The 46,311-nt window shown below is 67.5% G+C and carries 45 protein-coding genes and 1 tRNA gene; 17 read left to right on the top strand and 29 right to left on the bottom strand.

Annotation, left to right across the window (positions count from 1 at the left end; genetic code table 11):
- Positions 1-174: 174 nt before the first annotated feature.
- The 5 genes from RT456_RS16060 to RT456_RS16040 form a co-directional block, all read right to left on the bottom strand.
- Positions 175-945, bottom strand: coding sequence for a LytTR family DNA-binding domain-containing protein (locus RT456_RS16060; RefSeq protein ID WP_313348039.1), 771 nt, complete (start codon positions 943-945; stop codon positions 175-177).
- On the bottom strand, positions 914-1,960 hold the full coding sequence (locus tag RT456_RS16055) for a histidine kinase (RefSeq protein WP_313348038.1): 1,047 nt from the start codon (positions 1,958-1,960) through the stop codon (positions 914-916). Before RT456_RS16055 ends, RT456_RS16060 begins: the two co-directional genes overlap by 32 nt.
- Positions 1,961-1,963: 3 nt before the next feature.
- A complete protein-coding gene (locus RT456_RS16050; RefSeq protein WP_313348043.1) occupies positions 1,964-2,629 on the bottom strand; it encodes an alpha/beta hydrolase in 666 nt (221 codons plus the stop codon).
- 88 nt (positions 2,630-2,717) lie between these two features.
- Complete coding sequence (gene mdoH / locus RT456_RS16045; protein ID WP_313348037.1) at positions 2,718-4,622, bottom strand: glucans biosynthesis glucosyltransferase MdoH; 1,905 nt, start codon at positions 4,620-4,622, stop codon at positions 2,718-2,720.
- A 508-nt stretch (positions 4,623-5,130) separates the two neighbouring features.
- Complete coding sequence (locus RT456_RS16040) at positions 5,131-5,295, bottom strand: hypothetical protein (RefSeq protein WP_313348036.1); 165 nt, start codon at positions 5,293-5,295, stop codon at positions 5,131-5,133.
- Positions 5,296-5,506: 211 nt separating this feature from the next.
- On the opposite strand from RT456_RS16040, the gene RT456_RS16035 reads away from it, so the two are divergent.
- Positions 5,507-5,896, top strand: coding sequence for a DUF2628 domain-containing protein (locus tag RT456_RS16035; RefSeq protein WP_313348035.1), 390 nt, complete (start codon positions 5,507-5,509; stop codon positions 5,894-5,896).
- 72 nt (positions 5,897-5,968) lie between these two features.
- Here the strand turns inward: RT456_RS16035 and RT456_RS16030 are convergent, their stop codons facing one another.
- The 13 genes from RT456_RS16030 to RT456_RS15970 all read right to left on the bottom strand — a co-directional run bounded on the left by RT456_RS16030 (position 5,969) and on the right by RT456_RS15970 (position 19,171).
- The gene (locus RT456_RS16030; protein WP_313348034.1) at positions 5,969-8,551 is read right to left on the bottom strand and encodes a methyl-accepting chemotaxis protein; all 2,583 of its coding nucleotides are present in this window, start codon (positions 8,549-8,551) and stop codon (positions 5,969-5,971) included.
- 173 nt (positions 8,552-8,724) lie between these two features.
- On the bottom strand, positions 8,725-10,206 hold the full coding sequence (locus RT456_RS16025) for a SulP family inorganic anion transporter (RefSeq protein ID WP_313348033.1): 1,482 nt from the start codon (positions 10,204-10,206) through the stop codon (positions 8,725-8,727).
- Positions 10,207-10,300: 94 nt separating this feature from the next.
- Complete coding sequence (locus RT456_RS16020) at positions 10,301-12,241, bottom strand: response regulator (RefSeq protein WP_313348032.1); 1,941 nt, start codon at positions 12,239-12,241, stop codon at positions 10,301-10,303.
- On the bottom strand, positions 12,228-13,088 hold the full coding sequence (locus tag RT456_RS16015; protein WP_313348031.1) for an ATP-binding protein: 861 nt from the start codon (positions 13,086-13,088) through the stop codon (positions 12,228-12,230). The genes RT456_RS16020 and RT456_RS16015 overlap by 14 nt, the downstream gene beginning before the upstream one ends.
- Positions 13,085-14,101: an ATP-binding protein gene (locus tag RT456_RS16010; protein WP_313348030.1), complete on the bottom strand. Its 1,017-nt coding sequence runs from the start codon at positions 14,099-14,101 to the stop codon at positions 13,085-13,087. Before RT456_RS16010 ends, RT456_RS16015 begins: the two co-directional genes overlap by 4 nt.
- Positions 14,092-14,493 (bottom strand): anti-sigma regulatory factor, encoded by a 402-nt coding sequence (locus RT456_RS16005; protein ID WP_313348029.1) that lies wholly within the window; start codon positions 14,491-14,493, stop codon positions 14,092-14,094. The genes RT456_RS16010 and RT456_RS16005 overlap by 10 nt, the downstream gene beginning before the upstream one ends.
- Entirely contained in the window at positions 14,490-14,855 is a 366-nt protein-coding gene (locus tag RT456_RS16000) for an STAS domain-containing protein (RefSeq protein ID WP_313348028.1), read from the bottom strand. Before RT456_RS16000 ends, RT456_RS16005 begins: the two co-directional genes overlap by 4 nt.
- A 1-nt stretch (position 14,856) precedes the next feature.
- On the bottom strand, positions 14,857-15,708 hold the full coding sequence (locus RT456_RS15995; RefSeq protein ID WP_313348027.1) for an STAS domain-containing protein: 852 nt from the start codon (positions 15,706-15,708) through the stop codon (positions 14,857-14,859).
- Positions 15,709-15,902: 194 nt separating this feature from the next.
- Positions 15,903-16,181 (bottom strand): PQ-loop repeat-containing protein, encoded by a 279-nt coding sequence (locus RT456_RS15990; RefSeq protein WP_313348026.1) that lies wholly within the window; start codon positions 16,179-16,181, stop codon positions 15,903-15,905.
- Positions 16,181-16,882, bottom strand: coding sequence for a glycosyltransferase (locus RT456_RS15985; protein ID WP_313348025.1), 702 nt, complete (start codon positions 16,880-16,882; stop codon positions 16,181-16,183). Before RT456_RS15985 ends, RT456_RS15990 begins: the two co-directional genes overlap by 1 nt.
- On the bottom strand, positions 16,879-17,466 hold the full coding sequence (locus tag RT456_RS15980) for a class I SAM-dependent methyltransferase (RefSeq protein ID WP_313348024.1): 588 nt from the start codon (positions 17,464-17,466) through the stop codon (positions 16,879-16,881). Before RT456_RS15980 ends, RT456_RS15985 begins: the two co-directional genes overlap by 4 nt.
- Positions 17,463-18,221, bottom strand: coding sequence for a PIG-L family deacetylase (locus tag RT456_RS15975; protein WP_313348023.1), 759 nt, complete (start codon positions 18,219-18,221; stop codon positions 17,463-17,465). Before RT456_RS15975 ends, RT456_RS15980 begins: the two co-directional genes overlap by 4 nt.
- Positions 18,209-19,171 carry an acyl-CoA dehydrogenase family protein gene (locus tag RT456_RS15970; RefSeq protein ID WP_313348022.1) on the bottom strand — a complete coding sequence of 321 codons (963 nt, stop codon included), beginning with the start codon at positions 19,169-19,171 and terminating at the stop codon, positions 18,209-18,211. Before RT456_RS15970 ends, RT456_RS15975 begins: the two co-directional genes overlap by 13 nt.
- Positions 19,172-19,306: 135 nt before the next feature.
- Here RT456_RS15970 and RT456_RS15965 point away from each other — a divergent pair, with 135 nt between their 5' ends.
- The 6 genes from RT456_RS15965 to RT456_RS15940 all read left to right on the top strand — a co-directional run bounded on the left by RT456_RS15965 (position 19,307) and on the right by RT456_RS15940 (position 26,166).
- Complete coding sequence (locus tag RT456_RS15965; RefSeq protein ID WP_313348021.1) at positions 19,307-19,471, top strand: hypothetical protein; 165 nt, start codon at positions 19,307-19,309, stop codon at positions 19,469-19,471.
- 113 nt (positions 19,472-19,584) lie between these two features.
- Positions 19,585-21,822: an ATP-binding protein gene (locus RT456_RS15960; RefSeq protein ID WP_313348020.1), complete on the top strand. Its 2,238-nt coding sequence runs from the start codon at positions 19,585-19,587 to the stop codon at positions 21,820-21,822.
- Positions 21,819-22,292, top strand: coding sequence for a response regulator (locus RT456_RS15955; protein WP_313348019.1), 474 nt, complete (start codon positions 21,819-21,821; stop codon positions 22,290-22,292). Before RT456_RS15960 ends, RT456_RS15955 begins: the two co-directional genes overlap by 4 nt.
- Complete coding sequence (locus tag RT456_RS15950; protein ID WP_313348018.1) at positions 22,285-24,705, top strand: PAS domain-containing protein; 2,421 nt, start codon at positions 22,285-22,287, stop codon at positions 24,703-24,705. Before RT456_RS15955 ends, RT456_RS15950 begins: the two co-directional genes overlap by 8 nt.
- Before the next feature lie 46 nt (positions 24,706-24,751).
- On the top strand, positions 24,752-25,369 hold the full coding sequence (locus RT456_RS15945; protein WP_313348017.1) for a TetR/AcrR family transcriptional regulator: 618 nt from the start codon (positions 24,752-24,754) through the stop codon (positions 25,367-25,369).
- Positions 25,370-25,473: 104 nt separating this feature from the next.
- Positions 25,474-26,166 (top strand): type 1 glutamine amidotransferase domain-containing protein, encoded by a 693-nt coding sequence (locus tag RT456_RS15940; RefSeq protein WP_313348016.1) that lies wholly within the window; start codon positions 25,474-25,476, stop codon positions 26,164-26,166.
- 59 nt (positions 26,167-26,225) lie between these two features.
- Here RT456_RS15940 and RT456_RS15935 read toward each other — a convergent pair whose 3' ends face one another.
- On the bottom strand, positions 26,226-27,182 hold the full coding sequence (locus RT456_RS15935; protein ID WP_313348015.1) for an NAD(P)/FAD-dependent oxidoreductase: 957 nt from the start codon (positions 27,180-27,182) through the stop codon (positions 26,226-26,228).
- Positions 27,183-27,349: 167 nt separating this feature from the next.
- On the opposite strand from RT456_RS15935, the gene RT456_RS15930 reads away from it, so the two are divergent.
- On the top strand, positions 27,350-27,631 hold the full coding sequence (locus RT456_RS15930) for a hypothetical protein (protein ID WP_313348014.1): 282 nt from the start codon (positions 27,350-27,352) through the stop codon (positions 27,629-27,631).
- Positions 27,632-27,654: 23 nt separating this feature from the next.
- The gene (locus RT456_RS15925; protein ID WP_313348042.1) at positions 27,655-28,053 is read left to right on the top strand and encodes a response regulator; all 399 of its coding nucleotides are present in this window, start codon (positions 27,655-27,657) and stop codon (positions 28,051-28,053) included.
- Here RT456_RS15925 and RT456_RS15920 read toward each other — a convergent pair.
- The 4 genes from RT456_RS15920 to RT456_RS15905 form a co-directional block, all read right to left on the bottom strand.
- A complete protein-coding gene (locus tag RT456_RS15920; RefSeq protein ID WP_313348013.1) occupies positions 27,980-29,023 on the bottom strand; it encodes a glycoside hydrolase family 43 protein in 1,044 nt (347 codons plus the stop codon). The genes RT456_RS15925 and RT456_RS15920 overlap by 74 nt on opposite strands.
- Before the next feature lie 97 nt (positions 29,024-29,120).
- Positions 29,121-29,894 carry an oxygenase MpaB family protein gene (locus tag RT456_RS15915; RefSeq protein WP_313348012.1) on the bottom strand — a complete coding sequence of 258 codons (774 nt, stop codon included), beginning with the start codon at positions 29,892-29,894 and terminating at the stop codon, positions 29,121-29,123.
- Between the two features lie 37 nt (positions 29,895-29,931).
- A complete protein-coding gene (locus tag RT456_RS15910; RefSeq protein ID WP_313348011.1) occupies positions 29,932-30,873 on the bottom strand; it encodes a hypothetical protein in 942 nt (313 codons plus the stop codon).
- A gap of 133 nt (positions 30,874-31,006) precedes the next feature.
- Positions 31,007-31,279 carry a DUF333 domain-containing protein gene (locus tag RT456_RS15905; RefSeq protein WP_313348010.1) on the bottom strand — a complete coding sequence of 91 codons (273 nt, stop codon included), beginning with the start codon at positions 31,277-31,279 and terminating at the stop codon, positions 31,007-31,009.
- Positions 31,280-31,614: 335 nt separating this feature from the next.
- On the opposite strand from RT456_RS15905, the gene RT456_RS15900 reads away from it, so the two are divergent.
- Positions 31,615-32,052 (top strand): DUF2628 domain-containing protein, encoded by a 438-nt coding sequence (locus RT456_RS15900; protein WP_313348009.1) that lies wholly within the window; start codon positions 31,615-31,617, stop codon positions 32,050-32,052.
- Between the two features lie 32 nt (positions 32,053-32,084).
- Here RT456_RS15900 and RT456_RS15895 read toward each other — a convergent pair.
- A tRNA-Ile gene (locus RT456_RS15895) sits at positions 32,085-32,160 on the bottom strand.
- A 298-nt stretch (positions 32,161-32,458) separates the two neighbouring features.
- On the opposite strand from RT456_RS15895, the gene RT456_RS15890 reads away from it, so the two are divergent.
- On the top strand, positions 32,459-33,403 hold the full coding sequence (locus RT456_RS15890) for a hypothetical protein (protein WP_313348008.1): 945 nt from the start codon (positions 32,459-32,461) through the stop codon (positions 33,401-33,403).
- Positions 33,404-33,499: 96 nt separating this feature from the next.
- Here the strand turns inward: RT456_RS15890 and rpoD are convergent, their stop codons facing one another.
- Both rpoD and dtd read right to left on the bottom strand, forming a co-directional pair.
- On the bottom strand, positions 33,500-35,350 hold the full coding sequence (gene rpoD / locus RT456_RS15885) for an RNA polymerase sigma factor RpoD (protein ID WP_313348007.1): 1,851 nt from the start codon (positions 35,348-35,350) through the stop codon (positions 33,500-33,502).
- 88 nt (positions 35,351-35,438) lie between these two features.
- A complete protein-coding gene (gene dtd, locus RT456_RS15880) occupies positions 35,439-35,879 on the bottom strand; it encodes a D-aminoacyl-tRNA deacylase (RefSeq protein WP_313348006.1) in 441 nt (146 codons plus the stop codon).
- A gap of 123 nt (positions 35,880-36,002) precedes the next feature.
- On the opposite strand from dtd, the gene RT456_RS15875 reads away from it, so the two are divergent.
- From RT456_RS15875 to RT456_RS15860, 4 genes are all read left to right on the top strand, one after another.
- Positions 36,003-36,920 carry a lauroyl acyltransferase gene (locus RT456_RS15875; protein WP_313348005.1) on the top strand — a complete coding sequence of 306 codons (918 nt, stop codon included), beginning with the start codon at positions 36,003-36,005 and terminating at the stop codon, positions 36,918-36,920.
- 81 nt (positions 36,921-37,001) lie between these two features.
- Complete coding sequence (gene ribA, locus RT456_RS15870; protein ID WP_313348004.1) at positions 37,002-38,138, top strand: GTP cyclohydrolase II RibA; 1,137 nt, start codon at positions 37,002-37,004, stop codon at positions 38,136-38,138.
- 61 nt (positions 38,139-38,199) lie between these two features.
- Positions 38,200-38,760 carry a PH domain-containing protein gene (locus tag RT456_RS15865; RefSeq protein WP_313348003.1) on the top strand — a complete coding sequence of 187 codons (561 nt, stop codon included), beginning with the start codon at positions 38,200-38,202 and terminating at the stop codon, positions 38,758-38,760.
- A 65-nt stretch (positions 38,761-38,825) separates the two neighbouring features.
- Complete coding sequence (locus RT456_RS15860) at positions 38,826-40,265, top strand: PH domain-containing protein (RefSeq protein ID WP_313348041.1); 1,440 nt, start codon at positions 38,826-38,828, stop codon at positions 40,263-40,265.
- A 52-nt stretch (positions 40,266-40,317) separates the two neighbouring features.
- On the opposite strand, the gene RT456_RS15855 is transcribed toward RT456_RS15860, so the two are convergent.
- Positions 40,318-41,376 (bottom strand): CDP-glycerol glycerophosphotransferase family protein, encoded by a 1,059-nt coding sequence (locus RT456_RS15855; RefSeq protein WP_313348040.1) that lies wholly within the window; start codon positions 41,374-41,376, stop codon positions 40,318-40,320.
- Here RT456_RS15855 and RT456_RS15850 point away from each other — a divergent pair.
- Together RT456_RS15850 and RT456_RS15845 are read left to right on the top strand one after the other, a co-directional pair.
- Positions 41,375-42,193, top strand: coding sequence for a glycosyltransferase family 2 protein (locus RT456_RS15850; protein WP_313348002.1), 819 nt, complete (start codon positions 41,375-41,377; stop codon positions 42,191-42,193). The genes RT456_RS15855 and RT456_RS15850 overlap by 2 nt on opposite strands.
- A 44-nt stretch (positions 42,194-42,237) precedes the next feature.
- The gene (locus tag RT456_RS15845; protein ID WP_313348001.1) at positions 42,238-43,380 is read left to right on the top strand and encodes a glycosyltransferase; all 1,143 of its coding nucleotides are present in this window, start codon (positions 42,238-42,240) and stop codon (positions 43,378-43,380) included.
- Positions 43,381-43,389: 9 nt separating this feature from the next.
- On the opposite strand, the gene RT456_RS15840 is transcribed toward RT456_RS15845, so the two are convergent.
- Positions 43,390-44,682 carry an O-antigen ligase family protein gene (locus tag RT456_RS15840; RefSeq protein WP_313348000.1) on the bottom strand — a complete coding sequence of 431 codons (1,293 nt, stop codon included), beginning with the start codon at positions 44,680-44,682 and terminating at the stop codon, positions 43,390-43,392.
- Positions 44,683-44,853: 171 nt separating this feature from the next.
- On the bottom strand, positions 44,854-46,311 hold a 1,458-nt coding region (locus RT456_RS15835; RefSeq protein ID WP_313347999.1), incomplete at its 5' end, for a glycosyltransferase family 39 protein.

Raw genomic sequence — 46,311 nt, 5'->3', positions numbered from 1 at the left:
TTCGCTCTGCCAGAGGGCAAGCGGGCTCTTTCGGGTGGCGATGCGCAGGTGTCCATGCGCCCATTATCGCCGGCAGGAAGCGTATCGACCAACGGTCGATGCCTACCGGGGGCACCACCTGCCGCCTGACCCTCCGGGTCCGCCGGCAGGTCACGACCGTGGGTCGTGACCGCGTTACAGGTGTTTCAAATCCTGTTTCAGGCTCGCCACGCAGCGGCGGCTCACTTCCAGCGGCGTCTTGCCATGCCGCAGCACGGCCTGGACCTGGCCTGCGCCATTGCGTCGCAGCTCCACCAGTTCGTGACGCGCCACCAGGCAGTTGCGGTGGATCCGCACGAAGCGGCTGGTGAACTCCTCTTCCAGCGACTTCAGCGATTCCTCGATGAGGTCCTCGCCGCGCGCGTGATGCACCACCACGTACTTTTCCTCGGCCTGCATGTAGTGGATGTCGTCGATCGGGATCAGCCGCAGGCTGCCACGCAGGCGTGCACACAGCAGGGTGCGGGCCTGCGCGCTGGGCGTGCTGGGTTGGCCATTGCGCCCGGCCAGGAACGTGCGCGCACGTTCCAGCGCGGCCGCCAGGCGCTCGGAACGCACCGGCTTCATCAGGTAATCGATCGCGGCCGCCTCGAACGCGGAGAGCGCATGCGCGTCGTAGGCGGTGCAGAACACCACCGCCGGGCGCGGATCGAAGGTGGCCAGGTGACGCGCCGCCTCCAGCCCATCCAGCCCGGGCATGGCGATGTCCAGCAGGACCAGGTCCGGCTGCAGTTCGGCGCATGCATGCAGGGCCTGTTCGCCGTTCTCGGCCTCCGCCACCACCTCGACGCCGGGCTGCTCGGCCAGCAGGCTGCGCAGGCGCTCGCGTGCGAGGGGCTCGTCGTCGGCGATCACCACTTTCAAGCAGGCTTCCTCACTGGACGGGCACGAAGATGTCACAGGCATAGTAGCCGTCGGCCCATGCCCCCGTCATCCGCGCCGCGGGCCCGAACCGCCATGCCAGGCGGTGGGCGATACTGCGCTGGGCATGGCCCGCACCCTGCATGAGCGGCAGCGCGCGGGCGTGTGGGTCCGGCGCCGGGTTCTGGACGCGGATGTGCAGCTGGCCGCCTGCGCAGGAGAGCGCAATGACGATGGTGCCGCCGTCGGGCAGGCGCGAAATGCCATGCAGCACGGCATTTTCCACCAGCGGCTGCAGCACCAGGCGCGGCATCGCCAGCGTCCACGGCAACGGCTCTTCGCGCTGCCACTGCACCTGCAGGCGCTCGCCCAGGCGCAGGGATTCGATCGACAGATAGGCTTCGGCCAGCTCGCACTCGGCCTGCAGCGTGGCGTCGCCGTCGCCTGCCCCCAGTGCGGCGCGGAACAGGTCGGACAGATCCAGTACCGCACGTTCGGCCACCACCGGATCGCGGCGGACCAGGCTGGCAATGAGGTTCATGCTGTTGAACAGGAAGTGCGGGCGGATCCGCGCCTGCAGCGCATCGGCCTGCGCGCGGGCGTTGGCGACGGTCTGCGCGGTCCAGCGGTCGCTCACGTAGAAATAGCGCAGGGCCAACGCCACGATCAACGCGGTGACCGTGGCGCAGCCGAGGGTGAACCGCCAGAAGCCCACCACCCCCGCGAAACCCTGTACGTCGAGCACCGCATACAGCGCATGCACGATGCCGGTGCACAGCGCGGCGATCAACGCGGTCATGCCGACAGCGACCACCGTGCCCGGCCCTTCAGGCAACCGCGACAACGGGGTGCGCGCCGCACACAGGCAGACCGTCACCGCCAGCGCGAGCCACAGCGCCAGCCCGCTGGCGGACAGGAAATCGGACAGGCCCCAGTGGCGGCTGCCGTCCGGTGCCAACGCCACCACCACGACCACCAGTTCGGCCAGGCCGAGCATCGCACCCAGCCGCGGCAGGCGGCACAACTCGGGCAACCAGGGCTGCTGGCGCGGATCGTTCATGGCTCAGGCCGTCGTGAAACGCGCGTCCAGCCAGTCGCCCAACGCCTGCAGCTCGTCGGCGCAGACCTGGTGCGCCATGGGATAGGAATGCCACTCCAGCGGGAAGCCGAGCGCACTCAACGCCTGGGCGGTGTGGGCGGCGATGGGCTGCGGAATCACCGGGTCCTGCGCGCCATGCGCCATGAACACCGGCGGGCGGATGCCATCGGCAACGCGGTTGGCGGCGGCCGCCTCCGGGTCCGGAAGATAGGTGGACAGCGCGATCAGGCCGGCAACCGGCCGCGTCCAGCGCAGCGCCGCACTGAGGATGATGGCGCCGCCCTGCGAGAAGCCGGCCAGCAGGATGCGCTCGGCGGGAATGCCGCGCGCGATCTCCTGCTCGACCAGCGCGTCCAGCGCCTGCACGGATGCGTCCACGCCGGCGGCATCGGCACGCGAGCGGAAATCCATGCTGATGATGTCGTACCACGCACGCATGCGCACGCCGTTGTTGATGGTGATCGGCTGCACGGGCGCGTGCGGGAACACGAAGCGGATCGACGGCCAGTGCGGGCGCAGCAGCTCGGGCACGATCGGTGCGAAGTCGTTGCCGTCCGCGCCCAGGCCATGCAGCCAGATCACGGACCATTGCGGCGCGGGGGCGGTTTCGTTGACGACGGTTTCCAACAGGTGCGACATCGTGCAGCTCCAGTGCTTTCTGGAGGCATTATGCGGGCAGATGGCCCGTGGCAGTCATCGGGGTGTGCGGCGGTGCGGCTCAGTGCCCGGCGCGTTCGGCAGCGGCGCGGCGCAGCTGCGCCGCCCGCACCAGGATCGTCGGCGGGGCCAGCTCCTCGGGAATGTCCATCAGGCCCAGGCGATGCAGCACGTCACCGGCACGGCGCCCGGACGTAAGCGCGACCACGGGAATGGCCAGCACCATGCCGATCACTACTGGTGCCATCCACGCCGCCAGGGCCGGCGACACCGCGTAGGCCAGCACACCCATGAACAGCCCGAACACACTCAGCCCGCCATAGCCGCGGATCAGGGCCGGCCAGGAAATGCCGCCGTCGTCGCGCTGCTGCGCATCCCAGCCCGAGTCCTTGCCGGCCAGCACCTCGGCGACACCGCGCGACTGCACGTACATCACCACCGGTGCCATCAGCGCCGCCAGCACGGTTTCGAGCAGCATCGACACGAACGCGCGGATCCCGCCGCCGCAGCCGCGCCGCTCCACCGGGTCCATCAGCATGGCGATGTAGCCCAGCACCTTGGGCAGCAGCAGCACGGCCATGGTGATCGCGAACATGCGGATCACCTGGGTTTCATCCTGCTGGCGCCAGTACACGCCCGGCGAAAGGTGCAGCATTTCGCTGAAGTCGATACCGCCCTGGAACAGCGGGATCGCGATGCCGATCAGCATCAGCATCGCCCACATCGGCGCGGTGAAGTAGTGGCCGATGCCGATCATCATGTGCATGCGGCTGACCCAGTGCAGGCCCTTGGAGCCGACCACCTTGGCGTGCTGCAGGTTGCCCTGGCACCACCGGCGGTCGCGCACCAGCATGTCGGTCAGGGTCGGCGGACCCTCCTCATAGCTGCCCCGCAGATACGGCACCATATGCGTGGCCCAGCCGCCGCGGCGCATCAGCGCCGCCTCCACGAAGTCGTGGCTGAGCACATGGCCGCCGAATGGCTGCCGGCCGGGCAGCGGAGGCAGGCCGGCGTTGTCGGCGAAGGCCTCGGTGCGGATGACCGCGTTGTGGCCCCAGTAGTTGCTTTCCGCGCCATGCCACCAGGCCACGCCGCGACCGATCACCGGGCCGTACACGCGCCCGCCGAACTGCTGCATGCGGGCGAACAGGGTGCGCCCGCCGATGACCGCCGGCAGCGTCTGGATCAGCCCGACATCCGGGTTGTGTTCCATGCCGGCCACCAGGCGCACGATGGTGTCGCCGGTCATCAGGCTGTCGGCGTCGAGGATCAGCATCTGCGGGTAACCGGCGCCGAACCGGCGCACCCAGTCGGCGATGTTGCCGGCCTTGCGCCCGCTGTTGTCGCCTCGGCGCCGGTAGAACAGGCGCTCATGCCCGCCGACCGCATCGCACAGCTCGGCGAAGGCCTGCTCTTCGGCCGCGCCGATGTCGTCGCGCCGGGTATCGCTCAGCACGAAGAAGTCGAACTGTTCCAGCTGTCCCGTGCTGGCGACCGATTCGTAGATCGCCTGCAATCCCGCCAACAGCCGGCGCGGGTCTTCGTTGTAGGTGGGCATCAACAGCGCGGTGCGGGTATGCACCTGCGGCAGCGGCTGGTCCGGATCGATGCCCAGCTTGTAGCCGCGATCAAACACCGCCGTCAGGAACCCGGCCACGGCACCGGCAAAAGACAGGGCGATCCAGGCGAACAGCGCCACGAACAGCACCAGCAGGCAGCCTTCCAGCACGGTGATGCCATTGGTGGCCAGCACCTTCCACATCATCGCGGTGGCGGCCACGGTCATCGCGGCGGTGCCGCCGAAGATATAGAAGCGGCGCAAGGCGATCATGCGCGGCGCGGTACGCTGGCGACGCACCTGCAGCCGCCCGTCGCGGAAGGTCTGCTCCGGCATGCCCAGCGGGGTTTCGGGGGGCAGCACCGAGCGCCCCGCATCGAGCGTGGCGTTGACTGTCTGCACACTCATGCCTGGCTACCCTGTGCAGCGCGTGTCCAGCCGGCGTTGCCCGGCACCTGATGGGTCATCCCGATCCCGGCGCGCACCCTGGCGCTGCTGTGTCCTGCGTGGGCGTGGCCATGGCCGGTGCCCCGCTGATGTCTGTGACTACCGGAACCCACGAACTCTCCAACCGCTTGGGACGAAAAATGCGGCCCAGCATAGGGGGGCAAATGTAAGCCGGGTGCGAAAGGGGCTTTCGCGGATTCCCCCCCATTCAGCAAATCCGGCCGAGGTCCCCACCCTGCCCAATGCGACAAATAGCCGCAGGCCTTGCGGCACAAGGTTCTGCCCATTCAGCGTGGAGATGCGGGGTAGCCGCCCCCGGTCTGGCAGCGCAGATCGGCGGGCGCCCTCGTTTGGATATGGCCGCAGGCTGTACTGCGCAAACCCGCCCGCCCGTATCGGTCGGGCAAGGGTCCTCGGCAGGCCACCTGGCAAGGCGCAGCGCAGCGCAGGTCAGCGCCACGCCGGCGGGTCAGGCAGGCGTCGCCTCGACGGCGACGTCGGTCTCGACCGGGGGCCGCGCCAGTGCGCGCGAACCCACGTGGGAATACTGCAGCTGTGCCAGCAGATGCTGCGCCTGGGTGGCGATCGGGCACGGCGCGATCCGCGGGCCGGCCTGAGGACGCTCAGGGGACATCACTACACTCGACATGGTCTGTTTTCTCTTGGCATTCCGAATACGCCGCGGGGCTCCCTGCCGCGCGGAATGCGAACCCTATATCAATTTGGGGACGAATGTGTGACGCCACCTTCGCGCCCTCGCGGAGGTGCGTTGCAGCGTCAGGAAACTGGCGCGAAGTACCAGGCAGCAACTATCATGTAAACGTTTTCAACCTCAGTAATCGGATATGGATTCCAACATCGCTTCGTCCTACAGCCCCAAGTGGCAGTTCCGCTTCAACTTCTTCGCCACGCACGGCGCCCCCAGCTCCCCCGCCTTCAAGGCCGCCTACAAAGCGCTGCCGTTCGGCCAGAAGATCAAGGTCAACTTCAACTTCTTCGCCCTGTTCTTCGGCTGCATCTACCTGTTCGTCCTGGGCATGTGGCGCAAGGCGTTGACCATCGTCGGCCTGACCGTGGTGCTCGCCGTGGTGCTGGCCTTCCTGCCCGACGTGATCGGTCGCGGCATGGCCGTCGCCTGGTCACTGCTCATCGCACTCACCACCAACTACAACTACTACCTGGAAAAGGTAAAGGGTGACACCAGCTGGAACCCCTTCCAGGGCATGCGCTGGTAAGCCATTCCTTGTAAATGCCCCCCAAAAGCCCGGTCATGCGACCGGGCTTTTGCGTTCTGGCGCCGCGGCGGGTCAGAACGTCTCCCATGCCTCGGCCGGTGCCGCCACCGCGCGCGACACCGGCGTCCCGCGGCGGGGCGCAGAGCGCGGACCGATCGCCACCGACGCGTCGGTGCGGAAGATCGCCACCGCGGTGCCCAGGTGCTGGGCCTGCTCTTCCATCGCACGGGCGGCAGCGGTGGCTTCTTCCACCAGCGCCGCGTTCTGCTGGGTGGTCTCGTCCATCTGGGTGATGGTCTGGTTGACCTGCTCGATACCGGCGGACTGTTCCTTCGACGCGGCGGAAATTTCGGCCATGATGTCGTTGACCCGGCGCACGCCGGTCACGATCTCCTGCATGGTGCGGCCGGCCGTCTGCACCAGCGCCGAGCCCTCGCTGACGTGCGCGACCGAGTCGTCGATCAGGTGCTTGATCTCCTTGGCGGCACCGGCCGAGCGCTGTGCCAGCGCGCGTACTTCCGTGGCCACCACCGCAAAACCGCGTCCCTGTTCGCCTGCACGCGCCGCTTCCACGGCTGCGTTGAGCGCCAGGATGTTGGTCTGGAAGGCGATGCCATCGATCACCGAAATGATCTCGGCGATGCGCTTGGACGATGACTCGATGCCGGCCATGGTGCTGACCACCTGCCCCACCACGTGCCCGCCCTGCTCGGCGACCTCGGCCGCACCGGCAGCCAACTGGTTGGCCTGCACCGCGTGATCGGCGTTCTGGCGGACCGTGGAGGTCAGCTCCTCCATCGATGCGGCCGTCTCTTCCAGACTGGCCGCCTGCTGTTCGGTGCGACGCGACAGGTCACTGTTGCCCGAGGCGATCTCGCCGGCGGCCAGGTTGATGCTGGCGGTGGCCTGCTGGATGCGGCCGACGATGTCGGTCAGCTGCGTCACGGTGGTATCGGCATCGTCGCGCATGCGTGCGAACACGCCATGGAATTCCCCCTGCATGCGCGCGGTGAGATCGCCGGCGGCGATGGCGCGCAGCAGTGCGGAGATCTGCTGCAGATTGTCGTCGCTGACCTGCATCATGGTGTTGAGGTTTTCCACCATGCCGCGGAAATCATGGTCGAACCGCACCACATCACCGCGCTGGGTGAAGTCGCCCAGCGCGGCCGCGCCGGCCAGGTCGCGGATCTGGGTGTTGATCGCGCGCAGGTTGGTCTTGGTGGTGTCCATCGCGTCGGTGAACGCCGCCTGCTCGCCCGGCAGCCGGTCCATGTCCTGCGACAGGTCGCCGACGGCGTAGCGCTGCATCACCTCGACCAGGCGCCGGGTCACGGCGATGTTGGCGCCGACCAGCTGGTTGGTGTCGTCCACCATGCGCCCGTATTCGCCCGGGAACGCCTGGGCGTCCATGCGGTAGCCGAGCTCACCGGCGTCATGGCGCTGGGCCATCTCGCTCTGCGCGGCCATCACCGCGCGCAGCTGGCCCCGCATGCGCTGCATCGACTCGAGCAGCCGCCCGACCTCATCATTGCGCGGTGGCGGCAACGGCGTATCCAGGCGGCCTTCGGCCACGTCGGCCGACAGGCGTACCGCATCGGCCAGCGGGCGGATCGCCTGCCGGCGCAGCAGCACGTACACGCTCACGCTCAGCACCAGCGCCGCGCCCAGGCCCACCGCCAGGATGATCCACAACAGCGCGCGCGCCTGCGCGGTGATCAGCGCGTACGGCACGATCACGCCCAGGGCGAAGCGTTCCTGGCTGGCGCCGATGCGCAGCGGCACGTAGGCCTTCACGTTGCCGGCGGCGTCGGGCGTGAGCGCCTCGAAGCGCTGGTCAGCGGCGACTGCCGACAGGACCTGCGCGGTCGTGGCGTCATCGCGGCGCGTCCCGATCTGGCTGGCGTCCTGTGCAGCGAGCACGATGCCACCGGGCGAGATCAGCTCCACATGGCCTTCGCCCATCGGACGCAGTGCGGCCAGTCGCTCCTGCAATGCCGCCAGGCCGACGTCCACGGTCACCGCGCCCAGGAACGCGTCGTTGTCGAGCACCGGGGTGGACAGCGTGGTCATCAATACCTGCCTGCCGCCGATCTCGTACTTGTATGGCTCACTCACGGTGGGGCGCTTCAGCGCACGCGGCCGCAGGTACCAGTCGCCATCGCCGGGCACGTCGTAGCCCTTCAATACGTCCTGCACCGGCGCACCGTCCTGCCAGGCCCAGTAGCTCATGAAACGGCCGGTGGCGTCGTGGGCTTCGGCGTTGACGAACGCGGCATCCCTGCCATCGAACGCCTCCGGTTCCCACAGCGTGCCCAACCCCACCCACTCCGGGTGCGACTGCAGCTGCTGCTGCAGGACCTGCGCGGCGGTGACGCGGGTCAGTGTGCCCACCCGGTGCTGCACCACCAGGCTGTCGGCCAGCGCCTGGCTCGTGGAAAACGCGGCGGCGAGGTCGGCACCGACCCGGCGCGACTCCGCCTCGGCCTGGCTTTCCATGGTCCGCCGCGAGGACTCCAGCAGCGCCTGGCTGGCCTCGTGGTAGCTGAGGGCGGCGGTCACGCCGAAGCAGAGCATGGCGATCAGCGCCGTTCCCAGCATCAGCCGATGGGCGATGCTGCCGGGGCGCTTGGACACGGACGAGCGGGACACGGACATGGGGTGTTCCAGGCAGGAGTACAGAACAGCGCACGCCCTTGGGCGCCGCTACGACGTCACGCAGTCCATTGCGGCCCGGTCGGCGCGGTGCAACTCACGCGTGATCCGGGGCAGTGAGCTGGTAGCGGCCCTGGGCTGCCGATGTTGAGGGTCGAATCCTGACCGGGTTCAGTTCAGTGAGCGCTGCCGGACGCGCTTCCGCCGGCCTGCGGGCGTCGCCCGAGCCGCTCCACCAGGGTCTGGCTGGCCGCGTTCAACCCGACCACGTCCACCTGCGCACCGTGCGCGCGCAACTTGAGCAGCACCCGGTCCAACGCGCCCACCGCGCTCAGGTCCCAGAAGTGGGCATGGCTGAGGTCGATGACCACCCGCGGAGGCACGTGCTGGAAATCGATGCTCTCGGCGAACTGCCCGGCCGAAGCGAAGAACACCTGGCCGGTGACCGTGTAGGTGCGCACGCCGTCAGCGTCGTCGTGGTCGTCCACGACCAGCAGCCGGCCGACCTTGCGCGCGAAGAACAGCGCCGACAGCAGCACGCCGGTGAGCACGCCCTTGGCCAGGTCGTGGGTGGCCACCGTCACCACCACCGTCGCCACCATCACCACCGATGAACTCGTCGGATGCAGGCGGAACTCGGCGAAGGAGCGCCAGTGGAAGGTGCCGATGCTGACCATGATCATCACCGCGACCAGCGCCGCCATCGGGATCTGGCGGACCCACTCGGCGCCGTACACCACCAGCAGCAACAGCAACACGCCTGCCCACAGGCACGACAGCCGCCCGCGCCCACCCGAGGAAACGTTGATCACCGACTGCCCGATCATCGCGCAGCCGCCCATCCCGCCGAAGAGTCCGGCGGTGATGTTGGCCAGGCCCTGGCCGGCGCATTCGCGGTTGCGCTGGCTCGGGGTATCGGTCATGTCCTCGACGATCTGCGCGGTCATCATCGACTCGAGCAGGCCCACCACCGCCAGCGTCGCAGACACCGGCAAGAGCAGTTTCAGCGTATCCCAGGTCAGCGGCACGTCCGGGAACAGGAACACCGGCAGGCTGTCGGGCAGCGCGCCCATGTCGCCCACGGTGCGCACGTCCCAGTGCAGCCCGATCGACAGCGCGGTGAGCACCACGATGGCCACCAGCGGCGACGGCACCGCCCGGGTCAGCCGCGGCAGCAGATAGATGATGGCCAGGCCCGCGGCGCATACCGCCCACACCTGCCAGGCGCGTCCGATCAGCTCGGGCATCTGCGCCAGGAAGATCAGGATGGCAAGGGCGTTGACGAAGCCGGTGATGACCGAGCGCGATACGAAACGCATCAGTGCCCCGAGTTTCAGCGCGCCGGCCAGTATCTGCAGCAACCCGGCGAGGAGGGTCGCCGCCAACAGGTACTGCAGGCCGTGGTCCTTGACCAGGTCGACCATCACCAGCGCCATGGCACCGGTGGCGGCCGAGATCATGCCCGGTCGCCCACCGGCGATCGCGGTGACTACCGCGATGCAGAACGAGGCATACAGGCCGACCTTGGGGTCGACGCCGGCGATGATGGAGAAGGCGATGGCCTCGGGAATGAGCGCCAGCGCAACGACGGTGCCGGACAGCAGGTCACCGCGGAGGTTGCCGAGCCATTGCTGGCGCAGCGGGTACGAAACGGGCATGGGCAGAACTCGGTGCGCCGACGATCAGCGGCGCGCAGGATACCCCACCGCCGCAGGCTGGGATATGGGCGGCCGGGGACGGCCGCCCCCGGCATCACGCGCTGCCGAACATGGCGCGGACGCTGCGCAGCAGCTCGTTGACGCTGAACGGCTTGGGCAGCAACGACATGCCTTCGCCCAGGAACTCGTTGCGCACCACCGCGCTCTCCGTATAGCCGGTGATGAACAGCACCGGCAGAGTCGGGCGCAGCACACGGGCGGCGTCGGCCAGGTCGCGGCCGTTCATGCCCGGCAGGCCCACATCGGAGAGCAGCAGCTGGATCTCGCGGTCGGAATGCAGCTCCAACAGGGCCTGCTGCGCGTTGGTGGCTTCCACCACCAGGTAACCGGCCTCGATCAGCATTTCGCGGACCATCGTGCGCACCGAATCGGTGTCGTCCACCAGCAGGATCCGCTCGGCATGCCCGCGCTGGATCTGCACCGGCGCGGCCGTCTCTTCAACGGCCAGCAGCCGGCCTTCCGGCAGCAGCAGCTCGATCTCGGTGCCCTCGCCCGGCTCGCTGGCGATGCGGGCACTGCCCCCGGACTGGCGCGCGAACCCGTAGGTCATCGACAAACCCAGGCCGGTGCCCTCGCCCTGCGGCTTGGTGGTGAAGAACGGCTCGAATACCTTGGTCAGCAGCTCCAGCGGAATACCGCTGCCGTTGTCGATCACCTTGACGCTGATGTAGTCACCGGGCGACAGCTCATGGTCGCGCTCGATGTGCGCACGACCGGCGCGGACCCGGATCAGCCCCTGCCCGGCCAGCGCGTCGCGCGCGTTGATGACCAGGTTGAGCATCACATTCTCGAACTGGTTGGGGTCGGCCACCGCAACCAGCGGTTCGGTTCCCAGCTCCAGCTCCAGCTCGATGTTCTCGCCGATCGAGCGCAGCAGCATGTCTTCCAGCGAGCGCACGCGGGCGACCACGTCGAACGTCTGCGGGTCCAGCGGCTGCTTGCGCGCGAAGGCCAGCATGCGCTGGGTCAGCGCCGCCGCGCGGTGTGCCGACGCGGTGGCGATGTCCACATAGCGGCTGGCCTTGTCCCACTTGCCGCTGGTGGCGGCCATTTCAATCATGTCCAGGCCGGAGATGATGGTGGTCAGCAGGTTGTTGAAGTCGTGGGCGATGCCGCCGGTCAGCTGGCCCAGCGAGTCCATCTTCTGGGCCTGCATCAGCTCCATCTCGGTGCGTTCGCGCTCGGCGATCTGGAAGGCCAGCTCGCTGTTGGCGCTTTCCAGCTCCTGGCGCTGTTCCAGCTCGCGCACATGCCGCTCGGTGATGTCCTCGACCAGGACCAGGCCGAGCCCGGGCGCGCTGTACGGCGTCACCCGCCATTCGGTCATCCGCCGGCTGCCCAGCACCGGCAGCGTGAACGTGCCCTGCCAGCGCTCGCCTTCGGACAGCGCCACCTTCAGTGCACTCATCAGGCCGAACTGGTGGTCCAGCAGCGACTCGATCTGGCCCGGCCCCAGGTCGTCGCCGAGCAGGCGCTTGAAGGCATCGTTGGCCTCGTGCACCTGCAGCTGCGCATCCAGCACGCCGATCGGCGCATTGATCTGGCGGAATATCTCACCGAAGCGCGCTTCGGCTTCACGCAGCGCCTCTTCGGCACGGCGCGCGCGCAACAGGCTGCGCAGCGTGGCCAGCAGCACGTCCGGGTCCACCGGGTGGATCAGGTAGGCGTCGGCACCGGCGTTGAGACCCGTGATCAGGTCCCCGGTGGCGATGGAGGCGGCCGACACATGCACCACCGGCAACAGCTGCATGCGCGGGTCCGAGCGCAGCCGGCGCACCACGTCGAAGCCGCTCATGTCGGGCAGGTTGACGTCCAGCACCAGCGCGCCGAAATCCTGTTCGGCCAGGCGCAGCAGGCCTTCGTCACCGGTGCCGGCTTCCTCGACGCGGAAGCCATGGTGCTCCAGCACCCGACGCACGGCGTAACGCGTGGCCGCGTTGTCATCCACCACCAGGATCGTGTCACGCATCGGCATCGACGGTCTCCCCAGCCAGCTTGAGCGGCAGGGTCACATGGAATTCCGAACCGTGACCCACCTCGCTGACCACGCCCACCCGCCCACCGAGCAGCTCGGCGAAGCGCTTGCACAGCGACAGCCCCAGGCCGGTGCCGCGCAGGCGCTTCTGCAGCGGCGTATCGACCTGCACGAAGTCTTCGAACAGGGTCGGCAGCGCGTCCTGCGGGATGCCGATACCGGTATCGCGCACGCTGAAGCGCACCGAATGGTCCTCCACCAGGCGGGCCGAAACGACGACCTGGCCATTGGGGGTGAACTTGACTGCGTTGGAAATGAAGTTGCGCAGGATCTGCGCCAGCTTCTTGTCGTCGGTGTACAGCAGCGGCAGCGGCGGCGGGTCCTCGAACAGCAGGTCCACCTGGTTGCCCTCGATCAGCGGGCGGAACATGCCACGCAGCGCGGAGAACAGGTCCATCAGGTCGAACCATGCCGGCGAGATGGTGATGCGGCCCGCCTCGATCTTGGCCAGGTCGAGCAGGTCGTCCACCATCTCGCGCAGTTCGCTGGCCGAGCCGCTGATGAAGCGCACCTGGCGCCGCTGTTCGTCGGTCAGCGGTCCATCCATGCCGTCTTCCAGCAGCCGCGTCATGCTCAGGATCGAGCCGAGCGGCGTGCGGAACTCATGGCTCATGTACGACAGGAACCGGCTCTTCAGCTCGGACACTTCGCGCAGCTGTTCGGCCTGCTGGTCCAGCTCGGCATACAGGGCGAGCACGCCCTGGTTGGTTTCGTCCAGTTCGGCGCGCAGCGCGTCGGCTTCGGCGCGCAGCCGGTCACGTTCCTGTTCGGCGGGAAGGGTGTTCAATGCAGGTCTCCGAGGCGCAGGGCAATGATGCCGACATCGTCGCGGCCACGGTCGAAGTCGCGCTGCAGCACCGCCACGATCAGGGCCGGGTGGCGGTGGAGCAGGCCGGGGTAGTCGCGCAGGCTCCAACGCGCCTGCAGTCCATCACTGTGCATGAGCAGAAGCGTGCCTGCCGTCGTGTGAAAATGGAATGGTTGGGTCTTGCGGAACTGGACGCCCACGATACCCGGGTGGGACGCCATGCCGCGGCTGCCGGTGGGTTCGCACAGGGTGGCGGAGATGTTGCCGATGCCGGCGAACTCCAGCGCGCCACTGGCCACGTCCACGCGCGCGACCGCCGCCGCACCGCCGCGGCTGCCGGACATGCCCACGTGCAGCGCATTGATCAGGTCCGGTGCGGACGCGGTGCCGCGCTGGGCGGCCGCGGCCACGCCGGCCTGCGCGGCATCCGCCGCCTGCAGGCCGTGACCCAGCCCATCGATCAGCGTCATCGCAACCGCTTGGCCATCGGCATGCAGGTGCCATGCGTCGCCGCAGGCCTCCTCATGGCGCATGGGCAGGCGCAGCGCGCCGTAGGGCACGTCCACGTCACGCGCGGCGCGGCTGGCGTAGATCCGCGCCACCACCACGCTGCCCTTCGCATCCGACCACGCCTCCAGCACCGTTGCCTGGCGCCGGATCGCGCCCAACCCCAGGCCCTGCGTGCCGCCGGTGGAGTAGCCATCGGGCAGCGACTGCGCCAGCGAGAACCCGGGGCCGGCGTCGAGCGTGCACAACTCCACGCCCAGGCCGCCGCGCGCGCAGACCACGGACAGGTACATGCGCCCGCCGTGCCCGTGTTTGATCACGTTGGTGGCCAGTTCGGTGGCCGCGAGGGCTACGCGCCCGGCGTCCATCCCGTCGAAGCCGATGTGGTCGGCCAGGGCCTGCGCCTCGCGCCGTGCCTGCCCCACCTGCGAGACCTCCTCCACGACCACGACGCGGGTGACGCGGCCGGAGAAATTCAGATCCATTTGGTGATGGCAACCCGCGTGCCCTTGCCGGGCGCACTCTCCAGTTCGAATTCGTCCACCAGTCGCCGTGAGCCGGACAGGCCCAGGCCCATGCCGCTACCCGAGGTCCAGCCATCGGTCAGTGCCTGGGCGATATCGGGAATGCCCGGGCCGTTGTCCGAGAACACCAGACGCAGGCCACGGCGCACGCCACGGTCCACTACGTCCCATTCCATGCTGCCGCCGCCGCCATAGATCACCGCGTTGCGGGCCAGCTCACTGGCGGCCGTGACAAGCTTGGTCTGGTCGATGAGCCGCATCTTGCAGGCCACCGAGGCCTGGCGCGCGGCCTGGCGGGCCAGGACCACGTCCTGCTCGACGCGGATCGGCAGCGATCCACTCACCGCCGTCATGATGCGTCTTCGTCGGGTTGCCGCAGCAGGTGCATGCCGCGCTCGACATTCAACGCCGTACGCACGCCCGTGAGCGTCAGCCCCAGCTCCACCAGGGTGATGGCCACCGCCGGCTGCATGCCCACCACCACGGTGGTGGCATCCATGATCCGGGCCAGCGACGAGATGGTGGAGATCATGCGACCAATGAACGAGTCCACGATGTCCAGCGCGGAGATGTCGATCAGGACACCGCTTGCGGACGTACGCTGGATGCGATCGGTCAGGTCGTCCTGCAGGGTCAGCGCAAGCTGGTCATGCATGTCCACCTGGATCGTCACCAGCAACAGGTCGCCCATCTGCAGGATAGGGATGCGATCCATTTCAGCGGGCGACCTTGGTAACCGTCTGGCCGGTACGCTTGAGCGCCAGTGCCAGGGCGTCGGCCAGGTTGGCCTTGGTGACGATGCCCTGCAGGTCCAGGCCCAGGTGCACGATGGTCTGCGCGATCTGCGGACGCACGCCGCTGATGATCGCGTCGGCGCCCATCAGGCGGATGGCGGTGACGGTCTTGAGCAGGTGCTGCGCGACCAGGGTGTCCACGGTCGGCACGCCGGTGATATCGATGATGGCGATCTCCGACCCGGTGTCGACGATCCGCTGCAGCAGCGACTCCATCACCACCTGGGTGCGCTGCGAATCCAGCGTGCCGATCATCGGCAGCGCCAGCACGCCTTCCCACAGCTTCACCACCGGGGTGGACAGCTCCAGCATTTCTTCCTGCTGGCGCTGGATCACGTCTTCGCGGGTCTTCTGGTACGCCTTGACGCTGTGCAGCCCCAGCCCGTCGATCAGCTCGGAGATCGCCCAGAGCTGGTCGCCCAGCACCTTGGGATCGTCGGCGAGGTGCTGCTGGAACAGCTCGAACAACGGGCGCTTGAGCGAGAACAGGAAGCTGGCGGTCTCGGCGGAGTTGAAGCCCTTCAGCACGCGGTCGCGCGAGAGCTGTTCCAGGAAGTGCTGGATCTCCTGCCACTCCGGCCCGGTCAGGCCGCTGCCCGAGGTGGACAGGGCGGACTGGAACAGACCCCAGAACCCGCGCACCTGCGTGTCGAGCTCACGCGCCGACAGCCGGCCGTCCTGGCTCTGGCCCGCCAGTTGTTCAGCCCACTGCGTCACCACCGTGTCCTGGTGGCCGCGGATGAGGTCGAGGGTGCGCTGCTGCAATGCCGCCATGGAGGTGGTTCCTATTAAAAAGGAGAAGAAGCCCCGGCGTGATGCACGCGCAGGGCTTCAGAGCGCCTGAGCTTAAATGAATTCAGGTAGGGCAGCTATCACAACAAACCTTCCCGCGTGAAGACCTCACGCACAAAACTAACTCATTCACACTGCGGCCGCCGCGCGGGTCGCGCGCGTGCCCGGTCGCCGGGTCAGCCGTCCTGTTGGGCGCGCCGACGACGCACGGCAAGCACCTGGCCGACCACGGCGGTCAGCAGGATCAGGCTGTTGGTCACCACGAACACGGTGGACCCCAGCATCGCGCTGTAGGCGATGAACAGCACCGAGGCGGTGATCTGCCCCACGAACAGCCACGTGGATACGCCCTCCACCGAGTTGGCTTTGTGCTGGGTATGGATCTGGCGTGCCAGGGTGGCGATGAGCACGACCGTGGCGGCCCAGCCCAGCAGATCGGCCGGCTGCTCGATCATCACGGGACCAGCCGCGCCGGCAGCAGGCCCGCGCCGGCCTCCATGACTTCGCGCTCGAGCGCCCGCAGGAAGCTGCTGAAACCCAGCGGCGCGCGCGCGGTACGGCGCGCGCTGGTGACCACCGCCGGCTGGGCGAGCCACGCGAGGCGGGCCTGGGTATCGGTCAATGCCGCCACCAGCGCCACGTCCTCGGACGTGGCCAGCGCGGGGAAGCCACCGGCGGCGAGGTACGCAGCCGCGCTGAACCCCATGTTCGCGCCGTGGATGTGGCGATGGCCATCCCGCACGACCTCGCCATGCCGGTTGAAGGCGACCCGGACCGCCTCGGGATAGTCCAGCCAGTCCACCACCTCGACCACGCCGCAGAAGGCATCGGCGCCACAGCTGACCTGGCGCCACAACCAGTCCGCCGGCACCGAGGTGTCGGCATCGGTGCTCGCGATCCAGCGTGCACCGTGCGCGAGTGCGCAGCTTGCTGCCGCCGCGCGGGCAACCCCCACGCAGCGCGCGTCCAGCGTCACGGTCATCACGCCGTGCCCGGCGCATCGCGCGGCGGTGGCGTCGCTGCAGTCGTCCAGCGCAACCACCACCAGCACCGGCTCACCATCGAGGCCTGGATGCGCCGCCGCGACCGCGATGGACGCCAGGCAGTGGTCGATCACGCGTGCCTCGTTGTGCGCGGGCACGATCACCCCGATCATCGCAGGCCCTCGCAGGCGGCAACGCTGGTCGGCGACACACCCCAGCCCTGCATCACCAGGTCGGCGTCGCGATAGGTGAACGCTTCCACCAGCCCGCCGGCAAGGGCTTCGTGCACCTCGGCAGCGGAACTGAGGGCCTCGGCGAACGGGTGCACCCAGTGGCAGGCCAGCAGCAGACCGTCGTCGGCGAGGCTGGTACGCAGTCGGGTCGCCATTTCGCTCAGATCCGGTGCGGACAGGTAATAGCCCACTTCGCTGACCACGATCAGATCGAACTGCCCCGTGGGCCAATCCTGCGGGTGATGGGCCTGCTCGAAGCGCACGTTGGCGAATGCAGCGGTGGACGACGCCGCATCGGCCAGCGCCGCCGCACTCAGATCGGTACCGAGCAAGGCATCGCAGCGCTCTGCCAGCGCGGCACTCAGCACGCCGTTGGAGCAGCCCAGTTCCCAGGCGTTGCGATAGCGCTGCCGGGGCAGGCAGGCCAGGGTCAGCGCACGCTTGCGCGCCTCGTACCAGCGCTGGCGGTACTGGAAGGGATCGGGTTCGCGGTAGATCTGCGCGAAGTAGGCAGCGGTATTCATCCGATCAGCACCTCGTAGGCGCGGCGGAAGCGCGCCAGCACGTGTTCGGGCAGCACCGGTTCGCGGTCCAGATCCTCCACCGTGCCGGTCTGGGTGGCGAACGCAGTCATCGCCAGGCGCTTGCGCGCCTGTGAGTCGGTGCACAGCGAAATACGCTGCGCGGACGTCCACGGACCGCCCGCAGCACGTGCATCGAGCCAATGCCAGGCCCAGACCGGGTACTGCAGCGTCCGCGCGCCGCAGCTGATGGCCGCCGCACGCGCTGCACGCCCGACCGCCTCATGATCCGGGTGCCCGTCGTGCACCCACGGCGCCACCACCATGTCACCCGGCAACAGGCGGGCGGCGAGGTGCGCGGCCAGATCGGTTTCATGGCGCGCCACCGCGCCATCGGGCAGGCCCAGCGTGGTGACGTGTGACGCGTCCATGCCCAGCGCCTGCATGGCGGTGACAAGCTCTCGACGGCGGGCATCGCGCAGTCGCGCGGTCGTCCATCGAGGGTGGTCCGGATAGCAGGCTTCGCCATCGGTGACCGACACCACCTGTACCGCGATGCCTTGCGCTAGGGCAGCCTGCATCAGGCCGCCACAGCCCAGCACCTCGTCATCGGGGTGCGGCGACACCACTACCAGGCGGCGTGCACCCAGCAGCACCGTGTCCGCTTCGACGGACGGCAGCGCGTCCAGCCATACGCAGTCGTCCCAGTCTGCTTCCTGGGTACCGCGGCCTTCGATGCGCACGGTTACAGCGTCCACGGCGCCTCCACGTGCTGGACCGCACGGCCGAGCTCGGCCCAGTCGCGGTCGGCGTGGCTCTGCCGGATGAACACCGTGAGGTCGCTCCAGCGCTGCGCGTGTTCGGCATCCAGGCACATCGGCGCCGGGCCCAGCGCGCGGCCCACCGCATCCAGCACCTGCACGCAACTGCGCTCCACCACGCTGCGCACACGGATGACATCGGTCGTATGCGGTTGTGCCGGCATGGCGTCGACCCACGCGGCGAGTTCACGCAGCAACGCCGCCGAGGACTGCAGGGCCATGTCGACCTGGCCGAGCAACGCCGCGCTCTGCGCGTCGCCTTCCACACGTGGCGAACGCTGCAGGGGCGCGGCCAGCGCGACGGCGGCGCCGTACCAGCAGGCGGCAATCCCGGCACCGCCGTGCCAGAAGCCCGGTCTCGCCAGGTACGCGCCCGGACGTCCAACCGGCTCGGCCGGGACCCGCTCGAACTGCACGCTGCCGCTGGGGATGCCGCCCATGCCGGTGGCATGCCAGCGCTGTGGCTGCAGCAGCAGGCCCGGCGCATCGCTGCGGATGCAGACCAGACGCGCGCCGGCCTCGCTCTGCGTGGTGACCAGCGCCACGTCCACCAGGCCCGCGCCCGAACACCAGGGTTTGTTGCCACTGACCGTACCGCTGTCCTCGTCGAAGCGCAGGGTGGCCTGTGGCCCCTCGGCCGCCCATACCGCCGCCAGGATGCCCGGCATCAGCGGGGGGGCATGCAGGTCCGCCAGGATGGCCTGCGCGTCGTAGTGGGCTTCAAGCACCTTGGCCACGCACAGGTCCTGCCCGGCAATGTCGGCCAGGGCGCGCCAGCGTTCGAGCGTGTGACCGCGCCCGGGCAGCGGCAGCGTGGGGTGGCGCAACAGGGTATCGCGGGCAGCCGCTTCAAGCGCGGGCGCCGCATGTTCTGAAAGCTGGTCCATGCCGACGGGATACAGCGTTGCGCGTCGGGGGGCGGTGACTGATGCGTGTGTGTGCCGTGCAGCCGCTGCGTACACCGCCCTCACTTGACTGCGCACACGCTTGCAGCGCGACCACCCGCGAACAGGAGAACATGCATGAACGCCTCAGCTTCCAACCCGCTGGAGGGCAAGGACGACCAGCAGAAGGCGCATACCCCGGACACCCTGCGCAACGACGATGCGCGGTGGAAAGACAAGGACATGCCCGAACAGGAGCACACCGCCACGCCCGACGATTACGAGCGCCCGCCGAAGCCCTGAGCCGCCGAGGCGGCGTCGTCACGGTGTGAATGCGACGATGTGCCAAGCTATGTGGCCCGTCACAGGGTCTGCGTGACAGCGCACGTCAATACCGTATTGGATAGGGTTACCGAATGTCATCCTGGAACGCCAGCGAAAGCACCTTGGATATCACCCGCTGCGCCAGTGAACCCATCCGAACCCCCGGTGCCATTCAACCTTACGGTCTCGTGCTGGTCCTGGATGCCCGTACCCTGACGGTAACGGAACGCGCGGTCGCCGAGGCCGGCATTCTTGATGCGCTGGGCGACCCGCTCGGACAGCCGGTCGAGGCCGTGCTGGGCGCCGCCCTGGCGTCGTGCCGGCCGGCGCTGGAGGCATTGCAACCGGACACCTCGCACTTCCTGGGTGCCCACCGCATCGGCGACCACGGCGGTCACCATGTGGTCGCGCACCGGCTGGGCGGGAACATCATCGTCGAGCTGGAGGCGCCGGTGCCCGGCGAGCCGGGCTCGCTGGAAGACCTGTATCCCTCCATCCGCCGCTTCATGGGCGAGATCGAGCGCGTGAGTACCACGCGCGAGCTGTGCGATCTGGCGGCGGCGCAGATCCGCGAGCTCACCGGCTTCGACCGCACCCTGGTCTACCAGTTCGACACGGAGTGGAATGGCGCAGTGGTCGCCGAGGACGGCAATGGCGTGCTGCCCAGCTATCTGGACCTGCGCTTCCCCGAGTCGGATATTCCGGCCCAGGCGCGCGAGCTCTATCGCCAGAACCGCGTGCGGCTGATCGCCGACAGCGACTACCGGCCCGTGCCGCTGGTACGCAGCGCGGCCAACGCCGATGCACCGCCCACCGACCTGAGCCCGTCGATGCTGCGCAGCGTGTCGCCGGTGCACCTGCAGTACATGCGCAACATGGGCACCGGCGCGTCGATGTCGGTGTCGCTGCTGCGCGAAGGCGAACTGTGGGGGCTGATTTCCTGCCACAACCAGGCGCCACAGCGGGTGCCGTACCACGTGCGTACCGCCTGCGAGTTCATCGGGCAGATCCTGTCGCTGCAGATCTCGTTGAAGGAACGCGCGCGGGTGATCGAAGAGCGCATCGCACGCCGCGCCATCCAGGTACGCCTGCTCGGGCGCATGGCGGGCGACCAGGACTTCATGGTCGCGCTGGGCCGTGACCAGCAGAACCTGCTGGCGCTCACCGAGTCCAGTGGCGCCGCCATCGTCCACCGCGGCGAGTGCATCCTGCATGGCCACTGCCCGACCGCGCAGCAGGTGATGGCACTGGTGCAGTGGCTGACCGCGCAGCCGGACCAGGGCGAGCTGTTCTGCACCGAGCGGCTGCCCATGCTGTGGAAGGACGCAGATGCGTTCTCCGACGTGGCCAGCGGCGTGCTGGCGATTTCGATCTCGCAGCTGCACGACAGCTTCGTGCTCTGGTTCCGCCCGGAAGTCATCCGCACCGTGCGTTGGGGGGGCGATCCGCGCAAGGAGGACACCGGCCTGCCGCTGTCGCCGCGCACTTCGTTCGAGGGCTGGAAGGAAACGGTGCGCAAGCAGTCGCTGGCATGGAACGAGGTGGATCGCGATGCCGCGCTGGAGCTGCGCACCGCCATCGTCGACATCGTGCTGCGCAAGGCCGAAGAGATGGCCGTGCTGAACGAACAGCTGCTGCGCAGCAACAAGGAGCTGGAGGCATTCTCGTATTCGGTCAGCCATGACCTGCGTGCGCCGTTCCGTCACATCGTGGGCTATTCGGAACTGCTGTGGGCCTCGGCGGGCGAACGATTGAATGATTCAGAAAAAAGATTTCTCGACACCATCGTCGAATCTGCACAATCGGCGGGAACGCTGGTGGATGACCTGCTGAGCTTCTCTCAGATGGGTCGCTCCACGATGGGTCAGATCACGATGGACATGACCGCCCTGGTCGAAGACGTGCGGCACAAGCTGGACATGGAGTACGCCGGTCGCAGCATTCACTGGACCCTTCCGCCGCTGCCGCGCGTCAAGGCCGATCCGGGCATGGTGCGGCTGGTGTGGCAGAACCTGCTGTCCAACGCGATCAAGTTCACCCGCGACACGCCCCACCCTGCCATCGCGGTGGGCCACCGTCGCAACGACACCGAGGATGTGTTCTTCGTCCGCGACAACGGCTGTGGTTTCGACATGCGCTACGTGGACAAACTGTTCGGTGTGTTCCAGCGCCTGCATCATGCGGACGAGTACGAAGGCACCGGCATCGGCCTGGCCAACGTCCACCGCATCATCACCCGCCACGGCGGCCGTACCTGGGCCGAAGGCGAGGTAGGCGTGGGCGCGACATTCTTCTTCACCATTCCCTTTGCTACTGGAGACAACCTATGAGAGACCTGCGGCCGATTCTGCTCGTGGAAGACAATCCGAAGGACGCTGAGCTGACGATGGCTGCACTCGCCCGCTGCCAGCTGCTGAACGATGTCACCCATGTGCGGGACGGTGTGGAGGCGCTGGAGTACCTGCGCAGCCAGGGCCGCTACGAAGGCCTGCTGCATGGCGGCCCGGTGGTGGTGCTGCTGGACCTGAAACTGCCCAAGCTCAACGGGCTGGACGTACTGAGGGAGATCCGGACCGATCCCGCCCTGAGCAGCACGCCGGTGGTGATGCTGACCTCCTCGCGCGAGGAGCAGGACCTGGTCAGGAGCTACGAACTGGGCGTGAATGCGTTCGTGGTCAAGCCCGTGGACTTCAAGGAATTCCTGGAGGCCATCCAGGGGTTGGGCATGTTCTGGGGCATCACCAACCAGCCGCCGCCACACGGCACCCTGTTTGGCGCAAAGAGCAGAAAAGATGGCTGATGCCCCTACCGGCGCTTCGATCCGGATCCTGATGGTCGAAGACAATGCGCTGGATGCCGAGCTGATCGCCCTGCAGCTCACCCGCGCCGGGCTGCCGTTCACGTTCGAGCGGACCTGGTCGCATGAGGGGATGCTGGCGGCATTGCGTGCGAATGCGTTCGACGTGATCCTGGCCGACCACGTGCTGCCCGGTTTCGACGGCGACGCGGCGCTGACCCTGGCCAGTGAGGTGGCGCCGCAGGTGCCCTTCATCTTCGTCTCCGGCACGCTCACTGAAGAACTCGCGGTGCAGGCGCTCAAGCGCGGCGCACGCGACTACGTGGTGAAGGCGCGCCTGCAACGGCTGCCCGACGCCATCGTCCGGGCGATCAGCGAAGCGGACGAACGGCGCAAGCTGCAGCGCGTCCAGACCGAGCTGCGCGGCAGCGACCAGCGCCTGCGCCTCATCACCGACTCCCTGCCGGCGTTGATCGCCTACCTGGGCCACGACCACCGCTACCGCTTCGCCAACCAGGCGTACTTCGAGTGGCATGGTCTGGCGCCGGATGAGCTGATCGGCATGCATACCCGCGACGTGGTAGGCGAGGAAACCTTCGCCCAGATACAGACACACCTGGACAAGGTACTGCAGGGTGAGCGGGTCAGTTTCGAGACGCTGTCGGGACGCCGCAGCGGCACGCTGCGCCATGCGCAGATCGACTGCGTGCCCGAGCTGGCCGAGGACGGCACGGTGCTGGGCTACTACGCCATGGCCCGCGACATCAGCGAACTCAAGCAGGCGCAGGCGCTGTTGAAGGCCAGCAACGAATCGCTGGAACGCCAGGTCAACGAACGCACCTCGGCCCTGCACCGCAGCGAGAGCCGGCTGCAGGCGCTGTTCGAGTCCAGCTTCCAGCACCAGAACCTGCTCACGCTCGATGGCCACATCATCGACACCAATTCGGCCTCGCTGGCCGCCATCCTGGCCACCAAGGCGGATGTGCGCGGCGCGCTCTATTGTGAATCGGCGTGGTTCGCCGATACCGAGGGCGTGCCGGCGATCGTCTGCGCGGCGGTGCTGGAGGCCGCTGGCGGCAGCGCCTCCCGGCATGAGCTGGAGCTGCGCCTGCCCACCGGCAAGCGCGCGTTCGAGTTCTCGTTCCGGCCGCTGCTCGACCACCAGGGCAACGTCACCGCCGTGGTGTCGGAGGCGGTGGAAACCACCGCGCGACGCCAGGCCGAGGAAGCACTGCGGCAGAGCCAGAAGATCGAGGCGGTGGGCCAGCTCACCGGCGGCATCGCGCACGACTTCAACAACATCCTCACCGTGATCGCCGGCAACGTGGAGTACGCCATGATGCTGACCGAGCGCCTCGGCGATGCGGCCGGCAATTCGTCGCGCGCCTTGGACAACGCGCTCAAGGGCGTCATGCGTGCGGCCAACGTCACCCAGCGCCTGCTCGCGTTCTCGCGCCGGCAGCCGTTGAAGAGCCAGCCGGTGGATCTCAACGAACAGGTGCGCGACATGCAGGACATGCTGCAGCGCGCACTCGGTGAACTGGTCCAGCTGGAGATGGTGCACAGCCCCGACATATGGTGCGTGGAGGTCGACACCAGCCAGCTCGAGGCCTCGGTCCTGAACCTGGCGGTCAACGCGCGCGATGCGATGGCCGAGGGCGGCAGGCTGATCATCGAAGTGGACAACGCACACCTGGACGCCGACTTCAGCGCCCACAACCCCGACGTGCCGCCCGGCCACTACGCGATGCTGCGGGTCAGTGACACCGGCCACGGCATGTCGGCCGAGACGATGACGCGGGTGTTCGAGCCGTTCTTCACCACCAAGGAAGTCGGCCGCGGCACCGGGCTGGGCCTGTCCATGGTCTACGGCTTTGCCAAGCAGTCTGGTGGCCATGTGCTGGTCGATTCGACAGAGGGCGTCGGCACCACCATTACCCTGCTGTTCCCGCGTTCGGCGGCGGAACTGCCGCAGGCCGGCAAGGCGGAGACGCGCGGCCTGGCCGGCTATGACATGCAGGACGAGGCCACCGTGCTGGTGGCCGAGGACAACGACGATGTGCGCGCCTACACCGTCGAGACGCTGCGCCAGCTCGGTTACCGCGTGCTGGAGGCGCATGACGGTCCGTCGGCGATGCGCCTGCTGGAACGTACCGATGTCAGCGTGGACCTGCTGTTCTCGGACATCGTGATGCCCGGCATGTCCGGCTGGGAACTGGCCAGGCGTGCCCTGGCACACAAGCCGGGCCTGCGCGTGCTGTTCACCTCGGGCTACCCGCGCGACATCGATGCCAGCGGGGAGGTCGGCAGGAACATCGCGATCCTGGCCAAGCCCTTCACCCGCAGCGATCTGGCGCGCTCGATCCGCGGTTCCTTGCGGGAAGAGGGCACGCCGCAGGGGAGCGCCGCACCCTGATTGCGACCACTAGACGACCGGTCTAATTGTATGTACAGTGCACCCCATGAACTCCGCCACCGCCACCGCCACCGCCACCGACGCCCTTGATGTCCGCGACAAGATCCTGGCCACCGGCCAGCGGATCATGGGCGGCAAGGGCTTCTCCGCCGTCGGCCTGAACGAGGTACTGACCGCCGCCGGCGTTCCGAAGGGGTCGTTCTATCACTACTTCGGTTCCAAGGAAGCCTTTGGCGAGGCGCTGCTGGAGGACTATTTCGCGTCCTACCTGGCCGAGATGGAGGGCATCTTCCGCCTGCCCGGCCAGACCAAGGCGCAGCAGGTGGCGGCGTATTTCCAGTCCTGGCGTGACAACCAGTCGTTCGACGACTGCCAGGGCAAGTGCCTGGCGGTGAAGCTGGGTGCGGAAGTCGCCGACCTGTCGGCGAGCATGCGCGCCGCACTGAAGCGCGGCACCGCGGGAATCATCGCGCGCCTGGCGCAGGCGATGCGGCAGGGGGTCGAAGACGGCTCCCTGAGCCTGGACGATGCGCCGGAGAACGTCGCGCAGAGCCTGTACCAGCTGTGGCTCGGCGCCAGTGTCATGGTCAAGATCGTCCGCACCCCCCAGCCGTTCGACGCCGCCTGGCAGACCACCCGCGGGATGCTGCGCCTTTCACCCTGAGTGACCCCCGGAACACGAGGCACTTCACCCCCTGAAGTGCCTTTTTTCACGACCTGTTTCTAGACGACCGGTCTACTGTTAACTACCCACCACAGGAATCGCCCATGAAAGTCCTCATCGTTCTGACCTCCCACGACGAACTCGGCAGCACCGGCCGCAAGACCGGCTTCTGGCTGGAAGAGCTGGCCGCGCCGTACTACACCTTCAAGGATGCGGGCGCGGAGATCGTGCTGGCCTCGCCCAAGGGCGGCCAACCACCGCTGGATCCGAAGAGCAATGAGCCCGACTTCCAGACCGAGCTCACCCGTCGCTTCGAAGCCGATGCCGCCGCCAACGCCCAGCTGGCCAACACCGTGCGGCTGGACAGCGTTTCCCAGGCCGACTTCGACACCGTTTTCTACCCGGGCGGCCATGGTCCGCTGTGGGACCTGGCCGAAGACACGCACTCCATCGCGTTGATCGAATCGTTCATCACGGCCGGCAAGCCGGTCGCGCTGGTCTGCCATGCACCGGGCGTGCTGCGCCACGTCAAGGCCGCCAACGGCAACCCGCTGGTCCAGGGCAGGAAGGTCACCGGCTTCACCAACAGCGAAGAAGAAGGCGTTGGCCTCACCCACATCGTGCCCTTCCTGGTCGAGGATGAACTCAAGGCGGCAGGTGGCCTCTACTCGAAGGGACCGGACTGGGGCTCGTACGTGGTCAGCGATGGCCTGCTGATCACCGGGCAGAACCCGGCGTCGTCCGCCGAAGCGGCCGCGGTGCTGGTGGCACAGGTCGAGAAGACTGCGAAGGCGTGAGGTGTGCCTGCGGTGCGCGTCCGGGTTGCGGAACGCGCACCGCATTGCGGCCGCGTGTTTCAACGTTCAAGCAGCCCCATCAGCGAGCGGTGCACCGCCACACCGGCCAGTGCACCCTCGCCTACCGACAGCGCGATGCTGCCGGCCATCCGCGCGATGTCGCCGCACGCGAACACGCCGTCCACCGTGGTCTGCTTCGCCGAATCGGTGGTGATGCAGCCACCGTCCTCAAGCCCGCAGCCCAGCTGTGTGGCCAACGTGCTGGACAGCACGGTGTCGTGGCAAACGAACAGGCCATCCATGGGCGCCCGTCGCCCATCCTCCAGGTGCATCGTGGCCACGTCATCGACGCATCGCACCGGCGTCAGTTCCACGCCGATGCCGTGCGCGTCCAGCACCCGCGTCGATGCGGTGCCTGGGGCGGTCTGTGCGTCGGTACAGAACACGGTCACCTTGCCCCAGTCGGACAGCAGCACGGCCTGCTCCACGGCCTTCTCCACCGTCACGCACAACAACCCGATGCGCCCCTGATTCAGTTCGTACCCATGGCAATACGGGCAGCTGAACACACTGCGTCCCCAGCGTTCTTCCAGCCCCTCAACGTCGGGCAGCACATCGCGTACGCCGTACGCCAGGATGATGCGTTCGGCATTGAACACCGCACCTGACGCGCAGCCGACGCTGAACGCCGGGCTGGCGTCCTGACGCGTGGCCGTCAACGCTTCGTCGTTCTGCCATGAGACCGAGGGATAGCGCGCGAGCTCGGCGCGCGCGTGGGCAAGGATCTCTGCCCCGCTTCTGCCGTCCGACGCCAGCCAGCCATGCGACACCGCCGCCCGCTGGTTGCGTGGCGATGCGGTATCGATGACCAATACGCTGCGACGGGCCCGCGCCAGCTGCAGCGCGGCGGACAAGCCGGCATAACTACCGCCCACAACGATGGCGTCGCAGGGTGAAGCGGAATGCTGGCGCATGGCGTGCTTCCAGTGGGGAATGCACAGTGTGGGCAGGTTCATGTGGATGCCGTGCGACTGCCTGGTCAGGCAACGAACACCTTCGGCTCACAACTGACCGGGTAGGCTGACCGTGCGCCGTTCTATCGTTGATACGGCAATCAAGCACACGACCCAGCACTGGCCCTGTTGAGCTGCGTGCCGAGGTTTTGCAGATGCCAGACACTGGCATGTTTCATCTCTACGACGTCCGCTTCAGTGCAGAGGCGGCCATTCCCACCATTGAGTTCATCCGGGCCCAGTGCAATGCGTGCCGTGGGATCTTCCGGGCGAGCGAACGCCCCTTGCTGGAAAACATCGCGGGCGGCGGTGCGATCCTGACCTGCCCCGCATGCAGCCGGCGACAGGCGATATCGGGTGCCCGCTTCGTGGAATTCGCCGCGCGATTCCCCATGGGAAACGCGGAAGGAAGCAATCCGCTTGCCACGCCGGTTCCGGGTGAGGGCGCGTGAGCGGCATCGTCGATACATCTCCAATGAATGGCACGGTGCTGGTGGTCGAGGACGAAATAGAGCTGTCCCGGCTGTTCGTCGAGGTCATCACCCACGCCGGTTACACCGCAGTGCCCACCTATTCCCTCACGGATGCATTGGGTGCGCTCTCCCACCAGCATTTCGACGCTGCCGTGCTGGATATCGAACTGCGTGATGGCACGGTCTTCCCGGTGGCCGACCGCCTGGCGGAACTGGGCACGCCCTTCCTGTTCGCCTCTGCGGTCTACTCGCAGATGGTGCCCACCCGCCACCGGGACGTGCCGTTTGTCGCCAAGCCGTTTCGCATTGAGGAACTGCTCGCCGGCGTCAAGGCTGCGCTGCAGGGTGGCGGGGAACCGCTGCTGGCCGCATCGGATCGGCCGGCACGCCCTCGCGGGTGATCTTCACCGGCAGGATGTGCCCGTTCGCATCGAAGTACATGCGGTCAATGGCGGTGACCCGGTGATCGCGCGCGGTATCGCCGAGCGGGCGACGGTGATAGACGATGTACCAGTTGTCGCTGCCGGGCGCGTGGATCAGCGAGTGGTGGCCGGCGCTGGTGGCGATGTCCGGATCCTCCCGCAGGATCGTACCGATGCGCTTGAAGGGGCCGGTGACGGTGTCGGCGATGGCGTAGGCCACTGAATAGTCCGGCTGGCCCCAACCGCCTTCGGACCACATGAAGTAGTAGCGGCCGTCGCGCTTGAACATCAGCGACCCCTCCACGTACTCCGGCGACGGCGTGATTTCCTTGTACAGCGTGCCGTCGGCCAGCGGCAGCACACCGCTGAAGTCGTCCTTGAGACGCACCAGGTTGGCGTGCTTCCAACCGCCGTAGATCATGTACCAGGCGCCGTCGTCATCCTTGAACACGAACTGGTCGATGGGCTGCGCGCCATTGTGGAAGGCACCGACCAGCGGCTTGCCGAGCAGGTCGCGGTACGGCCCTTCGGGATGGTCGGCCACGGCCACGCCGATGCCACCCACCTCGCTGTCGTTCTTGATGTCGTTGGCGGAGAAGAACAGGTAATACCGGCCGGCGTTCTCGACCACCGACGGTGCCCACATGGCCTGCTTCGCCCACGGCACCGCATCCATCTTCAGCACGCCGGGGTGCCGGGTCCACTGCACCAGGTCGGGCGACGAGAAGGCATCGAACGCGACCTGTGCTTCGTATACCGTCGACGTGGTCGGGTAGATCCAGTAGCGGTCGCCGAATATCGCCGCCTCCGGATCGGCGTACCAGCCGGGCAGGATGGGGTTGCCCGACATCTGCGGGGCCGGGGCATCGTGCGTGGAGGGCGCGGCCAGCGCCATCAACGGAACTGCTGCCGCAAGCACTGCGGCCACCATCACCTTGCGCAACACCATGCCCTGCCCTCCCGTGCCAGATCGATGAATCCTCAGTTTAGATCGATTTAGGTACGGGGTATTTGTGCAAGGCACAAGAGGCGCGGCGCTTGGCGGATCATGGGTCGGCCTGCGCCCGAAGCCTGGCCAGGAAGTGACGGGCCGGCAGGTGCCGCAGCCAGCGCGGCTGCATCCAGTACAGGCGCGGCGCCCAGCGCTGGAAGCGCTGCCAGCGGCGTGCGTCCACCGCCGTCCACGGCAACCCGAACATGGCCCGTACATGCGCCGGCAACAGCGCACGGGTCACGAACGCCTGCAGCGGCAGCGCAGGACGCAGGTACCACGGTGCCCCGCCACTCAGCACCGCCTGCAGATACGCGCGCACCTCATCATCCACCCGCAGGCTGGCCTGACGGCTCTCCCACCACATCTCGAACGCATCGGCGGTGGCGGGCCATTGCGCATCGTCTACCTGCAGGGTCCGTCCGAAGGCCCACGCCTGCCGATACACCGCCTCACGGCTGGCGGCAGGCACGGGGCCCACGAACAGCGTGTACATCTCCACTGCACCCCGGTACAGCGTTGCCGCCACCCACAACTGCAGGTCACGGTCGAAGGCGTTGTAGCCTTCGCCCTGCACCGGAACGTGCGCGCGGTTGACGTGGCGGGCGATCGCCGCGCGATCCTCATCCGTCCCCAGCGACACTGCGTAGATGTAGCTCATGGTGGCGCGCAGCCGCGAAAGCGGCCGGCGCAGCGTCTGGCTGTGCCGGGCCACGCCCCGCCCCACCCCGGGGTCGGCCAGCTGCCATGCCACCGCTGCGCCTGCACCGAAGTAGATGTAGGACTCGATGTTGATGTCGGCCAGGCCGATGGAGGTGGGGGAAGGCATGCGGCCGAGTCTAGTCAGGCCGGTGTGGGGTCGCCGTTTACGGGCTGGTGGCGGGAGGCTGCCTTTCCGCCTCGTCCCGGTTCAACTGCTCGCGCTGCGCGTTGTGCCAGGCCTCGCCCGCGGCCTGCACGCGCGCGTCTTCCTCGCGGTTGTGCCGCTCGATCTCCTTGTACTCCGCCCACACCTCGGGCGAGATCGTCTTGAGCCGGTTGTCGGGGCGCAGGCGTATCGACGCGGAGGGCGCGGCCGACACCGTGAAATTGTCCAGCAGCCACTGCTGCCGCGCTTCCGCAGACGCCTGATGCAGGTCGGGCTCGGCAAACCTGTCCATGGGCAGCAGTTCCTCCGCCAGCATTTCACCGGAGGATATCTTCGCCAGCTTCACGACGAGCCGCTCGCGCTCTTTCTGTTGCTGGTAGAGCGCAACCACATCGCCCTGGATCCAGAGCGGATACCAATACCCGGCAATCGGGTAGACATGGAAGGGCTGTTCGCGGATCAGCAGCAGATTGCTGGATTCGTCGTAGAGCGCTCGCCATCCGCGCGGGGCCTGACGCGTCGTGCAGTCGATGCTGCCCTTGTTGATCGTTTCGAGGATGGGTGTGGCGCCGGTGTCGATCAACCGCGTCGTCCAGCAGCGCCGCCCATCGCTGTTGTGCGATGCAAGCAGGATGGAGCGCGGGTCCAGCACGATCGCCTCGGTATGCACGAACGGATCGCTGCCCGCGTCCGGGTCACGCAGAAGCGCGGCAAAGCCGCTGTCAGTCAACGTGTCGCCGTGCACATAGAGCGCATAGCGGGTGTAGTGGCGATATTCGCTGATGTTGATGTCCAGCGTGCTTTCGGTCACGGCCACGACCTTCAGCGCGTCCGACGAGAAGACCGTCTCACGGCTGGTGCGCCAACATCCGACAAGCAGCAACGTGGCGAACGCGAGCAGCACGGCCGAGCGGGGAACGAAACTGCGTCTGTTTCTCATGGCACTCCGTGGCGGCTGTATGTCTTACCTTCTCTGCTCAGATCGCGAGTGAGGACGCAGTCGATTGATCCGTTCCGCGACAACCACGAATGTCTGAGCTCCGCAACTTCAGCGCCGCGTATTGTGCCACCCGCTAGGTCGATGTCTTTGGCGTGTCCCGGCGGAACAGTTCCCACTCATCGATCCTGTCACCGTTCGGCAGGTGGCAGATGCCGCGCTCGCCACCGCTTGCGTCCTTCTCGATATGGACCTTGCCACCGCGCTTCACACAGTACTCGGACGCTGGATTGGCCATGCCGGTGCGAACTCCGTTCTCGCTGGTTTCCTGGCTCTGCCGGGAACACCCGGCAGCTGCGGCGACTGCAAGGGAGGCAATGAGGACTGCGAGGTTGGTGGACAGACGCATGGCACTTTCTCCAGAACGGGCCGATTGGCTGGAGGCAGTGTGGAATCCAGGTCGTGAACACATTGTGGGATGGCGCGGCCTACCCCATGCCGGGCTGGCGTATTTTTCGGTTGGCGCGACCACCGGACATGGGTTCCCGCAGGCGCGCCCCCTGTTCAAGGTCCTGCGGCTTGTCTAAGCTGCGCAACGCAACGCGCTGACGCTTCTGAGGCTGCCGATTCTCCGGCCACCCTGGCGGTGCCGCGCGCGGGCGCACACGCCCGGACAGGAGCACGGAGATTGCGCATGGTCCGGGTCTGATTGATCAGGTGCAGAGCATTCCATCGGAGAGTTACATGACGGATCCATACAACTCGTACCAAGGACCCACCGCGCCCACCACCGTTGTTGCAGCACCCCCTGCCCGGCCCACCCGGGATGCGATCTCAGGGCTGGACGTCTCGGACAAATGGAAGGACCGTTTCAGGGCGATCGACCGCGCCGGCGGCCCAAGCCTGCCGCAGTTCCAAAAGCTGTCCTTCCGCGAGCGCAGCTCCATCCAGTTCAACTGGCTGGCCTTCATTTTCGGGCCTCTTTACTTCCTGGCCAAGGGCCTCTGGCGCCAGACCATCGCTTACGTGTTGATTGCCATTGCGCTGGTGCTGGTGCTCGACGCGCTCGGCCTGGACAAGGTGATCCGGGCGATGGGAATGGGCTTCAGTGCCGTCTACGCCATCCGCGCCAACATCAGCTATTACAAGAAGGTGGTGCAGGACGAGGCGCCGTGGCTGTGATGCCCACACGCAGGGTGCACCGCATGGGAATGTGGTGGGCCCACCAGGATTCGAACCTGGAACCAAAGGATTATGAGTCCTCTGCTCTAACCGTTGAGCTATAGGCCCTGCGCGGTTGCACAGTGTAGTGGAGGCGCGGTTGGGCTTGCTACTGGGGCCTTGCCCTCAACCCCGAAGCCGCGCATTCCGGCGGCACGTCTGCGGTCATGGGGAGCCCACGGTACGCCGCAATCTGCCCCCTGCCCCTGGCGCCTGCGGCACGATTCGCGCGGCCGGGCAACGCTGCAGGAAACCGGCCCCACATCCCGAGGTAACCGGTAGCGGTCACAGCATGGCCTGCATCGGCGGTGATAGCCTTCCCATGCCCCGGCCAAGCGCTCACGGCACGGGAAATGACAGGGGTACCATGGACGACATGACGCAGTTCCGCATCACCTACGACGGCCCCGCCCTCGCCACGCATGAGATGGATGCCAGAGAGCTGGCTCCCGCGCTGATGGCCATGGCCGACCTTCTCGATTCAAGCGTGCGCGCACTCCATGGCGATCGCGCCAAGGCGCAGATCAACGTCAAAGGGTCCTTCAAGACCGGCAGCTTCAATGTTGACTTCACCACCGCCCTGAATTTCCTGACCGCCGCAAAAGACATGTTTTCGGGCGACGGCATGACGGCCATCGCCAACGCCACGGCGGTCCTGACCGCACTCGGCCTCACAGCCACGGTCGGCTACACAGGCGTCGTGCAGGTCCTGAAATGGCTGCGCGGCCGCAGGATAACGAACGTTCAAATGAATGATGATGGGCACGTCACCCTCTTCACTGATGAAGATGCCCTGGAGGTGGAGCTGCATGTACTGGTTCTACTGCGCGACCTTCCCGTGCGCCAGGCATTTGACCGGGTTCTTGCCCCCTTGGATCGCGACGGAATTGACACCTTTGCCGCCGGTGACCCGTCGTCATTCGCCGTGGTCATCAACGACGTCGAGCGTCATCTCTTTTCCGCCCCTGCCGGTCAAGACGAGCTGATCCTTGAAGATACGAGGAAGATGGCATTTTCCATCGTCTACCTCGCATTCAAGGAAGAAAACAAGTGGAGGCTGTCTGACGGGAATTCGACCATCAACGCCAAGATCTCCGATGCCGCGTTTCTTTCAGGGGTGAACAACAACGAAACCTCGTTTACGAAGGGAGACGTTCTGATCTGCGAGGTAAAGATCACTCAATGGCAGACGGTGTCGGGTGCGAAGACCGACTATGAAGTGACCAAGGTGATCGAGCATCGCCATGCAGCCACCCAGATTTCGTTTCCTGGCATGCGGGTCCCGCCGGGCCCGGCTGGAACCAGCCCGTAGCGCACCTGAGGCATGGGCACATGACGTTCGCCTCGACGGCGCCATAAAAAAACCCCGCCGAAGCGGGGTTTTTTCATCAACGCACCACCCTGGAAATCAATCGATGTCCAGGAAGCTGCGCAGCTGCTCGGAGCGGCTCGGGTGACGCAGCTTGCGCAGCGCCTTGGCTTCGATCTGGCGGATGCGCTCGCGGGTGACGTCGAACTGCTTGCCGACTTCCTCGAGGGTGTGGTCGGTGTTCATGTCGATGCCAAAGCGCATGCGCAGCACCTTGGCTTCCCTCGGGGTGAGGCCGGCCAGCACGTCACGCACGGTTTCAGACAGATTGATGTTGGTGGTGTTCTCGATCGGGGACTCCACATTGGTGTCCTCGATGAAGTCGCCCAGATGGGAATCCTCGTCGTCGCCGATCGGGGTTTCCATCGAGATCGGCTCCTTGGCGATCTTCATCACCTTGCGGATCTTGTCTTCCGGCATGTCCATTTCCTTGGCCAGCTCCTCCGGCGTGGCCTCGCGGCCGTACTGCTGGAGCATCTGGCGGGAAATGCGGTTCAACTTGTTGATCGTTTCGATCATGTGCACCGGGATACGGATGGTGCGCGCCTGGTCGGCGATCGAACGGGTGATGGCCTGGCGGATCCACCAGGTCGCATACGTGGAGAACTTGTAGCCGCGACGGTATTCGAACTTGTCCACGGCCTTCATCAGGCCGATGTTGCCTTCCTGGATCAGGTCGAGGAACTGCAGGCCGCGGTTGGTGTACTTCTTGGCGATGGAGATCACCAGGCGCAGGTTGGCCTCGACCATTTCCTTCTTGGCCTTGCGCGCCTTGGCTTCGCCGTAGGCCATGGCCCGGCTGATTTCCTTCAGCTCTTCCAGCTCCAGCGAGGTGTGCTTCTCGATGTCGATGGTGGACTGCTGTTCGGCAATGATCTGGTCCTTGACGTCACGCAGGGCCGACGACCACTTCTGCTTGCGCTTCAGTGCGTCTTCCACCCATTCCAGGTTGGTCTGGTTGCCTTCCCAGGAACGGATGAAATCCTTGCGCGGCATACGGGCCGTGACAGTGGCCAGGTTCAGCACGCGGCGTTCGTGGCCCTTGATGTCGGCCATGACGTCGCGCAGCTGCTTGACCAGCACGTCGGTCAGCGGCAACGGCAGCTTCAGGGTGACGAACACGGCGGCCATGTCGTCGCGCAGCTTGGTCAGCGGCTTGCGGTCAGCCTTGGTGGACGCCTTCTTGAAGGCCGCGTAAGCATCGGCCAGGGCCTGCATGCGACGGGCGACTTCTTCCGGATCCGGACCGGTCGGGCCGGCCTCTTCTTCGACGTCGTCGCCGGCGTCTTCTTCGTCGTCGGCTTCTTCGTCAGCATCGTCGCTGGTGTCTTCGGCCACGGCCGGCGCCGGAACCTCTTCGACCAGGTCGTTGAAGCCGACGATCACTTCGGCCAGGCGCTTCTTGCCTTCCTTGTGGGCTTCGTAATCGGACAGCAGCGATTCGACCGACACCGGGAAGGTGCCGAGTGCAGCCTGGACCTGGCCCAGACCTTCTTCGATACGCTTGGCGATGGCGATTTCGCCTTCGCGGGTCAGCAGTTCGACGGTACCCATTTCGCGCATGTACATGCGCACCGGGTCGGTGGTGCGACCACCTTCGGTGTCGAGTGCGCTCAGTGCGGCGGCAGCTTCTTCGGCCGCGGTGTCATCGACTTCGCGGTTACCGGTGTTGCCGTCGTTGAGCAGCAGGGTTTCGGCATCGGGCGCCACTTCATGGACATCGATGCCCATGCCGTTGATCATGCCGATGATGTCTTCGATCTGCTCCGGGTCGACAATATCGTCGGGCAGGTGGTCATTGACTTCGGCGTAGGTCAGGTAGCCCTGTTCCAGGCCCTTGCTGATCAGAAGCTTGATGTCGTTTTGCTGGGCAGGACGTTCGTTGGCCATGTAGTGCTCGCGCCACCGGCAGGGAGAGGAATAGAACCTAGCATTATACCAGCCCAGCGCCCTTCCGGCCCGGGCGGTGGTCCCGGGGTCAGGGTCTGAGCAGGAAGGTCACCGGACCGTCATTGACCAGGCTGACTACCATATGGGCGCCAAATCGCCCGGTTTCCACCCCCGAAGCGTGCTTTTGCCTGCAGATCTCCACCAATCGGTTGAATCCACGTTCAGCCTCGGCCGGCGGGGCCGCCGTGCTGAATCCCGGGCGCATCCCGCTGGCGGTATCCGCGGCCAGCGTGAACTGGCTCACCAGCAGCAGGCCGCCGCCCGTCTCCCCCAGTGACCGGTTCATTTTTCCGGTCTCATCGGCAAACACACGGTAACCAAGCAGACGATCGGCCATCCTGCTGATCTGCGCGTCGGTGTCGCCCGGCTCCATGCCGACCAGGGCCAGCAGGCCGGGGCCGATCTGGCCCACCACGGCCTCGTCCACGCTGACGCTGGCCTGGGTGACGCGCTGGATGAGGACGAGCATGGTGGGGTTCCATCAAGGGGGGGGGGGGCGGCCTACCTTAGTGGCTGCGCGCGGGGCTGGGAAACCCTTGCCTGCCGGTCGCGGCAAACCGCCCGCCACGCGCACCGGCTAGACTTTGCCCCGATGAAACCGCAAACCACCGCCCGCCTGGCGTACCGCGCCGCTGCCCTGTTCACCCGCCTGCCCTGGTCCTGGCTGCGCGGCTTCGCCCACGCGCTGGCCTGGTTGTGGATCCGCCTGGATGCCCGCGAAAGCCGGGTCACCCGGCGCAATCTGGAGCTGGCCTACCCGGCGCTGTCGGCTGCCGAACGCGCCACCCTGCACCGGGAGGTGCTGCGTTCGACCGCGCTGCAGGCCGTGGAAACCCTGCGCCTGTGGACCCAGCCGCGCGACCGCAACCTGGCCCTGCTCACTGAGCGCCACGGCGAGGCGCTGTACGACGCCGCCCTGGCCAGCGGCAAGGGCGTGATCGTGGCCGCGCCCCACTACGGCAACTGGGAACTGCTCAACCAGTGGCTGGCCTCGCGCGGGCCGATCGCGATCGTCTACAAGGCACCCGACGAAGCCGTGGGCGATGCGTTCCTGCAACTGGTCCGGGGCGGCAGCAATGTCCAGCAGGTCCGGGCCGAGGGCCCGGCAGTGCGCCAGTTGTTCAAGGTGCTCAAGGACGGCGGGGCCACCGGGATCCTGCCGGACCAGCAGCCCAAGGCCGGCGACGGCGTGTTCGCCCCGTTCTTCGGGGTGGAGGCGCTGACCATGACGCTGGTCAACCGGCTGGCCGAGCGCACCGGTGCTACCGTGCTGTATGGCTGGTGCGAACGGACCGGCCCAGGCATGCAGTTCGCCCTGCACATCACGCCGGCCGCACCGGGCGTGGCCGATCCGGACCCGCGCACCGCGGCAGCCACGCTCAATGCCGGGATCGAGGCGATCGCCCGCCGCGATCCGGCGCAGTACCAGTGGACCTACAAGCGTTACACGCTGCGCCCGCCGCACAGCGATGAAGTAGACCCCTACGCCACCGAGGAACATCCCCACTGAGAGCCGCCGCACCGAGCGCGACGCTCTGTCGCCCCGGCCGCAATTGAATCGGCGCCATCCGACCCCACTGTGGAACCCACGATGTCCCCCACGGCCCCTGCCATGTCCCCAGCTGCTTCTTCTCCGTTCGGCGATCCGGCCGCGATCCGCTGCGAGCGCGCGGTGGCCGAACTGCGCGCCGGCCGCCCGGTGCTGATCGATGACGGCCGTGGCCAGCGCCTGGCGTTCATCGCCCTGGACAGCAGTACCCGCAGCAGCTACAGCGCCTTTGCCGAGGTCGCGGCCGGGCAGCATTACCTGTTCCTGACCGCCACCCGGGCGCGGGTACTGGGCGTGGCCGCCGAGCATGGCGCGCGCGTGCCGCTGGCCGGGATCGACTTCGATGCCCTGCCCTCGCTGAGCTACCTGCGCGAACCCGAACCGATGCCCGCCGGGTGGACCGCCGGCCAGGCGCTGGACGACGGCGCGGTGGAGATCGCCCGCCTGGGCCTGCTGCTGCCGGCCATGGTCGGGGTGCTGCTGGCGCCGGGCGATACCCGCTTCGACAGCTGCGCGCAGGTATCGCTGTGCGACCTGGCGCAGGGCGCCGAGCAGGCCGCGCATGCCTATGAACTGGTGGCGCGATCGCCAGTGCCGTTGCGCGAGGTCGGCATGACCGAATTCGCGGTGTTCCGCGGCGGCGTGGCGCAGCGCGACCAGGTGGCGATCATCGTCGGCAACCCGGACCTGTCGGGCGTGGTACCGGTGCGCGTGCATTCCTCGTGCCTGACCGGCGACCTGTTCGGCTCGCTCAAGTGCGACTGCGGCGACCAGCTGCGGCGCGGCCTGCGCAAACTCAAGGAACTGGGCGGCGGCGTGCTGCTGTACCTGGACCAGGAAGGGCGCGGCACCGGCATCGCGGCGAAGATGCGCGCCTATGGTTACCAGCACGACGGGCTGGACACCATCGACGCGGACGCGCAGCTGGGCTTCGGCGCCGACGAACGCCGTTACGGCAGTGCCGTGGCGATGCTGCAGGGTCTGGGCGTGCAGCGTGTGCAGCTGCTGAGCAACAACCCCACCAAGGCCCAGCGCCTGCGCCATGCCGGCATCGAGGTGGTGGACTGCGTGCCGGTCACCGGCGACATCACCGCAGAGAACGAGCATTACCTGCGCACCAAGGCCGAGCGTGCCGGCCATCTGCTGGACGTGGACGCGCTGATCCAGGCCGCGCAATAGCGCGCGGCAACCTGCTACCGTCTGCGCGACGGGCGCTGCAGCGCTGACCACGACGCCCGGCATGTTTCCTCCTGCCGAGCGCCTTGCCTTGTCCGACCCTGCCTTCGTTCCGCCGCTGCCCACCCCGCCACCGCTACCACCGCTGCCGGCGCACACCGCGTGGCAGCCGTTGCCACAACGTGCGGCCACGCTGGCCGGCGTGGCTGGCGGCATCACCGGTGCACTGCTGATCGGCGGCGCACTGGGCACGTTGTGGGTGGTGTTCGAGCTGCCGATGCGCTGGGTCGGCGCGGTGGCGATGCTGCCGCTGGGCGCAGTGGTCGGCGCGTTCTTCGGCTACCGCCGCCAGCGCCGTACCTGGTGGCGGCTGGATGCGCAGGGCCTGGGCGTACGTCGCGACCTGATGTGGCAGCTGGAAACACGGGTGCCGCTGTCGCGGGTACAGCACCTGGACCTGCGCCGCGGGCCGATCGAGCGCACCGCGAAGCTGGCCACGCTGGTGGTGCACACCGCCGGCAGCCGCTTCAGCGCGGTGTCGCTGAGCGGGCTGGACCAGGCCGACGCCGAACGCCTGCGCGATACCCTGGGCCACCAGCTGGATCAGGACGACGACGCGCTGTGAGTACCCCGCCGCCGCTCGACGCCGCGCCCGACCAACGGCTGCATCCGTGGTCGTGGTTGTTCGTGATGCTGATGCAGCTGCGCCAGTTCCTGCTGCCGCTGGTGGCGCTGCTGGTATTTGGCGGCCGTGGCGACCGTGACGAGATGTGGTCCTACCTGACCGCGCTGATCGTGATCGCGGTGCTGGTGGCGGCCTCAATCCTGCAATACCTGACCTTCCACTACCGCATCGGCCGCGATGCGATCAGTGTGCGCAGCGGGGTGATATCGCGTAACCGACGCGAGATTCCCTTCGCGCGCATCCACAACGTGGTGGTGCACCAGATCCCACTGCACCGCCTGTTCGGGGTCGCCGAGCTGCGCCTGGAATCGGCCGGCGGCCACCGCCCCGAAGCGGAAATGCGCGTGCTCCGGCTCGACCAGGCACTGGCACTGGAGCAGCTGGTGCGCCAGCGCGGGCAGCAGGCACTGCCCGTGGAGACTGTCGATGCACCGGCCCCGGCGGCACCCGCCGACGAGGTGCTGCTGCAGCTGCGCACCACCGACGTGATACGCATCGGGTTGCTCTCCAACCGCGGCTGGGTGGTGGTGCTGGCGCTGTTTGGTGCCTCATACCAGCTGTTCCCGCGCGGGGTGGTCGACAACGCCATTGAGTACGGCGGTCGCCAGGCGATGGGCTACGCCAGCCATCTGCACCCGGCCACCTGGGTGTGGGTAGTGGTCGCGCTGGTGATGATGCTGGGGTTCTGGGGGATGCTGCGGGTCCTGTCGGTGGTGCTGGCACTGCTGCGCTACCACGGCTTCCGCCTTACCGAACACGAGCGCCGCCTCACCGTTGCCAGCGGTCTGTTCACGCGCATGCGCACCAGCGTGGCGCGCCGCCGCATCCAGGCCTGGACGCTGCGCGAAACCGCGCTGCAGCGCTGGTTCAAACGCCGCCACCTGCGCATCGACATTGCCGCCGGCGTGGCCGCCGATGGTGAGCGCCGGGACCTGCGCGAACTGGCGCCGCTGGCCACACCCGAGGCCTGCGATGCCCTGGTGCAGCACCTGCTGCCCAAGCTGCAGTGGCCGCCTGCGCACTGGCGCGCCGTGCCACAGCGCGGCTGGTGGCGGCTGTGCCTGCCCGCGCTGCTGATCGTGCCGCTGTTGGCGGCCGGTGCCGTCTGGGAAGTCGGGCCCTGGGGCGCGCTGCTGCTGGCGTGGTTGCCATGGTCGGCGTTCCGCGCCCACCGGCAGATGGCGCGCATGGGCTACCACCTCGACGCACGCTACGTGGCGGTGCGCGGCGGCTGGTGGCAGCGCTGGTGGCGCTTTGCCGAACTGGAAAAGCTGCAGTCGCTGCGGTTGAGCCGCTCGCCGCTGGACCGCTTGCTGGGTACCAGCAGCGTGTGGCTGGATACGGCAGGGGCCGGTGGCAGCATCGCGCTGTGCCTGCGGTATCTGCCGGAGGCCGAGGCGCGCGCGGTGTTTGAACAGCTCAACGATGCATTCGTGAAGCGTTGACACGCACGGCGTGTCACTACGATCCTTGGTCGCTTGGTCCCGCCCTTGGTCGCTATCGCTTCGCGGGGCCCCAATAGCCCAGCTCCTTGCGGATCTGCAGACCGCGCGTCCATGCGCCGAACGGCTTGCGCTTCAGCGCGCCCAGCTCGCCCGCCAGGAAATCCTCGGTGGCGGCGATGACCCGCTCGCTCGAGCGCCCATCGCGCCACGGGTGGATATCGTCGGCATAGCGGCGGATCTCCGCCATCAAGGCCGGTTCCGGGTCCAGCGCGCGCGCCAGCATCGCCGGCAACTGGGCCGCATCGTCGAAGTCGATCATGTGTGGCTGCGGAACGCGATTGCGGAAGGTCACCACGGGTTTGTGCTGCACCACGAACTCGGACACGATCGAGGACGTATCCGACACCAGCACATCGGCGGCACGCTGCGCGGCCATGACCTGCTCCGGTTCGACGAAGGCGGCATTCGCACCGGCCAGCGCGCGGTACCGCTCGAACAGCTCCGGCGCGCACTTGGGGTGCAGGGTGAGCAGCCAGTAGCGATCGCCGCGGGCGATGTCGGCCGCGATGTGTTCATACAGGTGCGGGGCCGCGCTCAAGCGCTCGGTGAAGGTCGAGCCGAACAGGATCACCGGGCGCCCCTGCGCGGGTGCCCGCAGGGCTGCGCTGGCACCCCCGTCGTCGCGGAACAGCGGGTCCAGCTTGGGCCAGCCGGTCTCGGCCACGGCGAAGTGCCCTTCGCGCGCGGCCAGCTCGCGGAACGGGGTGGTGGTGGCCGGCCCCTGCGTGCAATACAGGTCGAACAGCCCGCGCACGCGGAAATGGCCGCGCGCACTGTCGCGCTTCTGCACATTGAAACCATGGAAGACCTGCACCTTGGCCCCGGCGATGAACGGCGGCACCCAGTTCGCGGCGCTGAACACCGCGCGCGGCTGCAGCACCAGGGCCTCCTTCAGGCCCACGTTGGGCACCCCCGGCAGGCTGCCACCGGCCGCCCCATCGGCGAACCAGGCCGACACCGATTGACCGGACGCGTGCAACGCCTGGGCCAACGGGGCGAGAATAGGCAGCGCATAGCGCTCCGTCGCAAACAGCAGGTACTCGGCCATCATGTCCTCCACGACCGCTCCCGTTGAACGGCCTCGCATCTCGGCCTGCATTATCGCGTTCAATGAAGCCGACCGCATCGGCGATTGCCTGGCCTCGCTGGCCTTCTGCGACGAGGTGATCGTCGTGGACTCGTATTCGACCGACGCGACGGTGGCGATCGCGACCGCCGCAGGCGCCCGGGTGCTGCAGCGGCCGTTCGATGGCTTCCGCAGCCAAAAGGCGTTCTGCGTGGCACAGGCCACGCATGACTGGGTGCTGTGCCTGGACGCGGACGAGCGCGTTGGACCGGCGCTGCGTGAGGCGATCCAGGCCGCCCAGGCCAGCGGCTTCGCCGGCCACCACGGCTACCGCTTTGCCCGCCTCTCCGAATACTTCGGCAAGTTCCTTCGCCATGGCAACGCCTACCCGGACCGGGTGCTGCGCCTGTTCGACCGCCGCCACGGCGGTTGGCGCGGCACGCGCGAGATCCACGAGGCGGCCAGCGTGGACGGCCAGGTGGGCACGCTGCAGGGCGATCTGGTCCATTACCCCTACCGGTCACTGGAACAGCAGCTGGCCAAGACCCAGCGCTATGCGCGGATGATGGCCGAGCACGAGTTCGCGCGCGGCAAGCGCGCCACCCTGGCCAAGCTGGTACTGGCGCCGGCATGGCGGTTCTGGCGTGGGCTGCTGCTGCGCGGCGGTTTCCGCGATGGCTGGCATGGGCTGGTGTATGCCTACGTGCGCGCCAACTACGTGCGGCAGAAGACCATCATGTTGTGGATGCTGCAGCACGGGCAGCCGGTGAGCGACCCGCCGCGCCCTGGCGACACCGCCTGAACATGGGTGTGGCAGACTTCGTCGGCGTTTTACCGAAGGCCCCCATGAAGATTCTCTACACCAACTTCCACGCCGGCGACGGCGGTGGGCATACCACCTACCTTGCCTCGCTGGCCCGTGCGCTGTCGCCGCGCCACGCGCTGTTCATGGCCGCCCCCGCCGACAGCCGCGTGCTGCGCGTGTTGCGCCAGGAAGGCATCGCCGAGCCGGTCGAGATCGCCTTCAGCAGCGGCTTGGCCACACTGGGTCGCCAGTGGTCGGACCTGCGCACGCTGCGTGGCCTGATCCAGCGCCATGGCATCGACATCGTGCACGCCAATGGCGCCCGCGACCACCGCGTGGCCATGGAAGCGGTGGCCGGCCTGGCCCGCCGGCCCAAGCTGGTGTTCACCAAGCACAACAGCAAATCCAGCAACACGCTGGGCAACACCCTGCGCGCGCGCTGGGGTACCGACCGCGTCATCGCGGTCTCCGAACACACCCGCCAGATGCTGCTGGACAGCCCCTACCGGCACTGCCCGATCGATGTGATCCGCAACGGCGTGGACCTGCAGCGGTTCGCGCCGGTCGATGCCGCCGACGGCGCGGCGCTGCGTGCGCGCTGGACGCTCGATCCCGATGCACTGGTGCTGGTGAGCAACGCCGGCACCGACGGCCACAAGGGCTGGATCGACCTGGCGCGCGCCATCGCCACGCTGCCTGACCCGCTGCGCGGCAAGGTGCACATGGCCGTGGCCGGTCGTGAGCCGGACCCACGCCTGGTGGCCGAAGTGGCCCAGCTGGGGCTGACGGACCAGGTGCATTTCGCCGGGTTGCTGGAGGATATCCGCCCGTTCGTGGCCAGCGGCGATGCCGGCTTCGTGCTGTCCTACGACGTGGAAACCATCTCCTTCGCCTGCCGCGAGATGATGGCCATGGGCAAGCCGGTGATGGTCAGTGACTACGCCGGCCTGCCGGAGAACATCGCGCAGGGCCGCAACGGCTGGATCGTGCCGGTGCGCAACGTGGCTGCCATCGCCGCGCAGGTGGCGGCGCTATACGAACAGCGCGCTGCGTTGCCTGGGGTTGGCCTGGCCGCGCGGGCGCATGCGGTTGAGGCGTTTGGGTTGGAGACGTTCAGTCGGTTGACCGAAGCGTGTTATGAGGCGGTGTTGCGTGGGCCGCCAGGCGGAGCGGTAGCGGACTAACAGTCCGCTCTACACAGTGCGTTCGGTGCGCAGCCGCAGGGGGTCGGACAGGGCCAGGAACAGGGCGATCCAGGTGGCGTAGAACGAGGCGGTGCGCATGTCGCGGAACATCATCTCGGTGACGCCGAACACCATGAAGCCCACGCAGATCATCAGCCCCGCGCCGGCGAACAGGCGCGTGGTGCGATCGGTCATGCCCAGCCGCAGGCGGCGGGCGAACAGCCAGCCCGGTGCGATGTAGAGCAGTACCAGGCCCAACCCGCCCAGCACGCCATAGGTGGCCAGGAAGTACAGCAGGTCGTTGTGGGTCTCGCCGAAGTCGCGGGCCACGGTCGGGGTGACCTGCTTGGCCTCGGCCAGCCGGGCCAGTTCCTCACGGAAGCGGTCGCCGCCGCCCACGCCGAACACCGGCTCGCTGCGGATCATGTGCCCGGCCGCGCTCCACAGCTGCAGCCGGATGCACACCGAGGTGTCGGACAGGTGGGCGACCTGGCATTGGTCGAATTCGCTCACGCCCAGGTGGATGCGCTCACGCATCGAACCGTCGCTGGCCACGATCGCACCCGCCACACCGAGCAGCAGCACGGCCGCCAGGGCCTTGAAGCGGTTCATGCGGCGGCCCTGGACCAGCAATGCAATGAACAGGAAGAACGGGATGGCCAGCAGCCCGCCACGGGTCTGGGTGGCCAGGAACGCCCCCACGCCCGACATGCCGGTGATCAGCTTGAGGGCAAACTCGGTGCGGTGGAAACGGGTGATGCGCACGCCCAGCAGCAGGAACGCCAGCACCGAAAACAGCAGGGTCAGGTCGCCGTAGGTGACGGCATTGAACTGGCGCGTCGCCGGTCGTGCGCCGGTGCTGAACACCAGCCAGGCCACGTTGATCACCGCATACCAGATGCCCAGCAGCAGCCCGAACACCGCATGGGACAGTATCCGGCGCGGAATGCGCAACGCCGCGGCCAGGATCAGCAGCACGGTGAGAAAGCGCACCGCCTTCTCCACTTCCGAGCCCTTCCAGATGCCATGTACGGCCAGGCTGGTGAGCACGCCCACCAGCATCACCGCCACACCCAGCCCCAGCCACCGGTACTCGCGGCGGTTGTCAGACCACGCGGTGCCCACCACCGGGCGGCGCACCCAGGCCAGCACGATGAAGCTCAGCAGCACCAGTCCGTAGTAGCCCGCGCTGCCACCATCCATCGTCGACATCAGCAACACCGGCGACAGGCCGAGGACGACGGTGAACGCCCACGCCAGTACAGGGTTGGCGCCGGCAGGACGGGAAAGCGCGTTGTTCACGTTCAATGCGACTCGGGCGGACAGCGGGATGAAAGGAAATACACCGTCCAGCAACGATGACAGGTCGCCACGGCGCGCGCACCAACGTCGCTGCGTCGATGGATCCGGCCCGCCATCAGCGAGCGGGCGGCATTGTCGCCGATCGGTCCGTAATGATCCATGAGCCTGCGTCTATTCCTCGTCGTCTTCCTTGCCCTGCTCCCGGCGGATGCGGGCCAGCTCAAGCGCGCTGGGGCGGCACTGCCCGACGAAGGCCTGCGCCGGCACCAGCCACCAGCCACGCCGGTTCGCCACGCCGACGCGCTCGGCGTGGTCGCGGTCCACGCACGTGAGCAGGGCCGCCTCCTGCACCAGCAGCCAGCGCTGCTGCGGTGCCTGCGCCTGCCACTCCCGGCCGTCCTGCAGTTGCCGGTACCAGCGGCGCTTGAAGCCGAAGGTGCGCACCGGGCGGTCGGACATCAGCAGGTTCTGCTCCTTCCAGCCCACCAGGCCCAGCTCGGCGTCCGGGCCGATCCGCTGGCCGACTTGGTACATCAGGCCGCGGGCGGAACTGGAGTCATTGAACAGCGGGTAGCCCACCAGGCCATAGGTCACCCACGCCAGGGCCAGGATCGACACCACCGCCAGGTGGAACCGGCGCGGGCCGCTGAACGCCAGGCTCACCACGCCCCAGCTGCCCAGTGCGATGCCCACCCAGCCCAGCGCGGTGGTCACCGACGTGTCGATGCCGCGCTGCAGGATCAGCGTTTGTTCGAAGCTGGGTTCACCACCCAGCATCGCCACCCCCACGCCCAGCAGCGCCACGGTCAGCAGCGCGGCGAAGCCACCCAGCACCCATTGCACGTCGCGTCGGCGCAACAGGCCGGGCAGCAACGGCGCCAGCGCCAGGCAGAACATGGGCAGCGCCGGCAGGATGTACACGTCGCGCTTGCCGTGCGGGATGGAGAAGAACAGCACGATCAGCAGCCACCAGCCGAGCAGCAGCAGATAGCGCGGGTCGCGCCGCCGCAGTCGCCGCCACCAGGCCGGAATGGCCCAGGGCACCAGCAGGAACGCTGGAATCCACATCGACGGCATGGTGGCCAGGAAATACCACCAGGGCTGGTGGTGGTCCCACGACTGCGCATAGCGCTTGGCCGTCTGCCGGAACAGGATGTCGTTCATGTAGGCGCGGTATTCGGCCATCCCACTGCTGGTGGCCGTGATCACCATCGGCACCAGCCACAGCGCCACCGCCAGCACGAATGCCAGCGGTCCCATCCAGAACCGCCAGTCGCGCAGGTGCAGGCGCACCCGCGGCCAGCCCAGCGCGGCGGCGATGACCGCCGGCACCAGCATCAGCAGCGCGATGAAGCCCACCCCCTTGGTGATGACGCCCAGCCCGGCGGCGAACCAGCCCAGCCACCACCAGCGCCACGCCGACCCGCACAGCAGGTGCCGCAGCAGGCCGTAGTTGGCCAGGGTGATGAAGAACACCACCAGCGGGTCGATCTGCGCCTTCTTCGACTGGAAGGTGAAGTGCACGGCGAACAGCAGCGCCCAGGCCGCGTACAGGCCCACCTGGCGGGTCCACAGGCGACGGCCCAGGTCGTACACGCAGGCCAGGGTACCCAGCGCGGCCAGCAGTGA

Origin of the sequence: Stenotrophomonas sp. (assembly GCF_032099025.1) — a bacterium.
Taxonomy (GTDB): Bacteria; Pseudomonadota; Gammaproteobacteria; order Xanthomonadales; family Xanthomonadaceae; genus Stenotrophomonas.
This window is presented reverse-complemented; position numbering and strand designations above follow the sequence as displayed.

Bases quoted from the DNA above. Each gene is read 5' to 3' on its own strand.
- RT456_RS15960 (WP_313348020.1), top strand. From the start codon at position 19,585: ATGTCATCCTGGAACGCCAGCGAAAGCACCTTGGATATCACCCGCTGC.
- mdoH (WP_313348037.1), bottom strand. From the start codon at position 4,622: ATGAGTGTGCAGACAGTCAACGCCACGCTCGATGCGGGGCGCTCGGTG.
- RT456_RS15890 (WP_313348008.1), top strand. From the start codon at position 32,459: ATGGACGACATGACGCAGTTCCGCATCACCTACGACGGCCCCGCCCTC.
- RT456_RS15915 (WP_313348012.1), bottom strand. From the start codon at position 29,894: ATGCCTTCCCCCACCTCCATCGGCCTGGCCGACATCAACATCGAGTCC.
- RT456_RS15985 (WP_313348025.1), bottom strand. From the start codon at position 16,882: ATGATCGGGGTGATCGTGCCCGCGCACAACGAGGCACGCGTGATCGAC.
- RT456_RS16025 (WP_313348033.1), bottom strand. From the start codon at position 10,206: ATGCCCGTTTCGTACCCGCTGCGCCAGCAATGGCTCGGCAACCTCCGC.
- RT456_RS15910 (WP_313348011.1), bottom strand. From the start codon at position 30,873: ATGAGAAACAGACGCAGTTTCGTTCCCCGCTCGGCCGTGCTGCTCGCG.
- RT456_RS15905 (WP_313348010.1), bottom strand. From the start codon at position 31,279: ATGCGTCTGTCCACCAACCTCGCAGTCCTCATTGCCTCCCTTGCAGTC.
- RT456_RS16000 (WP_313348028.1), bottom strand. From the start codon at position 14,855: ATGGATCGCATCCCTATCCTGCAGATGGGCGACCTGTTGCTGGTGACG.
- RT456_RS15980 (WP_313348024.1), bottom strand. From the start codon at position 17,466: ATGAATACCGCTGCCTACTTCGCGCAGATCTACCGCGAACCCGATCCC.
- RT456_RS15850 (WP_313348002.1), top strand. From the start codon at position 41,375: ATGTCCTCCACGACCGCTCCCGTTGAACGGCCTCGCATCTCGGCCTGC.
- RT456_RS15965 (WP_313348021.1), top strand. From the start codon at position 19,307: ATGAACGCCTCAGCTTCCAACCCGCTGGAGGGCAAGGACGACCAGCAG.
- RT456_RS15930 (WP_313348014.1), top strand. From the start codon at position 27,350: ATGTTTCATCTCTACGACGTCCGCTTCAGTGCAGAGGCGGCCATTCCC.
- RT456_RS16060 (WP_313348039.1), bottom strand. From the start codon at position 945: ATGCCTGTGACATCTTCGTGCCCGTCCAGTGAGGAAGCCTGCTTGAAA.
- RT456_RS15925 (WP_313348042.1), top strand. From the start codon at position 27,655: ATGAATGGCACGGTGCTGGTGGTCGAGGACGAAATAGAGCTGTCCCGG.
- RT456_RS15875 (WP_313348005.1), top strand. From the start codon at position 36,003: ATGAAACCGCAAACCACCGCCCGCCTGGCGTACCGCGCCGCTGCCCTG.
- RT456_RS15995 (WP_313348027.1), bottom strand. From the start codon at position 15,708: ATGGCGGCATTGCAGCAGCGCACCCTCGACCTCATCCGCGGCCACCAG.
- rpoD (WP_313348007.1), bottom strand. From the start codon at position 35,350: ATGGCCAACGAACGTCCTGCCCAGCAAAACGACATCAAGCTTCTGATC.
- ribA (WP_313348004.1), top strand. From the start codon at position 37,002: ATGTCCCCCACGGCCCCTGCCATGTCCCCAGCTGCTTCTTCTCCGTTC.
- RT456_RS15990 (WP_313348026.1), bottom strand. From the start codon at position 16,181: ATGATCGAGCAGCCGGCCGATCTGCTGGGCTGGGCCGCCACGGTCGTG.
- RT456_RS16020 (WP_313348032.1), bottom strand. From the start codon at position 12,241: ATGCCGATGCGTGACACGATCCTGGTGGTGGATGACAACGCGGCCACG.
- RT456_RS16035 (WP_313348035.1), top strand. From the start codon at position 5,507: ATGGATTCCAACATCGCTTCGTCCTACAGCCCCAAGTGGCAGTTCCGC.
- RT456_RS15920 (WP_313348013.1), bottom strand. From the start codon at position 29,023: ATGGTGTTGCGCAAGGTGATGGTGGCCGCAGTGCTTGCGGCAGCAGTT.
- dtd (WP_313348006.1), bottom strand. From the start codon at position 35,879: ATGCTCGTCCTCATCCAGCGCGTCACCCAGGCCAGCGTCAGCGTGGAC.
- RT456_RS15855 (WP_313348040.1), bottom strand. From the start codon at position 41,376: ATGATGGCCGAGTACCTGCTGTTTGCGACGGAGCGCTATGCGCTGCCT.
- RT456_RS15845 (WP_313348001.1), top strand. From the start codon at position 42,238: ATGAAGATTCTCTACACCAACTTCCACGCCGGCGACGGCGGTGGGCAT.
- RT456_RS15940 (WP_313348016.1), top strand. From the start codon at position 25,474: ATGAAAGTCCTCATCGTTCTGACCTCCCACGACGAACTCGGCAGCACC.
- RT456_RS16010 (WP_313348030.1), bottom strand. From the start codon at position 14,101: ATGGATCTGAATTTCTCCGGCCGCGTCACCCGCGTCGTGGTCGTGGAG.
- RT456_RS15935 (WP_313348015.1), bottom strand. From the start codon at position 27,182: ATGAACCTGCCCACACTGTGCATTCCCCACTGGAAGCACGCCATGCGC.
- RT456_RS16040 (WP_313348036.1), bottom strand. From the start codon at position 5,295: ATGTCCCCTGAGCGTCCTCAGGCCGGCCCGCGGATCGCGCCGTGCCCG.
- RT456_RS16030 (WP_313348034.1), bottom strand. From the start codon at position 8,551: ATGTCCGTGTCCCGCTCGTCCGTGTCCAAGCGCCCCGGCAGCATCGCC.
- RT456_RS15970 (WP_313348022.1), bottom strand. From the start codon at position 19,171: ATGGACCAGCTTTCAGAACATGCGGCGCCCGCGCTTGAAGCGGCTGCC.
- RT456_RS15950 (WP_313348018.1), top strand. From the start codon at position 22,285: ATGGCTGATGCCCCTACCGGCGCTTCGATCCGGATCCTGATGGTCGAA.
- RT456_RS15945 (WP_313348017.1), top strand. From the start codon at position 24,752: ATGAACTCCGCCACCGCCACCGCCACCGCCACCGACGCCCTTGATGTC.
- RT456_RS16055 (WP_313348038.1), bottom strand. From the start codon at position 1,960: ATGAACGATCCGCGCCAGCAGCCCTGGTTGCCCGAGTTGTGCCGCCTG.
- RT456_RS15900 (WP_313348009.1), top strand. From the start codon at position 31,615: ATGACGGATCCATACAACTCGTACCAAGGACCCACCGCGCCCACCACC.
- RT456_RS15955 (WP_313348019.1), top strand. From the start codon at position 21,819: ATGAGAGACCTGCGGCCGATTCTGCTCGTGGAAGACAATCCGAAGGAC.
- RT456_RS16005 (WP_313348029.1), bottom strand. From the start codon at position 14,493: ATGACGGCGGTGAGTGGATCGCTGCCGATCCGCGTCGAGCAGGACGTG.
- RT456_RS15865 (WP_313348003.1), top strand. From the start codon at position 38,200: ATGTTTCCTCCTGCCGAGCGCCTTGCCTTGTCCGACCCTGCCTTCGTT.
- RT456_RS15860 (WP_313348041.1), top strand. From the start codon at position 38,826: ATGCTGATGCAGCTGCGCCAGTTCCTGCTGCCGCTGGTGGCGCTGCTG.